This is a genomic window from bacterium, from assembly GCA_035505375.1.
Lineage (GTDB): Bacteria > Hydrothermota > Tepidihabitantia > Tepidihabitantales > Tepidihabitantaceae > UBA2258.
The window spans coordinates 1-57671 of record DATJQV010000083.1 but is presented as its reverse complement, the minus strand read 5'-3'; the positions used below and the strand labels follow the sequence as shown (position 1 = coordinate 57671).

The 57671-nt window shown below is 62.7% G+C and carries 48 protein-coding genes and 1 tRNA gene (1 of these 49 running past the window's edge); 33 read left to right on the top strand and 16 right to left on the bottom strand.

The features are described 5' to 3' along the window. Positions 1-19, top strand: the 3' end of a protein-coding gene (lgt, locus tag VMH22_14645; GenBank protein ID HTW92927.1) for a prolipoprotein diacylglyceryl transferase. Its footprint begins 779 nt before the window's first position; 19 of the gene's 798 nt are visible here — the last part of the coding sequence; the start codon falls outside the window, past its left edge; it ends in the stop codon at positions 17-19. Positions 20-86: 67 nt separating this feature from the next. Here lgt and VMH22_14640 read toward each other — a convergent pair whose 3' ends face one another. The 3 genes from VMH22_14640 to VMH22_14630 are packed head-to-tail and all read right to left on the bottom strand — an operon-like array spanning position 87 to position 2082. After that, positions 87-635 carry a class I SAM-dependent methyltransferase gene (locus VMH22_14640; protein HTW92926.1) on the bottom strand — a complete coding sequence of 183 codons (549 nt, stop codon included), beginning with the start codon at positions 633-635 and terminating at the stop codon, positions 87-89. Positions 636-664: 29 nt separating this feature from the next. After that, positions 665-1243 carry an arginine decarboxylase, pyruvoyl-dependent gene (locus VMH22_14635; GenBank protein ID HTW92925.1) on the bottom strand — a complete coding sequence of 193 codons (579 nt, stop codon included), beginning with the start codon at positions 1241-1243 and terminating at the stop codon, positions 665-667. A 23-nt stretch (positions 1244-1266) separates the two neighbouring features. After that, complete coding sequence (locus VMH22_14630) at positions 1267-2082, bottom strand: Mrp/NBP35 family ATP-binding protein (GenBank protein ID HTW92924.1); 816 nt, start codon at positions 2080-2082, stop codon at positions 1267-1269. Between VMH22_14630 and VMH22_14625 the strand changes: the two genes are divergently transcribed. Next, positions 2081-2482: a hypothetical protein gene (locus VMH22_14625; protein HTW92923.1), complete on the top strand. Its 402-nt coding sequence runs from the start codon at positions 2081-2083 to the stop codon at positions 2480-2482. The genes VMH22_14630 and VMH22_14625 overlap by 2 nt on opposite strands. 2 nt (positions 2483-2484) lie before the next feature. On the opposite strand, the gene VMH22_14620 is transcribed toward VMH22_14625, so the two are convergent. Further along, positions 2485-3738 carry a PLP-dependent aspartate aminotransferase family protein gene (locus tag VMH22_14620; protein HTW92922.1) on the bottom strand — a complete coding sequence of 418 codons (1254 nt, stop codon included), beginning with the start codon at positions 3736-3738 and terminating at the stop codon, positions 2485-2487. Beyond that, the gene (locus tag VMH22_14615; GenBank protein ID HTW92921.1) at positions 3735-4094 is read right to left on the bottom strand and encodes a DUF134 domain-containing protein; all 360 of its coding nucleotides are present in this window, start codon (positions 4092-4094) and stop codon (positions 3735-3737) included. Before VMH22_14615 ends, VMH22_14620 begins: the two co-directional genes overlap by 4 nt. Positions 4095-4584: 490 nt before the next feature. On the opposite strand from VMH22_14615, the gene VMH22_14610 reads away from it, so the two are divergent. From VMH22_14610 to VMH22_14555, 12 genes are all read left to right on the top strand, one after another. Continuing rightward, positions 4585-6864 (top strand): tetratricopeptide repeat protein, encoded by a 2280-nt coding sequence (locus VMH22_14610; protein HTW92920.1) that lies wholly within the window; start codon positions 4585-4587, stop codon positions 6862-6864. A gap of 71 nt (positions 6865-6935) precedes the next feature. Continuing rightward, on the top strand, positions 6936-7781 hold the full coding sequence (locus VMH22_14605; GenBank protein ID HTW92919.1) for a phosphodiester glycosidase family protein: 846 nt from the start codon (positions 6936-6938) through the stop codon (positions 7779-7781). 178 nt (positions 7782-7959) lie between these two features. Continuing rightward, on the top strand, positions 7960-8151 hold the full coding sequence (locus VMH22_14600) for a hypothetical protein (protein HTW92918.1): 192 nt from the start codon (positions 7960-7962) through the stop codon (positions 8149-8151). A gap of 104 nt (positions 8152-8255) precedes the next feature. Further along, positions 8256-8909, top strand: coding sequence for a hypothetical protein (locus VMH22_14595; protein ID HTW92917.1), 654 nt, complete (start codon positions 8256-8258; stop codon positions 8907-8909). Between the two features lie 230 nt (positions 8910-9139). Beyond that, the gene (locus VMH22_14590) at positions 9140-10114 is read left to right on the top strand and encodes a carboxypeptidase-like regulatory domain-containing protein (GenBank protein HTW92916.1); all 975 of its coding nucleotides are present in this window, start codon (positions 9140-9142) and stop codon (positions 10112-10114) included. After that, positions 10104-11576 (top strand): sigma-54-dependent Fis family transcriptional regulator, encoded by a 1473-nt coding sequence (locus VMH22_14585; GenBank protein ID HTW92915.1) that lies wholly within the window; start codon positions 10104-10106, stop codon positions 11574-11576. The genes VMH22_14590 and VMH22_14585 overlap by 11 nt, the downstream gene beginning before the upstream one ends. Positions 11577-11602: 26 nt before the next feature. Continuing rightward, positions 11603-13174 carry a serine/threonine-protein kinase gene (locus tag VMH22_14580; GenBank protein ID HTW92914.1) on the top strand — a complete coding sequence of 524 codons (1572 nt, stop codon included), beginning with the start codon at positions 11603-11605 and terminating at the stop codon, positions 13172-13174. 28 nt (positions 13175-13202) lie between these two features. Beyond that, positions 13203-14339 (top strand): kelch repeat-containing protein, encoded by a 1137-nt coding sequence (locus VMH22_14575; GenBank protein ID HTW92913.1) that lies wholly within the window; start codon positions 13203-13205, stop codon positions 14337-14339. A gap of 41 nt (positions 14340-14380) precedes the next feature. Further along, positions 14381-15007 carry a hypothetical protein gene (locus VMH22_14570; protein HTW92912.1) on the top strand — a complete coding sequence of 209 codons (627 nt, stop codon included), beginning with the start codon at positions 14381-14383 and terminating at the stop codon, positions 15005-15007. Positions 15008-15658: 651 nt separating this feature from the next. Then, complete coding sequence (locus tag VMH22_14565; protein ID HTW92911.1) at positions 15659-17644, top strand: CARDB domain-containing protein; 1986 nt, start codon at positions 15659-15661, stop codon at positions 17642-17644. A 349-nt stretch (positions 17645-17993) separates the two neighbouring features. Next, positions 17994-19127, top strand: coding sequence for a carboxypeptidase regulatory-like domain-containing protein (locus VMH22_14560; protein HTW92910.1), 1134 nt, complete (start codon positions 17994-17996; stop codon positions 19125-19127). A 339-nt stretch (positions 19128-19466) separates the two neighbouring features. Then, positions 19467-21044 carry a T9SS type A sorting domain-containing protein gene (locus tag VMH22_14555; GenBank protein HTW92909.1) on the top strand — a complete coding sequence of 526 codons (1578 nt, stop codon included), beginning with the start codon at positions 19467-19469 and terminating at the stop codon, positions 21042-21044. Positions 21045-21776: 732 nt separating this feature from the next. Here VMH22_14555 and VMH22_14550 read toward each other — a convergent pair. Further along, entirely contained in the window at positions 21777-23507 is a 1731-nt protein-coding gene (locus VMH22_14550) for a family 20 glycosylhydrolase (GenBank protein ID HTW92908.1), read from the bottom strand. Positions 23508-23916: 409 nt separating this feature from the next. Here VMH22_14550 and VMH22_14545 point away from each other — a divergent pair, with 409 nt between their 5' ends. From VMH22_14545 to VMH22_14535, 3 genes are all read left to right on the top strand, one after another. After that, a complete protein-coding gene (locus VMH22_14545; GenBank protein ID HTW92907.1) occupies positions 23917-24297 on the top strand; it encodes a cyclophilin-like fold protein in 381 nt (126 codons plus the stop codon). Positions 24298-24359: 62 nt separating this feature from the next. Beyond that, positions 24360-24432 (top strand) — tRNA-Ala (locus tag VMH22_14540). Positions 24433-24483: 51 nt separating this feature from the next. Beyond that, positions 24484-25056, top strand: a complete 573-nt coding sequence (locus tag VMH22_14535) for an arginine decarboxylase, pyruvoyl-dependent (GenBank protein HTW92906.1) — start codon at positions 24484-24486, stop codon at positions 25054-25056. Positions 25057-25072: 16 nt separating this feature from the next. On the opposite strand, the gene VMH22_14530 is transcribed toward VMH22_14535, so the two are convergent. Beyond that, entirely contained in the window at positions 25073-26248 is a 1176-nt protein-coding gene (locus tag VMH22_14530) for a SpoIID/LytB domain-containing protein (GenBank protein HTW92905.1), read from the bottom strand. Between the two features lie 215 nt (positions 26249-26463). Here VMH22_14530 and rbfA point away from each other — a divergent pair, with 215 nt between their 5' ends. The 10 genes from rbfA to VMH22_14480 all read left to right on the top strand — a co-directional run bounded on the left by rbfA (position 26464) and on the right by VMH22_14480 (position 36441). Beyond that, positions 26464-26823 (top strand): 30S ribosome-binding factor RbfA, encoded by a 360-nt coding sequence (gene rbfA, locus VMH22_14525; protein ID HTW92904.1) that lies wholly within the window; start codon positions 26464-26466, stop codon positions 26821-26823. A 35-nt stretch (positions 26824-26858) separates the two neighbouring features. Next, positions 26859-27755: a tRNA pseudouridine(55) synthase TruB gene (truB, locus tag VMH22_14520; GenBank protein ID HTW92903.1), complete on the top strand. Its 897-nt coding sequence runs from the start codon at positions 26859-26861 to the stop codon at positions 27753-27755. Continuing rightward, complete coding sequence (gene ribF / locus VMH22_14515; GenBank protein ID HTW92902.1) at positions 27745-28722, top strand: riboflavin biosynthesis protein RibF; 978 nt, start codon at positions 27745-27747, stop codon at positions 28720-28722. Before truB ends, ribF begins: the two co-directional genes overlap by 11 nt. A gap of 93 nt (positions 28723-28815) precedes the next feature. Next, a complete protein-coding gene (locus VMH22_14510; protein ID HTW92901.1) occupies positions 28816-30228 on the top strand; it encodes a PQQ-binding-like beta-propeller repeat protein in 1413 nt (470 codons plus the stop codon). A 120-nt stretch (positions 30229-30348) separates the two neighbouring features. Next, positions 30349-31029, top strand: a complete 681-nt coding sequence (locus VMH22_14505; protein ID HTW92900.1) for a Yip1 family protein — start codon at positions 30349-30351, stop codon at positions 31027-31029. Positions 31030-31032: 3 nt separating this feature from the next. Beyond that, positions 31033-32319, top strand: a complete 1287-nt coding sequence (locus VMH22_14500) for a TolC family protein (protein HTW92899.1) — start codon at positions 31033-31035, stop codon at positions 32317-32319. Between the two features lie 12 nt (positions 32320-32331). After that, positions 32332-33444 (top strand): efflux RND transporter periplasmic adaptor subunit, encoded by a 1113-nt coding sequence (locus VMH22_14495; GenBank protein ID HTW92898.1) that lies wholly within the window; start codon positions 32332-32334, stop codon positions 33442-33444. A 132-nt stretch (positions 33445-33576) separates the two neighbouring features. Further along, positions 33577-34242, top strand: a complete 666-nt coding sequence (locus VMH22_14490; protein ID HTW92897.1) for an ABC transporter ATP-binding protein — start codon at positions 33577-33579, stop codon at positions 34240-34242. Between the two features lie 138 nt (positions 34243-34380). After that, positions 34381-35619, top strand: a complete 1239-nt coding sequence (locus tag VMH22_14485) for an ABC transporter permease (GenBank protein ID HTW92896.1) — start codon at positions 34381-34383, stop codon at positions 35617-35619. A gap of 525 nt (positions 35620-36144) precedes the next feature. Beyond that, positions 36145-36441, top strand: coding sequence for an HU family DNA-binding protein (locus VMH22_14480; GenBank protein ID HTW92895.1), 297 nt, complete (start codon positions 36145-36147; stop codon positions 36439-36441). A gap of 731 nt (positions 36442-37172) precedes the next feature. On the opposite strand, the gene VMH22_14475 is transcribed toward VMH22_14480, so the two are convergent. The 4 genes from VMH22_14475 to VMH22_14460 form a co-directional block, all read right to left on the bottom strand. After that, on the bottom strand, positions 37173-38393 hold the full coding sequence (locus VMH22_14475; protein ID HTW92894.1) for a hypothetical protein: 1221 nt from the start codon (positions 38391-38393) through the stop codon (positions 37173-37175). Between the two features lie 8 nt (positions 38394-38401). Then, positions 38402-40978: a hypothetical protein gene (locus VMH22_14470; protein ID HTW92893.1), complete on the bottom strand. Its 2577-nt coding sequence runs from the start codon at positions 40976-40978 to the stop codon at positions 38402-38404. Positions 40979-41035: 57 nt separating this feature from the next. After that, a complete protein-coding gene (locus VMH22_14465) occupies positions 41036-43714 on the bottom strand; it encodes a YncE family protein (GenBank protein HTW92892.1) in 2679 nt (892 codons plus the stop codon). A gap of 69 nt (positions 43715-43783) precedes the next feature. After that, on the bottom strand, positions 43784-45469 hold the full coding sequence (locus tag VMH22_14460; protein HTW92891.1) for a FlgD immunoglobulin-like domain containing protein: 1686 nt from the start codon (positions 45467-45469) through the stop codon (positions 43784-43786). A gap of 279 nt (positions 45470-45748) precedes the next feature. Between VMH22_14460 and VMH22_14455 the strand changes: the two genes are divergently transcribed. The 5 genes from VMH22_14455 to VMH22_14435 are packed head-to-tail and all read left to right on the top strand — an operon-like array spanning position 45749 to position 51430. Further along, entirely contained in the window at positions 45749-46084 is a 336-nt protein-coding gene (locus VMH22_14455; protein ID HTW92890.1) for a DUF3467 domain-containing protein, read from the top strand. 7 nt (positions 46085-46091) lie between these two features. Further along, positions 46092-47465, top strand: a complete 1374-nt coding sequence (locus VMH22_14450; GenBank protein HTW92889.1) for a hypothetical protein — start codon at positions 46092-46094, stop codon at positions 47463-47465. After that, the gene (locus tag VMH22_14445) at positions 47465-48091 is read left to right on the top strand and encodes a site-2 protease family protein (protein ID HTW92888.1); all 627 of its coding nucleotides are present in this window, start codon (positions 47465-47467) and stop codon (positions 48089-48091) included. Before VMH22_14450 ends, VMH22_14445 begins: the two co-directional genes overlap by 1 nt. 1 nt (position 48092) lies before the next feature. Then, the gene (locus VMH22_14440) at positions 48093-50771 is read left to right on the top strand and encodes a DNA translocase FtsK 4TM domain-containing protein (protein ID HTW92887.1); all 2679 of its coding nucleotides are present in this window, start codon (positions 48093-48095) and stop codon (positions 50769-50771) included. Further along, positions 50768-51430, top strand: a complete 663-nt coding sequence (locus VMH22_14435; GenBank protein ID HTW92886.1) for a hypothetical protein — start codon at positions 50768-50770, stop codon at positions 51428-51430. Before VMH22_14440 ends, VMH22_14435 begins: the two co-directional genes overlap by 4 nt. Before the next feature lie 27 nt (positions 51431-51457). Here VMH22_14435 and VMH22_14430 read toward each other — a convergent pair whose 3' ends face one another. The 5 genes from VMH22_14430 to VMH22_14410 form a co-directional block, all read right to left on the bottom strand. Further along, on the bottom strand, positions 51458-52471 hold the full coding sequence (locus tag VMH22_14430) for an ROK family protein (protein HTW92885.1): 1014 nt from the start codon (positions 52469-52471) through the stop codon (positions 51458-51460). Between the two features lie 6 nt (positions 52472-52477). Next, on the bottom strand, positions 52478-53782 hold the full coding sequence (locus VMH22_14425; protein ID HTW92884.1) for a putative sugar nucleotidyl transferase: 1305 nt from the start codon (positions 53780-53782) through the stop codon (positions 52478-52480). A 67-nt stretch (positions 53783-53849) separates the two neighbouring features. Continuing rightward, positions 53850-54212 carry a four helix bundle protein gene (locus VMH22_14420; protein HTW92883.1) on the bottom strand — a complete coding sequence of 121 codons (363 nt, stop codon included), beginning with the start codon at positions 54210-54212 and terminating at the stop codon, positions 53850-53852. Between the two features lie 35 nt (positions 54213-54247). Then, positions 54248-55258 (bottom strand): isoaspartyl peptidase/L-asparaginase, encoded by a 1011-nt coding sequence (locus VMH22_14415; GenBank protein HTW92882.1) that lies wholly within the window; start codon positions 55256-55258, stop codon positions 54248-54250. Further along, the gene (locus tag VMH22_14410; GenBank protein HTW92881.1) at positions 55259-55888 is read right to left on the bottom strand and encodes a four helix bundle suffix domain-containing protein; all 630 of its coding nucleotides are present in this window, start codon (positions 55886-55888) and stop codon (positions 55259-55261) included. It abuts the gene before it with no gap. A gap of 547 nt (positions 55889-56435) precedes the next feature. Here VMH22_14410 and VMH22_14405 point away from each other — a divergent pair. Beyond that, positions 56436-57671: hypothetical protein (locus VMH22_14405; protein ID HTW92880.1), on the top strand; the 1236-nt coding region annotated here is incomplete at its 3' end.

Sequence of the window (57671 nt, the reverse complement as noted above, 5' to 3'; positions counted from 1 at the left end):
TACCGAAGCCAGCAAATAGCCCCGAAACTCCCGCACCCCTGAGCGCGGTCGCTGGTCGAGTTGCTTGCCGCGCTAACCCGGAGCGGCTATTCGCTACGCGGGCGAGCTAGAATCAGGTAGTGGTACGACCCGACGTCCTGCGGCGCTCCGGCACTGAAACCGGCATTCTCTATCAACCCGGACGCTCGCGCCGCCGAGAAACGGATTGACATTGGCGGCCCCATGGGTGATGGCTTATCCTTCCAGTCAACGTTGACCAGCACGCCGGTGGGCTTGAGCATCTTGCGGGCGTTCGCCAGCACTTGGGCCGGGTCATCGAAGTCGTGCAGGACATTACCCATAAAGACGATGTCGGCGCATTGCTCGCAGGGGAGCGTCTCCTCGGCGCGCCCGGTCGTCAGGGTCAAGTTCTTTAGTCCCTCGGCTTCGGCCCGCGTGCGCAGTTCCTCAATGAACTCAGGGCTGGCGTCAACGCCATAGACTCGGCCTTTGGCGCCCACGGCCCGCGCTGCGGGCAGGGCAAAGAACCCGTTGCCGCAGCCAAGGTCCACAAAGGTCATCGTCGGCTTCAACCCGGCAAGGGCCAGCACGCTCTCCGGATTCTGCCACTGCCGGCGCTCAGCCTCCGGGTGCATGTGGAAGTGTCGATGCGTGCCGGAGGAGCTCATCCGACCAATACCGCTGCGGCGACCACGGTCGTCCAGAGGCCGTTCTTGTTGCCGATGGCGCTCTGGGTGATGTTCTGAGTGCGTACTATCTGGCTGGATATTTTCCAGATCTCCTTGCGCTGGTCGTAGCTGGTGTCAGCGTTGAACTGGACGCCCAGCGTCGTGGCCAGCATCTGCGCGGCCAGATCTTCGGCGTAGTCGCCCGCGCGTTCCTCGCGCTCGCCGAACGAGTGGTACTCGGAAAGGTAGCCGTACTTGGTGCTGTCCTTGGGTACGGCTATGCCGACTGAGGCGGACAGAAGCCGGTGCGGCTCGCAGGTAGCGTTGTCGCTCATCACCACGAAGGTAACCTGGCCCGGAGTCAGCAGCTTCAAGCCTTTCTCGCGAGGGAGTATCCGGCAACCCGGCGGGAAGATAGAAGAGACGCGGACGAGGTTGCAGGCCGCTATCCGGGCGTTGCGCAAAGCGCCCTCGAAGCTCGCCAGTTTCTCGCGGTGGACGCCTACTCCTTTGGTCAGGAATACGTTCTTTGGTAGTACCGCCGTCCCCCCTGACCGGCAAACACCCTCAGTCATGGAGCTGACGCAAGCCGCAGCAGTCAGGCGACACCGGGCTTGTCGGCGGCTGCGAGGATGCGACCGACGACGGCACGGAATGCTCGCGCCGGTTCGGACTTGTCATCCTCAGACAGGATCGGGCGACCGGTATCGCCGCCGGTCACCATGCGCGGGTCGAGCGGGATGCGACCGAGAAACGGTACCAGCAGTTCGCGGGCGAGCTTCTCGGCCGCGCCGACCGGGAACAACTCAATCTCCTTACCGCAATGCGGACAGACAAGGCCGCTCATGTTCTCGATAATCCCGAGCAGGCGAACCTTGAGCAGACGGGCAAAAGCCACGGCCTTGCGGGCATCCATCAGGGCCACTGCCTGAGGCGTGGTCACGATGATACCGTAGGTACCCGGCAGGAGCTGGGCCACCGACAGCGGCTCGTCGCCCGTGCCCGGCGGTGAGTCGACCACGAGCCAGTCAAGCTCGCCCCAGTCGATCTCTCGGATGAACTGCCTGATGGCGTTGCCTTTGACCGGGCCGCGCCAGACAACCGGCGCATCGGTGTCAGGAAGGAGGTAGGCCATCGACATGACTTTGACACCGCCTGCGCCGGTTGGCGGGACCAGACGTCCGTTAGTGACTGTGACTGCCAGCCCGTCGGCGCCGAGCATGTGGGCCGCATTCGGGCCGTGAATATCCACATCCAGCAGTCCCACGCGTTTTCCTTCCAGAGCGAGGCCCAGCGCCAGGTTGACGGCGACTGTCGTCTTGCCGACGCCGCCCTTGCCGCTGAAAACCAGGAGCGAGTTGTGGATGGGCGACGGCTGGGCCGACGACGACGGTTGCTCGGGCGCGTCAGGCATGCTCGCACCCGCAGAACCCGCCGGGCTTCAAGCACTGGCCCGCGGCCGCGCAAGCAGCAGCTTCAGCCGGTGGCAGGTCGCGGTCGATGACGGCAGGCCGGATACCCCGGGCCTCAAGGTCGACAGCAATACGTCGCCCCATGCCCCGCGACACAACCACAGCGCAGTCCCCGACCACGGACAATATGCCTGCGTGGTCGTGGTGGCCTTCGCCGTGTTGATGACCGGCTCCATGCGGCGATTCGCCGCAGTGCTCGTGGTGGCCAGCGTCCTGTCTCATCCTCTGCTCCTTGAGCACGGGCTTGCCGTCCTCTATGTCGTAAATCAGAAACATTGGCGCCCGGCCCAGATGGCCGGCCACCGTCGTCGGATTGTCGCAGGTAACTGCTATTCGCATTGAATTCACTCCTTAGCCAGGTCAGTGGTAACTATTGCGGGTTCGGTTTCTTGATGATGCGGCAACGAGCGCGGCTCCGAACCGACTAGAGCCTGCTCGAGGTCGGCGATGAGGTCGCGGACGTCCTCGATTCCGACTGAGTAGCGAACCAGTCCGTCGCTGATGCCCGCGGCGCGCCGATCTTCCTCGGGCACGCAGGCGTGGGTCATCGAAGCCGGGTGCTCGATGAGCGTCTCCACACCGCCGAGCGACACGGCCAAGGTCGCGAGTTTCACACGGTTCATCAGCCGCCGGCCCGCCTCGATGCCGCCGCGCAACTCGAAGCTGATCATCGTCCCGGGACCTTTCATCTGGCGGCGGACAAGGTCGTGCTGCGGGTGGCTGACAAGCCCAAGGTAACGGACCCAGGCAACCTCAGGACGCCCTTCCAGCCAGCGGGCGATGTCGAAAGCGTTCGACTGCGCCCGCTCGATGCGCAGCGCCAGCGTCTTGAGACCGCGATGCGCCAGGAACGCCTGGTGCGGGTCCATGCAGCAGCCCGTGAGCGTCATCGTCTTGCGGAGAGATGCGACCAGACCGGGGTCGCGCGCAGCCAGGACTCCGCCAACGACGTCGGCATGACCGTTGATGAACTTCGTTACCGAGTGAAGGACGACGTCGGCACCGAGTTCGAGCGGCCGCTGGAGATACGGGGACGCGAAAGTGCTGTCGACAACAAGCGACGCATCGTTGGCGTGCGCCAGCGCTGCCACGGCCCGCAAATCGGTGACCTGCATCATCGGGTTCGAGGGCGTCTCGACGTAGATCACCCTCGTCTCCGGTCGGAGCGCGCTTCTGACCACGCCGATATCCGAGGTGTCGACGAACGCCGATTCGAGGCCGAATCGGGACAGGTGCTCCTCCATTAACACACGGGACGGACCATATACCGAAGCGGTGCTGACCACATGGTCTCCAGATCGAAGCAACGCCAGGAGAGCGGTTGTGACCGCAGCCATCCCGGAACTGGTCGCGACCGCACCGACGCCGACTTCCAGCGCGGCAATGGCATCTTCGAAGGCCCGCACGGTAGGATTGCCGAGCCGCGTGTAGATGTAGCCGGCTGACTCACCGGAGAAGCGGCGCGCGCCCTGTTCGGCGCTCCGGAAAGCGAATGTCGATGTCTGATAGATAGGCGGCACGACGCTGCCGTGCTCGTCCTCGGAAACCCCGGCGTGAATGAGCCGGGTGCTGAAACTCTGCTTACTTGCGTTCGTCATGCTTTCTCTCTCAGGTGGCAGCCCATTCCCCGTTTCCTCCGGTCGCACTTGCGGCACCGGTCCGCGGGAGTGCAGACCACGCCGCCGTCGATGCTCAGTGCCATGCCCGAACTGAGCGCCTGCGCGACCTTGTGGCGCGCGTTCTCGACGATGCGCCCGAAAGTCTGGCGGGAGATCTTCATCCTGGCCGCCGCCTCTTCCTGGTGCAGACCATCCAGGTCGGCCAGGCGCACGGCCTCGAACTCGTCCAGCGTCAGGTTCAGCCATTTGAGCCGGCACGCGGGCACCCCGGCGGGCTTGAACACGCAGGCACCGGGCTTGCCGGCTACTTTCCGACAGTACGTGGGACGTGGCATGAATTGGGTACTGATCTATTATAGGCATATGCCCATAACTCGTCAAGCGCAGCAGCCGTCGGGCCCTGCGCACGAACTTCGCCGTTACCGGACCCATTCCGGCAGCCAGAATGAGCTGGCGAGAAGAGGGCAGCGCCCGCAAGGCGCGGCCCCTCGCTTGCCCGCGTGGCCGCGCGTAAGTGGACCGACGTAAGAATGAACTTGTTGACTCCCCCGAACGCAGCGTCATAGAGCATTAACCAAGCCTCATGAGGAGGAACCATGTCTGATCCCTCGATCACCCCCTCGTCGCAGGCAGATGCGCTACGTTGACCCGGCAGGCGCGGTATCATAACATGTCGTACTAAAAGAGAACAGCGTGAGTACAGCGAAAGTCGCCGTCACGATTGAGCGTGACCTGCTGGTCCGTCTGGACCGGCTGGTCAAGAGCCGGAGATTCCCGAATCGCAGCCGGGCCGTGCAGGAGTAGGCCTCAGCCTCAACTTCTGACGTGAGAAACGCAAAGCCGTACTGCGGTCTGATGCTCGGACTCATGGTTCTTGCCGGCATGCGCGCAGTCCGAGCCGAGCCGGCAGCGGGCTCAGTAGTGCAAGGTGCCCCTGCTTTCGACACGAGCGACTACGAGTGGATTCCGCAGTTCAGCGAGGCAATCGCACGCAACCCGCATGATACCGAGGCCTACCTCAGCCGCGGACGGGCATACTACTTCGAAGGCAAGTACGACCTCGCCCTTCAGGACTTCAGCCGAGTTCTGGAGCTGAATCCAAATGACACTCGCGCCCACCGCAGCCGCGGAAAGGTCTATCATGCCGAAGGCGACGACGACCGTGCTATCCAGGACTACACCCAGGCACTCAGGCAGGACCCGAATGACTCGACCGCCTACACCGACCGCGGAGCCGCCTATCTGGAGAATGGTGAGTACGATCTGGCGATTCAGGACTACTCGCAGTCGCTCAAGCTGAATCCGGGTGACGCCTACTCTTTCGGCAGGCGCGGAGCCGCCTATCATGACAAGGGCGAGGACAACCTGGCTGTTGAGGACTATTCGCGGGCCCTGAGGTTGGATTCCACCTATGCCGGCGCCTACACGGGCCGTGGGTACGCCTATCTGGCCAAAGGCGAGTATGAGCTGGCAATCCGGGACTACACGCAGGCGCTCAAGCTTAGCCCCTATTCCGCCTATCCCTGCATCGGCCGCGGGCAGGCATGCCTGGACCAGGGCAAGTGCGACCTTGCGCTCCGGGACTTCAGTCAGGCGCTCCAGTTGAGTCCGAATGACCCCGCATCCTACTACAACCTGGGCATCGCTCATGAGGCCAGGAGCGAGTACGAACGAGCCGTTCAGGATTTCAGTCAAGCGCTCAAGCTGAATCAGGACTTTGCCTACGCCTACGTCGATCGCGGGAACGCATACCGCGCTGCAGGCGAGGACGACCCGGCCATCCAGGATTACACCCAGGCGCTCAAGCTGGATTCCACCTGCATCAGCGCCTACGACGGCCGGGCGAACGCGCACCGTGACCGAGGCGAGCACGACCTGGCCGCTCAGGACGGCAGCCGCGCGATGGAGCTCGATTCGACTCTCTTGCACCGCGGTCGTGGAAGTGTCTTTGAGAACAAGGGAAAGTATGACCGGGCCATTGCAATCTACACCCAGGTCCTGAAGCGGGACTCGACCTGCGTCAGCGCCTTCGACGGCCGCGGAACCATCTACCATGCCAAAGGCGAGGACGAGCTGGCCATCAAAGACTACACGCAGGCGCTCAAGCTGAGTCCGAAAGACGTCTCCTTGTGGTACGACCGCGGAGTCGCCCACAAAGCCGAGGGCGAGTTCGCACTCGCAATACGGGACTACAGCCAGGTGCTGGCGCTCACGCCGTCTGCCGGGAACGCCTATTGCGGCCGCGCGGCCGCCTACTATGGCAAACGCGAGTATCGGAAGGCGATTCAGGACTACACCGAGGCGTTAAAGGGATCTTCAATCGACAGCGCCGCCGTGTACTACAACCGTGGACTGGTTTACGATGCCATAGTTGCGTTCGACTCGGCCCTTATCGACTACAGCCAGGCACTCAAGCTGAATCCGAACAACGCCAGTGCCTACGAGGAGCGCGGGTTCATCTACGACTACCACAAGCACGATTACAAGCTGGCGGTCCAGGACTACAGCCGGGCGCTCAAACTGAATCCGAATTGGGCCCAGGCCTACAGCGACCGTGGGCTGGCCCACCAGCACAACGGGGAAAACGACCTGGCCATCCAGGACTACAACAGCGCGCTCAGGCTGGATTCAAGTGACTTCATGGTCTACCGCGACCGCGGGCTCGCCCATCATGACAAAGGCGAGAACGACCTGGCCATTCGGGACTACACCAAGGCGCTGAAACTGCGCCCGGACTACGCCTTTGACATCTGCAACAATCGCGGGGTCGCGTACGAGGCCGAAGGCGAGCACGAGCTTGCCATCCAGGACTACGACCAGGTGCTCAAGCAGGATTCGAACAACGCCGACGCCTGCAACAACCGCGGGCTCGCCTACCTGGGGAAAGGTGAGTACGAACCGGCCATCAAGGACTTCAGCCTGGCGCTGAAACTGGACTCGAGCCTGGTCGTGACCAACTATCACATGGCCAGGGCTTGTGAACTTGCCGGGCACGTCGCTGACGCGATTGCCGGCTATGAGCATTTCCTCGCCATCGCGCCACCGGCGGATAGTGAACTTACAGCCAAGGCGCGAGCGACGATTCAGGAGTTGAAGAAGCGATGACCGGCCGCATTTGGACAGCCGCCCCGGGCGGACGCGGCCAGGTGAGCAGCGTCAGTGCGCATGAGGCAAACGTGCTGAGGACATTGCATCGTCGTACTCGGCCCTTCCTTCTTCACTGGGCCGCGGCCTTGTCGCTGGCCATCTGCGCAGGACACGCCGCGGATGTTTGGCACGTACTCAAGCCGGGACTGGAGCTGGCATCTTTCCCGGCCGGTGAGTCGAGCCCGGCCGGCGACGAGGTAGTTACCGTGCTTCGAGTTGACCCGTCGTTGTGGGACATGGAGATACTGTGCGCCAGTCAGCGGAAGGACCGGCAGAAGCTGACAACAAGGGAGTGGTGTGAGCAGGAAAGCATGGTGGCCGCCATCAACGCCGGGATGTACGCGCGGGACGCTTCCACTCACGTCGGCTTCCTCGCGATGGACGGTCTGCGCTGCGGCAGGGCTAACCGATACCAGTCGGTCGCCGCCTTCGGGCCTCGCTCGGGCGATAAGCCGGGCTTCAGAATGTTCGACCTGGACTCGGGCGCAAGCATCAAGACGATCCGCAAGGACTACCGCTACGTTGTGCAGAACCTCAGGCTGATTCGGCGGCCGGGCGATAACCGCTGGTCAGACCAGACTAAGATTTGGAGCGAAGCCGCGCTCGGTGAGGACGATCAGGGCCGGGCACTGCTCATCTTCTGCCGCTCGCCGTACAGCATGCACGACTTCGACCAGATACTCCTTTCCCTGCCGCTCGGGCTGGTCTGCGCGCAACATCTGGACGGCGGGCCGGTAGCCCAGATGTACGTAGCCGCCGGCGGCCGCGAGGTCGAACTGGTCGGCAGCTATGAAACAAGGATGCATGAGTCCGACGCGAACCAGACCGCCTGGCCGATACCGAATGTGATCGGCGTGAGACCGAAGCCAAAGTAGCCATCCGCGTGGCGGGGCCACGCCGGCGGCTTGCCGCAATACCGGTCGGACGTGCGTCGTTTGCTCTTGGGGCTTGAGAATACCCGTCCGCTTAGGTTCCCCTCTGACGCAGCCCTGCCCGAGCCCGACTGCCTCCACTTGAACAGCGCCGCCGTCGTGCTAAGCTGGCGCTCAATTGATGGACCGGACACGCTCCTGCATCAAGTCCGTACACACGCTCGCGTTGCTGTTGATGCCGCGCTGTTCGTGGGACACAATCTGCAGCAACCTGCTTGGCCCGGCAATCGGCGGCAATATCAGCGGCCGCGGACTGACGAGACGCGCAGCGCCGGCGGCCGCAGCCAGGGCAGGCGCCCTGCCAGGCCAGTAGCGCGAGAGTCGAGAAACCGCTATTCTCGTATACTCAATTAAAGCCGTTGAGTCAGGTTCGATTCACGGCATGAATCGAACCGCAGACATCGGAGGAAGACAAGAGTGACATCGAGGATCTACGCTGGCTGCTTGCTTGTTCCCGTGCTCGTTTTCTGCCTTGCTCCTGCTGCCTTTGCCCAAACCGGCTGGAGGAGAACCTACGGCGGGCCGAGTGACGACGTCGGCTACTCGGTTGAGCAAACCAGTGATGCCGGGTACATCGTTGCAGGCTATGCCAAGTCCTTTGGTGCAGGCCACGAGGATGTCTACCTCATCAAGCCTGATGCCTCGGGCAATGAGCTTTGGACCAGGACCTATGGCGGTCCAGGGGACGACATGGCCTACTCGGTCCGGCAGGCTACCGACGGTGGCTACATCATCGCGGGTTGCACTAACTTCTTTGGTGCGGGGAGCTACGACGTCTGCCTGATCAAGACCGACGCCAACGGCAACGCCATCACCGAGCAGCCGCCGACCCGGGAGCACGCCGCTGCAACATACATTCTGATTCAGCCCAATCCCTTCACTTCCTTTGCCCGCGTCCCCGGACACGAGACTGATGTCTTTATTCTATCGGACGCCGCTGGGCGGCAGGTCGCCGTCTGCAGGGGCGACAGAGTCGGCGAAGGACTTCGTCCCGGAATCTACTTCCTGTCACCGGCCGTCTCCAGGCCCGGCAGCACAGTGGCGGAGCCCGCCGTCAAAGCGGCCGACTGAACGAAGGACGGGGCTGCACTCGGCAATGACCTGCTGTCTGTCTCATCCTACATGCCCCGCGACCGACGCATGACGCCGGCTGCGTGGGCCGGGCAGCGTGTGCAACGCCGGCTCTCTGGCTTCGGGAACCGGTAGCCTGCTTCTGCCCCGTTCCATAGCAAAGCCGGACTCATTCCAACCTGCCTCTACTTGAACGGAGCTACTGCCGTGCTAAGCTAGTGCTGAATTCAATGATGCTCAGGCGCTGCTGCATCAGGTTTCTGGTCGCGCTCGCGGTGCTCTTGACGCTGCGCTGCTCATGGGACGCCCCTCGGGATAACCCGCTTGACCCGGCGCTGGGCGGCAACATCAGCGGCCGCGTGCTGACGCGACGCGCAACGCCCATAGCCGCAGCCAGAATCAGCATCCCGGCAAGCGGGCGCGTCGTCGAGACCGACTCCGCCGGCAATTTCGATTTGCGGGAACTGCCGGCAGAGAGCGCGTGGGTCTTCGTTACCGCCCAAGGGTATGCGGCTGAGTCCTCACGCCTCGCGTTGGTGAAGGGTGAAATCGACACCATGACCACGTACCTGGATGGCCTGCCATACCTCCAGAATTGCCGGGTGACGACCCATGTCTACGGCCGGGACTGGCCGCCGGAGCCGCTCAAGTTCTGCACGCTGTCAGCGATGGCCGGGGACAATGACGGAGAGGCGGATGTCGACTCGGTCATGGTTCAGATACCGGCCGTCGGTTACTCCCAGCGGCTGAACTACAACCCGGACGAGATGATGTTCACCCAGACTCTCTATTCCACCGACCTGCCCGGGCAGAGCCTCGACACGTTGGTGGGACAAAGCGTGCGGTTCTGCGTGGTTGACATGGAATCCACGGAAGCTGAGGTGACGTTGGACGGAATCACTCGCATCATGACCGACCTGCCGGAACCGGCGTTCCCATCCGGTGGCCTGGATACACTGTCGCAGGACACCACCTTTTCCTGGTACCGGTTCGACCACGGCTTTGGTGTGACCTACCACGGTGAATTGGTCCGGATTGTGAGCGGCAGTCCGGCCGGCGTTGCCGCGGATTTCGACGCCGCCGACACCACCTGGCGTTTTCAGTCTTCGCTGCTCGATTCCGGCGACTACTACTGGACCATTGAGGCCATCGACCAGTTCGGCAACTCATCACGTTCAGCCGAGGAGCTATTCCATGCCAAGTGAAACATACGAAGCCCTTTTTCGCGTCAGTCAGTTGTTCAATTCCATCATGGACCCGGACGTGCTGTTCGGTCAGGTACTGGATGAAGCCCTGAGGACCATGAACGCCGAGCGCGGGCTCTTGCTTCTGGCCGACGAGAAGACCGGTGGCCTTGCCGTACGTGCGGCCCGGCATATCGACGGCCCGGTGGAGAAAGAGCTAAGCGGCGTGTCGAGGACCGTGCTCGACGAAGTCGTGGCCAACCGCGAGGCAAAGGTGTTCGTGGACGCACCCGGCGCATTCCCCGGCGCGCAAAGCCTCATCATCGGCCAGGTGCGGTCGGTCGCGGTGGCACCGCTGGTAAGCCGGGAGAGAGTGGTCGGGGCCATCTACGTGGACAGCCGCACCGACCGCAACGTGTTCAGTGACTCGGCGCTTGCTTTCCTGCGCCCCTTCGCCAACATTGCGGCGCTGGCCATCGAGAACGCCCGGCTCTGCTCGGGGCTGGCCGAGGAGACCGGCCGGTTGCGCTCGGCCCTGGGCGACTGGCGCCAGTTTCCAGAGATAGTCGGCCGGAGCCCGGCGATGCAGGCGGTCTACGAGATGATGGCGCGGGTAATCCCGACCGATGCGCCGGTGCTCATCACCGGTGAGACCGGCACAGGTAAGGAACTCGTCGCCCGGGCGATTCACTACTCCGGGCCACGCAAGAAGGCGGCGTTCGTCCCGGTGAACTGCGGTGCCATTCCTGAAAACCTGCTCGAATCCGAGCTCTTCGGCCACCGAAAGGGCTCGTTCACCGGCGCGGTGACCGACAAGCAGGGGCTGTTCGAGGCAGCGAGCGGGGGCACGCTGTTCCTCGACGAGGTATCGGACATGCCGCTGCCGCTTCAACCCAAACTCCTGCGGGCGCTTCAGAGCGGCGAAGTACGCAGAGTCGGCGACACCGAGAACCAGCACGTGGACGTGCGCGTGATGAGCGCCACCAACCGCAACCTCGGACTGATGGCGCATGAGGGGAAGTTCCGCGAGGACCTTTACTACAGGCTGAACGTGATTCCCATCGAACTGCCGCCCCTACGCCAGCGCCGGGATGATATCCCGCTCCTGGCCAGCCACTTCCTCACTACCAGCGCTGCCCGACAAAACAAACACGTGACCGGTATCACCGCCCCGGCGCTTGACAAGCTGGTGAACTTCACCTGGCCGGGAAACATCCGACAACTGGAGAACGCCATCGAACGAGCGGTAGTACTCTCCTCCGGCGAAAGGCTCACCGAACAGGACATCATGCTGCCTGCGTCGTCCGAAACGAACAGGGCGATTGAGGGCACCGCCGCCGAAATCGAGAAGCGAGTTGTTCTCGATCGGCTCAAGGCGTTCAATGGCAACCGGACCCGGACGGCCGCAAGCCTGGGGATATCCCGCCGGACGCTCCTCAACAAGCTGGCCGAGTGGAAGCACGAAGACGAAAGCGGACGCTAGAGACGAGAAGCTGAAGTGCTGACGGCATGAAGCGCGCTGAGCGGTACGAGGTGCTGGAGACCATCCAGGAAGGGATGGTCGCCATGACCTACAAGGCCAAGGACCGAGTGTTGGACCGGAACGTCCTGCTCAAGGTACTCCACCCGCGGCTGACTGCGGATACGGACCTGGTACAGCGGTTCCGGCGAGAAGCCTTGCTGCAGGCGAGGCTGAAGCACCCGGGCATCGTGACCGTCTACGACTTCGGCACCGACGACGACTTTTACATCGCCTCGGAGTTCATCGAAGGCCGGACCCTCGACGCACTGCTGGCAGAGAAGGGGCATCTGACGCTTGCCGAACTTACGCCCATCGTGCTGGCAGTGGCGCGGGCGCTTGCTTACGCCCACGGGCAAGACGTGATTCACCGTGACCTCAAGCCGGCAAACATCATGATCTCGGACACCGGCGAAGTGAAACTCACCGACTTCGGGCTTGCCTGCGCGCGTGACTTCGGCGAACTCACACAAGAAGGATGCGTCATCGGCACACCATCCTATATGTCGCCGGAGCAGGCCCGGGGCCAGAGAGTGGACGCGGCGACCGACATCTTCGCCCTCGGTATTGTCATCTACCAATCGCTGAGCAGACTCAACCCATTTGCCGCCTCAAACTATGCCGACGCGCTGAGCCTGGTGCTTAACCACCAGCCTCGCCCTTTGGCGGAACTCGTGGGCGGCCTGCCGGCCGGGCTGAGCGACCTCGTGACACGGATGCTGGCCAAGGATGCAACAACGCGCCCGCATACCGCCGACGAGTTGGTGCGGCTGCTAAACGCATCCGACGGCCAACGTCAGGCCTCGAGCATAAGGCGTAGGACGCCAAGCCGCAGTGGCGTGTGGCTGGCGGCGTGCGGTCTACTGATCGCCGCCGTAGCCGTGTCGCTGGTTGTTGCCCATTCACGTCATGCAGGCGACAGGTCTACAGGAGAAGGGACATCTCTGGTCGCGGACACCTCGTACGGCAGGATTGCAGGTTCGCGGGATTCAAGTGGTCCAGTGACCGAGACTCGGATACTCGACTCCTCAACCACTCGCCGTCTGTCTGGTCAGCCCCCTGTCTCGGGAATGCCGAGTACCGAACTCGGGACCACTGACGTCGGAATTGCCACTCCGAACAGCCAACTCTCTCCGCCGGCTGAATGCCGGCTGCGGATTACAGTGACGCCTTGGGCTGACGTGGCAATTGACGGCAAGTCCTTGGGAGCTACACCGCTGTCGACCGAACCGGTGTTACCCCAGGGCCGGCATGTGGTCACACTGCTCAACCCCTACTATCCTGAGGTGAGCCGGACGCTCCTGATGGACCAGCCGTCCTGCACGCTCGCGGTCAATTTGGACCGCGAGGTGGCAAATGTGGATATCAGTGTCACGCCGTGGGCAGTGGTCGCGATCGACGGCAGGATAGTCGACACGACGCCCATGGACCACCCAATACGAGTGAGCCTGGGCAGTCACGATGTCACACTCACACATCCGGAATTGGGCATCAAACACGAGGTCATAAGAACCGATTCGGCTCGCGCCTATCGGTTCAGCTATGACATGGCCGCAAGGTAGGCATGGAATTTGCTAACTAGGAACTGAGATGATAGGCCTTCTTGTGCTGGTCCTGACGCAGAACTGGCAGCAGTGCGCGCCGATGCCCACCCCGGGCTTCAGATTCGCCAGCGCCGCGGTAGGCTCGCGGATATACGCCATCGGTGGGCTGATTGTGGCCCCCGACTCGTCTCGGCAGGCGACCGAAGCCTACGACGTGCCGGCCGACTCTTGGCTCCGCGGCCTTGCCCCAATGCCCGGTCCAAAATGGGACGCCGGCTGTGCTGAACTCGACGGCAAGGTCTATGTCATCGGTGGTACGGACGGGCATTCCGACCTGAGCCGGGTTGACCGGTACGCCCCATCCTCCAACACGTGGGACACTGTGGCGCCTCTACCATGGCCGCGTTCCGCTCTAGCCGGCTGCGCATACGGAGGTTGCATATACGCGATTGGCGGGCACTCGGGGGCAACCTACGAACGCACGGTCGCCCGGTTCACGCCTGACTCCGGTGCGGGACGCTGGGACGTAGTCGAGTCCTTGTGGACTCCGCGCACGAGCCCGGCGGCCGCCGTGGCTGCAGGCAAGATGTGCGCGGTGGGCGGCAAGTATTACAGTAGCGACCTGTCCAGCTTCGAGACGTATCATCCTGGCATGGGATGGTCGCCGTCCGCCGTCCAGATGCACCACTCGCGCAGTGGCGGGGCAGCGGTTGGTTGGGGCCCGTGGTTGTGCGCGATCGGCGGCCAAAGCCGTGGCCGGCCGATGAGCTCGGTGGAAATCGTCAACGCAGACAGCGGCCCCTGGAGGGACACAACGTCACTGTCGGTGGAGCGCGCCTTCTGCGGGGCAGCGGTCGCGGACGGTTTTGTGGTGGTCATGGGTGGCCAGGACTTGTACGGGGCTACCGAAGCCTCGGTCGAGAAAAACAACTCGATCTTCCCGCCCGGCATCGAGGAACCGGAAACCCGGACGCCGGTGAAGACCGCGCTGCGCTGGGCCACGGTTGCGTCGAAACGTGTCCGCATCACCTGCCGCAGCGCCGCGATCTACGATGGCTCCGGCCATCGCGTCTTCGCGGGCTCGGGCCCAGTCGATGCTCAGTTCGCGCCCGGGGTGTACTTCGCGCGCGTGACGGATGAGAACGGCCGGCCCGCTTCGGGCAGGATCACCGTCGTCCGATGATTCCTCTATTATCCTCAATCCTGCATCTTGCACTTTGCATATTGCCACTTACATCGTCGCCGCTGGACAGCCTGTACCAGTCAGGCGACTACGAGCGAGTCGTCCAGCTTGCCCCCGCCTTCCTGGCCGATTCGGCGCGAAGCGCAGCCGATTCCGGCAGCGTGAACCGGACTTACGCGTTCGCGCTCGTGGCGCTCGGCAGTACCGACGAAGCATCGGCTGTGTTCCGAAGTCTCATCGCCAGAGACCCGAGTCTGACGCTTGATCCGCAGACCGTGTCCCCCAAGATTCGAGCCGTGTTCGAGTCAGTGAAAGCTAGTCCCTCGTCTATAGCCCCCAGCCCCTCGCTCCTCGCCCCTCGCCCCATCTACCGACGCGAGCCGATGCCCTTGACTGTCCTGGTCCCCGGGCTGTATCAAGCAAGAACCGGTAGGCCGACTGCGGGCTATGCTCTGGCAGGCGCGACCGCGCTGTCACTCGCGGGACTCGTACTCAGCCACGTCGAGTACAACGGCGCACGCACCAGCTACTTGAGCTCATCGGCCCCCAATGACATTGCCGACAGCTACCGCAAGGCCGACGGCTGGTCTCACGCCCGCCTGGTTTTCTCGGGCTCGGCGCTGGCGTTCTGGCTGATCGGCCTCGTCTCCGCGCTTCGCTCACCGTGAAATAACCTACCGGAGGTGTGCAATTGATGCGCACTCTATTCCGGTTCTTGCTGCCCTCCCGACGCACCCATTGCCGTACTGCCTGTGGCCGAATTCGGCCGTGGTTGGCATGCCGGTTGCTATGGACCCTAGCGTGACACCGCACTCCCTTGTCTTCCGTCTCCGGCGATCACTCGCCGGGCCAGAATCGGCAGTGGCACATACGGCAGGCGACCGCCGAACGGTGTCTCATTCTACCGGATGGACGTTGCCGGTCTGCACGGTGTCCAAAAGGTAGTCCGGTCCGTAAGATACGAACGGCTCGGTCACAGAAGCGGCGCGGCTTTCCCCGCGCCGCTTCTCTCCTATGCCCAAACGCAAGGGACGAAGCCAGGGAACCAGCGATCCAGTGATCAAGAGATCCAGTGATCAAGTGAGGGAGTGCGGCACTAGACCACTGGACCACTCGACCACTTTGCCCTTCTTTCTGTCGGCGTGGCATGGTTCTTGCCCCTGTCATGACCGTGCAGCCCTGCTCGGGATTTCTGTCCGGACTGGTGGCCGGGGCATTCGCACCCAATGCGCGGCCGTCAATCGAAGAGCAACCCATCATGTCCTGGAGTCGGTCTGCAAGAGAAACGCAGCGGAGCTGAGATAAAGGAGGATAGATAGATGGCGCGTCAGTACCGTAATAACGGCAGCGCAGGCGGCAGACGACCGACGGCGCTGCTAAAGTTCGCAGCCGCTCTACTTGCAGTGACTTGCATCGCTGGCCCGGCGATGGGACTACCATGGAACGTGGGCACGAAGCGAATCGTGTCGCCACCGGCCGGCAACACAGACTCAGGCACCGTGGTCGTGCCGAGTGCCGTTATCACTAACCCTGGCGACAGCACGGCCACATTCCCGGTGCTGTTCACCATCGGTGCGTTCTATACAAGCACCAAGACCGTGACTGCCCTTGCCCACGGCGACTCGGTCACGGTCACGTTTGACACCTGGATCGCAATCCAGCGCGGCGCTCAGACGGCCAAGTGCTCAACCCAACTGGCAGCGGACGAGAGCACGGCGAACGACAAAGTCACCCGCAACTTCACTGTCCGCGTGCAGGACGTAGGCGTTGACAGCATCTACGCTCCGCTCGGAATCGTCGATTCCGGGACGACCGTCACTCCCCAGGCGCACGTGACCAACCACGGCACCGGCACCGCGACCTTCATGGCCAGGTTCCGCATCGGTACGTCCTACCGAGACAGCCAGAACGTCATGAACCTCACATCGGGCAGTTCGCGGACACTAAACTTCACGAACTGGCCGGCCAACACCTCGGGCACTTACGCGGCCCTGTGTACGCTGGCGCTGACCGGCGACTCGGTGCCGGGTAACAACTGGAAACAGGACTCGTTTACGGTCATGGCCATACACCGGGACGTAAGCGTCGAGCGGATGATTGAGCCGAATGGCGTCGTTGATTCGGGAAGGGTATTCACGCCACAGGCAATAGTACGCAACTACGGCAATATCGCCTCATCGTTCCCGGTGATCTTCAAGATCGGGTCCGGCTATGCCGACACGATGCAAGTCTCGAGCCTCCCGCCGCAGGACTCGCAGCTCGTGACGTTCGCCTACTGGACCGCGAGCCCAACCGGCACGTTTGCGACTCGGTGCTCGACCGCCCTGGCTGGCGACACGTCGGCGAGTAACGACAAGGTCTCCGACTCGGTGAAAGTGATCGTCCGCACGACCGATGCGGGCGTCTTGCACATCATCGCTCCGGCCGACACGGTCGATTCCGGGAGCGTCTACGCGCCCAAGGCCGTCGTGCGGAACTTCGGGCTCACCGCGCTGTCGTTCCCGGTACGGATGACTATCGGCGCCTACGCCGATACGCAACATGTCACCAGCCTCGCGTCGCACGAATCCCTGACGGTCACGTTCAAGAACTGGACCGTGCCGCAGCGCGGCCTGGCAACTGCCGCGTGCAGTACGCTGGCGACCGGCGACCAGGACCCGACCAACGACCTGGCGTCGATGTCGCTCTTCCGGCGCGTCCGCGACGTGGGCGTTGAGAGCATCGGCGCTCCGATCGGGACCATGAAGCAGGATACGGTCGTCACGCCCAGCGCTGCCCTGCTGAACCTCGGTACCACGACCGACAGCTTCCCGGTCATCTTCCGCATCGGCGCGTTCTACGCTGACACTCAACGCACCAACGGCACGTCCGTGACCTTCCGGGCCTGCACGTTGAAGGTGGTAGGCAAGTTCAGCGTGACATGCTCCACGGCCATGACCGGAGACCTGGCGCCGAGCAACAACGCGGTGACCGAGACCCTACAGGTCAAGAGCGCCAGCATCAGCGGTAGCAGCCTGGCCGGCATCCCGCGGACCGTGGTCATGAACAGCCAGTCGCCATTCGCAAATCACCGCTCGCCAATCGTCTACGGCCTGCCGCGGAGCACCCAGGTGCGGCTTGAGGTTTTCGATGCCTGCGGCCGACCGGTCCAGACTCTGGCCACAGGCATGAGCGAACCCGGCTATCACACCGTGGTCTGGCACTGTACGGACGGGCAAGGCCGAGCCGTACCCGAGGGAGCGTACTTCGTACGACTGACCGCGGACGGGACAACACTCACCAGCAAATTGGTCAAGCTCGAATAGACCTCCTCCCCCCACGACCGGGCAGAGGGGCGACTTCGCAGTCGCCCCTCCCGCGTCAAAGGACGGCTCGCCCACAGAGCGGCAAGGCGCCCCGCGCCGCTCCTTCTCTTGCGCACTGGCGTGAATATCCTGCACGCATGTCCGACGTGAACTGCTTTGCCGCGGGTTGCATCTGCCTCAGAGCCAATCCCTCCGGCCGCTGGTACGGTTTGTGCTCTACGCCGTTCATGATGTACCATCCTCCCTCTGATGCCTGCGGACGAGGTGACTCCGTTCACGCTGTCCGCATGAGCGAACCGGAGGTAATCGGATGGACGTCAAGAACGCCAGCTCAAGCAAAGGAGTAACCATGAAGAAGCTAGCGACCCTGATAGGAGTCGTAGCTATCGTGGCGTTCGGTTTGGCTCAGGGAACCGGTGGCATCTCGGGCACGATAACCAACGTTACGACGGGCAAGCCCATCGTCGGCGCTTTTGTGGGCATCTCGCATGACTTCGGCAGTCGTCCGGACAGCGGACAAATGCCGCCGCCACGCGGTGGACAACGGCCCCCGCCCGGCGACAACGGCCGCACCAAAGGCGACCGTAACCAGCAGCCCGGAGTCCGTTCCGACAGCATCGGGTTCTACGAGTTCACCGGCCTGCAGCCAGGCAAGTACATCGTTCAGGCGTGGGCGATGGGCTTTGAGCCCGCGACCTATCCCGAAACCGTGACGGTAGACAGCGGTGCTATCGTCAGCGGCATCGACTTCGCGCTCAAGGCCGACACCACGCTCGGCGCCATCTCCGGATTCGTGACCGACGCGGTCACGCAGTTGCCGCTTGCCGGCGCGTTCGTCTGTGCCTGGCACAGCATGGTGCCGGACAGTTGCCATCGTCCGCCCAAGCCGGACAGCAGCCGGATGCCTCCGCCCGGTGACAGCGGCCGCCTCCTGCCGCCCCCACCTGGTGACAGCGGTCATGGGCACATCGGCTGCCCCGGCCCGATGCCCAACGGTGACAGCACCGATGGCCTCGGCGCCTACACCATCAGCTACCTGCACCCGGGCAAGTACGTCGTGGGCGCCCGGTGCACCGGCTACTCGCCGTCGATCTATCCGGAAACCGTGGTTGTCGTAGCCGGCCAGACCACGTCCGGCATCGACTTCGCGCTCCAGCCGACCGACTCGACTACCAAACCTACGGGATCCGTCTCGACCGCCGGTATCAGCACCTCCGGCAGCAGCTCCGTGCCCGCAATCGCAATCGTGCCCAATCCCTTCCGCGGTCACACTACAGTTCTCCTCTCCATGCCGAATGCGGCCAGCATCACCCTCCGCGTCTACGATGCCTCGGGCAAGCTCGTGAACGATGTTGCTCGCGGCTACTTCGAATCCGGAAGCTACTCCATCGGCATCGACGCAGCCAGGATGGCCCGTGGCGTCTACCTCGTCAAGCTCGGAACTGGGTCCAAGGAACTCTCTCAGAAACTGGTCATCCGCTAGACCACGACCTGGCAGAGAGGGGCGACCTTGCGGTCGCCCCTCTCGCGTCAAAGCCCCCAGCCCATAGTCCCTGGTCCACGGTCCTTGGTCCGTAGTCATCCGTCATCAGCCCCCGTCCCTCGTCCTCTGTCCTTTCTCTGCCGTCTACTGTCGTCTCTCCCCACTGCGCACTGGTGTGCATTTCCTGCACGTCTGTGAGCCTGCGGCGAGGCGGCGCGCCGAGGTTCTGCCTCAGAAACCAAACGGCCCCGAGTGGTATGATTCTTGCTTTGGTTATCACCAATGTGTGATTCTCGCGGTGCCCCAGAACCGGCTCAGAAGCTCATACTCCACCAGAGCATGAAACACTCCTCCACTCCAAACTGCAGCCTGCAAACTGCAATCTTCCCTCTTCCTTCCCTCATCCTTCTCCTCGTCCTCGGCTGCCACTCGCCCGCCGCTGCGCAATACAGCGGCGTCTACGAACTGAACGGAGGGACCGCAAGAGAGTCAAGCCAGACTTATGCTGCGACTGCCGTTGACCAGTCGTCGGTCTACGTCCTCAACTCCGGTAACCTGACCCTGGTGAGTTGCACCATGACGAAGACGGGCGACGCTTCCAGTACCGACAGCGCCAGTCAATACGGACTCAACGCCGGTGTGCTCGCCAACTCTGCCGGCAAGGTGACGATACTCGGCGGCTCTGTAACCACGAATGCCCTTGGCGGTAACGGCCTCTTTGCGAGCGGTTCCGGGTCATCGATTTCCATGTCCAACGGCACGATCAGCGCCTCCGGCGGTAACGCACACGGTGTGGACGCAACCTACACCGGTTCGATAAGCCTGACCGACGTGGATGTGACGACCAACGGAGCCAGCTCTTCAGCTTTGGCGACTGACTTCGGCGGCGGAACCGTAACCGTCAACGGCGGCACAATCGTCTCCGCCGACACAGCCGCCAACAGCCACTCGGCCGGCATCTACTCAACCGGCACGATACAGGTCACCGGCGCCACGGTCTCCTCCCTCGGCGACTGCGGCGGCGTCATTGACGGCGCTAACTCGATACTGCTTACGAACACCAGCCTGACCGGCAAAGTCGAGGGCATCAAGCTCTGGAAGACCGCGCCCGCGACCGGCGCTGCCACCGTGACGATAAGCGGCGGCTCGCTTACCGCCACCGCCGGCGACGCCATCTACGTCACCGGCGAAACCGGCAATGCCGCGACCGCGTCAATCACGGCGAGCAACGGCGCCGCAATCAGCGCCGGCACCGGCAACATCATCCACGTCATACAGTCGAGCACCGGGACCTTCGCGGCCACGGGCGAAACGTTGAGCGGCAACCTCTACGCCGACTCGACCAGTACGCTGACGGTCACACTCCGCAGCCACACGTCTCTCACCGGCAAAGCCCAGATGGCGGCGGTGGCGATTGACTCGACCAGCACCTGGACCGTGACCGCGAACTCGATCCTCACTACCCTGAACGACTCCAGCGGCATCTCGGGCACGAGCGTCACCAACATCACCGGCAACGGCCACGACGTTCACTACGATTCGAGCCTCACCGGCAATCGTTACCTCGGCGGCCTCACCTACAACCTCATCAACGGCGGCGTACTCACGCCCGGCAGCATGGGCATCGCCGAAGCACAGGCTCAGCCAATCGCCATTCGTCAGTCGCCAATCGTCAATCTCCCGAACCCGTTCTCCCGTACCACGAGCATCGCGTACGAACTCCGCGAGCGCTCCCACGTGAGACTCACGGTCACGAACCTCTCGGGCCAACAGGTCGCAACGCTCCTCGACGAAACCAGGGACGCCGGCAGATACGAGACGCGATTCGACGGCTCCAAGCTCGCAAGCGGCATCTACCTCGTCCGCCTCAGTGCCGACGGGGTCGATGCAACCCGAAAGATGATTGTAAGAAGATAGCACACATGCCTCCCGTAAGGACGGAGCCCGCGAGGCCGAGGTCAGAAGCACGCCACCAGCAGACGACCAAAGCCGGGCTCCGTCCTTCTTGAGCCACAAGCGTACAGCCCGCTCGGTGCGTCTTGGCTTTTGGCCTCTGCCTCCTGGCTCTTGACGCGCGCGTCCGACGCGCACTGTGTTCTCCCTGTCGGGACTACGCATGAGCGCGGGGCCGCGCCGGAGGCGCGGCCCTTCTCCTTAACCAGCGCAAGCGCAAACTGCAGTCGGCCTTTCCGATTAGCGGCCGGAGCGAAATCTACAACGTCGTAGAATTGGTCCGGACCGGCTCTTCGGCGTATCTGCTTGCAGCTTGTGGCTTTAGGCTTGAGGCTCACGAATCGACTCCCCCGCCCAGGGGATTACCCACAGGGTAGCTTAAGGGATTGGTTGGGACATAGCCCGAGGGGTTATCTCCACCGCAATTTCCGGATGAACCTCCACCGGAATTCGCCGGGTTGGTCTACCGGTTGCCCTCCGACTTGCTCTTAGGGTTAGTCTACGGGTTGCTCCACCGGTTCCTCTCCGGGTTGGTCGGAGCGTTGCAGCCCGGGTAAGTCCGCGGGTTCCTGCCCGGGTTGGTCCCGAGGTAGCTCCGGCCGTTGCTCTCCGGTTTGCTCGGAGAATTGCCTCCCGGGCCGCTCAGCCCGCTGCGGCGCGGCAAGGGCATCGGGCATCGGCACCCGCGACTCGGAGCTAGATGTTCGTCGATCCGCTGGCCAGGTTCTTCCAGCTTGTGCCGATTCGGCCGTGGGGCTCGACCGGACGCTGCTCCAGTTCGGGTATGGAGTCGATTCTCCCGGCGATGAAATCGTCCAGCCTCTGTTCAAGTTCGCGGTAGCGTGCCGCCTGTCCGGCCAGCCTGATTTGTAGCACCTCCAAACCGAACGGCTTGTTCCGAGCCAGCCACTGCCTGCGCCACGAGGCGGCAAGTTCCTCGAGCCGAACCGCCATCGCCGGTGTCGCGGCGAGCGCCGATTGCAGTGCTGACCGGTCGCGCCGGGCGTAGGCCTCGTCGATGAGCGACCGAAGTCTGACCTTACGCCCGAGGAAACCGGCGAGCAGCGCCGCGTGCGTGATGTCGCCGGCGCCATGTTCACTCCGGAACGAGTCAAGGTCCTCGCGCACTCGCTCGTACCGTTTCGCCAGGTTCTGCCAGTCGTGCCCGGTGCCGGCCAGCGCCTCATGGTGAAACATGCCGAGCAGCGGGTCATCCCAGAGCATGCCGGCGGTCCGGACCGGGCCGGTAAGCTCCGAGGCCGCCACCACCGCCTCGTAGCTTGCCCCGCATACCGCCTTGAACCGCGACTCCAGTCTAGACAAGTCCGGCGCGAATGCCCGCTCGGCCACATACGCGAGCCCGGCCAGAGCGGAGTCGATGTCGCAATAGGCGCCGTCGTCGCCCCAGAGCGTAAAGAAGATCTCTCGCAGCCTGGCCGAACGGCAGGCGTCGATGCACGCGCCCGCATTGGCCTCGGTCAATTGCCGGTTGTACCAGAGTTGCTGCCAAGTCCAGACGCCGGAGGCCATGACCGGCTCGAACCCAAGCTGCCGGTGCCCTTTGATGCGATTCAGGTAGAACTCGGCATCGGGATGGTAGTAATCCCAGTAGACCAGTTGCACGTCCCTGGGAATCCTGTCCGCGACGCCCGGCGGGACAAGAGCCTGCGGGTCGAAGCAATCCCCGCTCGCGCTGCCGAGGGCGAAGAACATGTCCGACCAGATCATCGGTTCGAGCCCGCGCTCCCGGCACAGACGGACCACGCGTGTCAGGTGTTCGTTGAATACGTCGTACTGCTTCATGCACCCGAACCGGTCGATGTACCGACCTCGGCCAAGCCCGTCCGCCTCGTCCATGCCGACATGTATGCGTCGCGACCGCAGACTGCCGGCCATCGCGTCGAGCATCTTGCCAATCAGGCTGTAGGTCTGCTCCTCGCCAGCCAGGAGAACGGCGCTCGTGTCCTTCACCGCCGCGTATTCGGGCCAGCGCAGAACCTGCTCCATGTGCCCAAGGGTCTGGATGCAGCCGACGAGGCGAATACCGAGGCCCTCGCAGTAGCGGTCAATCTCGCGCAGCTCGGCCGCGGTGTAGCCGCCGCGCATGTATCCGAACCGCCATTCGCCCGGCACTTCGTAAGTATCTTCGGTGTAGAGCATGGCCTGGTTGTACCCGAGCAGGCAGAGGCGGCGCAGCCAGCGCTTGAGATGTTCCGGCTTCATCACCGCGTTCCGGCTGCAGTCGAGCATGAAGCCGAACGTCGCGAACGGCGCGTGCTCCTCGGCAGTGCCGGGGTCGGGCACGAGCCCCGCAAGCAGCGTCCCGACCGCCCGCATCGCCTGGTTCGGCGCCCCGTAACGCACTGTTGCAACGCCCCCGGCAAGTTGCACGGTTGAGACCGTTCCCGGGACGTGCTCGAACCTCACCTCGGTCCTCCCTGACCCCCGACCCCCGGCCCCCGGCCCCTCTTCTGTGACCGAGTACTCCTCTGCGAGCGCGAGCAGGATCGGTTGCAGTTCGGACGGGGTAGACTCAGTTTTCCAGCAGAGCGTCACTCACACCTCCCATCGTCGTCGACAACAAGAACGATCTCAAGGCCGTAACCAACGGAGGAAAGGGTTTCATCCGCGAGGGCATTATAGACCGCGGTGCGATGCTGTCCAGACGCACAAAGCGGAAAGGACTAAGAAGGGACGAGGGATGAAGGATGAACTCGGGTCCGGCTTTCCGGGTTTCCGCCTTTCGGATTTCACCCCTTCCTGTTTCATCCTCTTCGATTTCCTCCTAATGCCACGTGTTGACATTCGGCTCGACTTCTCTACAATTCAACCGCAGTTGAGTAACATCCGCATCAATGTCGGCGGCGTCGAGTTCGTCGGAAGTCTGAACAGCTCACCTCTCACCGAGAAGCTGCTCAGGCTGCTGCCGTATGAGACCTACGGCGAGACCTGGGGCAAGGAAGTCTACTTCCCGGTCGACATGGAAGTTGACAGCCACGATCTCGTGAGCGAGGTCAAGGTCGGCGACATCGCCTACTGGCCTGATGGTCCCGATATCTGCCTGTTCTTCGGCCGCACGCCCAAGAGCACGGACGACGCGCCGGTCGTCGCCAGCCCGGTGAAGGTCATCGGGACCTTCCAATTCAGTCCGGAGGACTTCGACCGCATCGAACGCCGCCGGAACGGTATCCTGGTCAACGTTGGACCGGCGCAATAGCGCGGCTCCGGGTCGGCCGGACCCTCAATCTGCAATCCACAATCCGGAATCTGAAACCACGTGGGGCAGTAGCTCAGTTGGGAGAGCGCCAGGTTCGCAATCTGGAGGTCGCCGGTTCAACCCCGGTCTGCTCCACTCTTCCCGGGATCCGCAATTAGAAACTCACAGTCGATAGCGGGAGGCGGCATGGCAATCCTTCCCAAATACGTTTTCCTCACCAAAGGCACGGGCGTGCATCGCGAGAAGCTGGCGAGTTTCGAAGCCGCGCTGCGGGACGCCGGCATCGCCGCCTACAACATCGTCCGCGTTTCGTCCATCTTCCCGCCCTGCTGCCGCATCATCTCCCGCACCCGGGGACAGAAACTCCTGACCCCCGGCCAGGTCATGTTCGCCGTCATCAGCGACAACGCCACGAATGAGCCCCATCGGCTGATTTCTGCCTCGGTCGGGCTGGCCATCCCCAAGGACCAGACCAAGTACGGCTACCTCTCCGAATACCATTCGTTCGGCCAGCGCGAGGAAAGCGCCGGCGACTACGCCGAGGACCTTGCTGCGCAGATGCTTGCCACTACGCTCGGGGTCCAGTTCAACCCCGACACGAGCTACGACCAGCGCAAGGAAATCTGGAAAATCTCCAACGAGATCGTCCGCACCCAGAACATCACCCAGTCGGCCATCGGCCACAAGAGCGGGCTCTGGACCACGGTCGTGGCCGCGGCCGTTCTGATTACCCACATCCCGGAAGAACAAGTGGAATAGGAGCGGCGCCGCGCCGCTAGTAGCGCCTCTTCAGGGTCACGCCCGAATAGTACTGCTGTAGAATCTCCCGGTAGCTCGCGCCGGCCTCGGCCATCGCGATTGCCCCGTCCTGACACATACCTGAACCGTGGCCCCAGCCCCGACCTGCCATGGCCACGGATCGACTGTGAAAGGTCATCGTGAATGAGACGGACTTGAGCCCCATCGCCACGCGGAAGTCCGAACCCGCCAGCCGCAGACTTCCACGATCGGTCACGAGATCAACATACTGCACCCTGCCGGACCGGTCTGTCTCAAGCCTGCCGCTGCGTACGTGGCTTTGCTTCCCCGAAGAACGGCTCGCCACGGCGTCCAGACTTTCCCTGGCAATGTCCACCTGCCAGGAGGAATTCGGCTTGCCCGAGCAATAGGCCTTGCATCCCCGACGGTGCTCGGGTGTATCTGGTACACTCCTGAGGTACGGCTGCGACCCGTCTGCGGTGACGCCCCCGCAGTTGGCGCTGTAGAGCGCTTCACACACCTCGCCGCGAAACTCAATCACCTCGCCCCGCGTCTCCGTCACTGCCTCGCGAGAAAGGTCGGTTTCGTTCTCAATTCCCCGATACTCCTGGTCCCGGAGGTACGAGTCGAAGAGGTCATGGCCCAGCCCTTGTCGCCGTCCGAGCCGGTACATCGTGAAGCTGCGCGCGGCCGCGGCCTGGGCCTTGGCGGCCTCAAGCGTGCGGGGGTTGATCGGTCCGATCTCGCAGGGCACAACGCCAAGCAGGTAGTCCTCCAATCCAAGCACGTTGACTACCGCCAGGTCACCGTCGACCGATCGGTAGAGCAGCAGCCGGCCCCGGTAGCTCCGGTCGCCGACCCGCAGGAGACCTGCGGCTGCAGGGGCAACGGTAAGCGTCTCGGCGGTCATGACGGGGGTCGTGCCGCCGGTGGCGAGCACATGGCCTTCGTTGCAGGCCACCTGCACGGACTGATTGGGCGCTGCCGACAGCAGCGACGCGCCCACGCCCAGAGTCAATCCCTGGCTCGAACTCAGGACAACCGGACTGGCCGCAGTCAAACGCACGCGCACCAGGGGCTCAACGCTGGCGGCCGGGGCCGGCGTGGGCAAGGGTTTGACGGTCGCTCTCGGCGCATAGTAGCAGCAGCCGGCGAGACACAGGGAGACAACGGCACCGGTGAGCGCACGCATCTGCAGTCAATCTAGCCGAGCGCAGCCGGGCGGTCAACAACATGTCCGGACCCGGAACCGACAGAGAGATTCACATCCAAGGCATAAAGACACAGGAACTCGAGCAGCGCAGGTGGTTCAATCTGCCTGGTGTCCTTGCTGTCCTGGCGGTTGATGTCGGTCCTGGGGTCCGGGGCGTCGCTTTACAATCGCGCCGCATGCCCTAGAATACAACCATGCAACACCGGGACAAACGAGTCGCCGATGCCATCAAAGATACAGTCGCGAAAATCGTGCTGACCGAACTCTCCGACCCGAAGATCGGGTTTGTGACCGTCACCCGTTGCCACATCTCGCGTGACCTGAAGAACGCCACCGTGTACTTCTCGATCATGGGGGACGAGGCCGCAAGGCAGCGGTCTTTTGAGCATCTGCAGGGCGCCCGCGGCTACGTCCGGCGCCGTTTGGGCCAGATGGTAAAGTTCCGCGTCCTGCCTGAGCTCCGGTTCGCTCTCGACGACATGCTGGCCCACGAGATGCATATCAACGAGATAATCTCCGAGCTGCACAGGGACGAGCCCGGAGAACAGGACTGACCTCCATCGGTCCGGCTCGTCCGATGCGCGGGGTGTTGAACGCGGATAAGCCGTCCGGTATGTCGTCGTACGACGTCATCCGACACATCAAGCGGCTGCTGTCTTCCCAATCGACATTCGACAATCGTCAATCGACAATTCCATTGGGCCATGCCGGGACACTGGACCCTCTCGCCTCGGGCGTGTTGCTTGTCCTGTTAGGCGAGACAACCAAGGTCAGCCGTTTCCTGCTCGGGCTGCCCAAAGAGTACGTTGCCGGAGTGCTGTTCGGAAGGCAGACGGATACCGACGATATCACCGGAAAGACGATCGCCGAAGGGCCGCTGACGGGCCTCTCCGCCGAATCATTGCGGGCCGGATTGAACCGGTTCGCCGGCGAGATCGAGCAGGTGCCACCGGCCTTTTCGGCCTTGAAGCAGGACGGCCAGCCGCTCTATCGGCTCGCGCGCAGGGGCCAGGAGGTCCGCCCCAAGTCGCGCAAGGTGACGGTCTACGAACTGGAACTGCTCGACTGGCAACCGCCGAACGCGACAATCCGATGCCGGGTATCGTCGGGAACATACGTCCGAGCCCTGGCTCGCGATCTGGGCAAGACGCTGGGCACGGTTGCGACACTCGCGTCCCTGGCCCGTACGAAGGTGGGGCAGTTCACTATTGAGGACGCGACCGCGCCGGATGCGCTCGATGCGGCCGCGCTGACCGAACGGCTCGTGCCAATCGACGCCGCGCTGGCCGGGATGCCGCACATAACCGTCTCCCCTGCTCAGGCGCAACACCTGTACCAGGGCAAGATCGTGAGCGAGTTCGCCGGCCCGATGTCATCCGGTGTTGACGGCTTTGCGTTGGCCCGGACCGAGGACCACAGGTTTCTCGCCGTGGTCGTGTCAAATGGTACAGACCTGCGTACCGAACGAATAATCTATGCCGACTGAAAGTCAATCCACAATCGGCAATCGGCAATCGACAATCCCCCTGGTTGTCGCCATGGGCTCGTTTGACGGCGTCCATGTCGGGCACCAGCACATCATCCGCCGCGCGGCGGAAATCGCCGCCGGGATGGGCGGTTTGACCGCTGTCCTGACCTACGACCCGCTGCCGGCACAGCTCATCTACCCCGACTTCACGTACGTCCTGTCTACCCTCGCCGAAAAGGAAATCCTGCTTGCCGAACTGGGCGTCGAGTACATCTACCTGCTTCGCTTCGACGCCGAACTTCGCGACCTGGACAGTTCGGACTTCGTCTATCGTCACATTGTCGAGCCGCTTCACCCGGCGGCAGTCGTTATCGGCCACGACCACCGGTTCGGCAGACAGGGTAAGGGCGATGCCGGCTTGCTCAGCCGGATCCTTGAGCCACTCGGCATCAGAGTAGACGTCGTTCCCGAGGTCCTGCTGAACGGCGTGCCCGTGCGGAGCACGACCATTCGCGAACACCTGCTGCTCGGCCACGTGCGCCTGGCGGCTGAGCTGCTCGGCCGCTGCTATGCGATGAGCGGCAGCATCGTCCCGGGTAGAGGCGCCGGCCGGCAACTGGGATTCCCGACCATCAATCTGCTGCCGTCCGAACGGGAAATGCTGGTCCCGGCCGACGGTGTCTACATCTGCCGGGTTGATACCCTCGGTCGCACCTACGACGCGCTGCTGAACATCGGTCACCGTCCTACGTTCGGCGGGGAAACCCGTTCGATCGAAGCTCACCTTCTGGACGCGCAGCTTTCCGAATCGCCGCGCAGCGCCGTATTCCGGTTGGTGGACAGGATAAGGCCGGAACGACGATTCGACAGCCCGGCAGCACTAGTCGCCCAGATTGCCGAAGACGTTAAGGTCGCGCGGACGGCGCTGGCCGAACTGGCCAACCGCCGCAACCTTGACAGCCGGATACCGTCCAATAGTCTATAGGCTCTTATTTCAAGTGGCAAAAGCAGGTTTCCTGGCGAAGCGGTCGGTTTCAGACGCACCGGGCTTGGACTTCTGCCTGACCTGGAGGTTAGAATGACATCTTCTTTCGCAATCGCGCTGATGGCGATATTTGGGACAAGTCCGCTGCCCGCTCCCGACTCGCTGGTAGTTCCGATGCTGGCCGACACCGTGGTCGAGGTCGAAGCCGGAATCCTGCCGCCGGCCGGTGCCGCGCTGCCGCTCTACTATCAGATTGCGTGGGGCGACGGCGACACCCTCAACTGGACCGAACCGCTGAGAAGCGCGGTAGACATCAGCCGCTATCACCTGTACAAAACCCCGGGCGACTATGCCATTTCCGTGCGCGCCAAGGACTCGCTGGGCCGGGTTTCTGCGTGGAGCAAACATTACAGCGTGAAAGTCTGGCCCGAGCCCATGCAGAAGGGCATGTTCCCGACCGATGACCCGATTGTCGCGTCGCCGACCTTGGACCTGCACGGCAACATCTACGTCGGCGACGAGAGCGGCTCGTTCCACTCCATCAGCGCTGCGAGCGGCAGAGAGCGCTGGGCATTCAAGGCCGGGGACGCGATCTACGGCTCCGCTGCCGTCAGCGGCGACCGGGTCTACGTGTGCTCGCTCGATTCGAACCTCTACTGCCTGGACACAACCGGCAAGCGGCACTGGTCGTTGAATCTGGGCGACGCGATCTACTGCACGCCGGCGATCGGCGCCGACGGCACCGTCTACGTCACCACGGATAGCGGCAAGGTTGCCGCCGTTGCGCCAGATGGCAAGAAGAAGTGGAGCATCAGAGCCGGTGACGAGATCGCGGGCTCGCCGACCATCGGTCCCAACGGTCTGATCTACGTCACCTCCGACTCAGTCTATTGTCTCGACCCGCGTGGCCATCGGCGATGGGCGTACGGCACGCCCGAGGGCGAGTACTTTTACGCGTCCGCCATTGTCGACGCCAATGACACCGTCTATGTCGGCAACACCGACGGATACCTCTACTGCCTTGGCCCGGACGGCCGGCAACAGTGGCGAACCCCGGTCCCGGACGGCGACGAAGTCCGGCCCGAGGTCGTCGTCGGCCCCGACGGCGCGTTCTACTTCGGGACCGACGGCGACTACCTCCTGCGCAAGACGCCGCAGGGCACGCCGACCGTCGAGTATGAAGCGGAGGACATCCTTGTCGGGACGGCCGCGGCCAGCGACAAAGGGACGGTCTACTTCCTGCCCGATGACGGGACTCTCTATGCCCTGACCGCGAACGGCCGCATGCTATGGACCCGTCAGGTGGCCACCGGTCACAAGGACGTCTACTACACATCAGCCCCCACCATCGCGCCGGACGGCACGGTCTACGTCGGCTCATGGGACGGCGGCCTGTACGCGTTCCGCGGCGACGGCCCGGCCGCGAATACGCTCTGGCCTCAACACCGGCACGACGCCCAGCACACCGGCCGCGTGAGCAAGCCCCTGAAGGACAAGACCAGATAGGAGACGGATAATCCTGAATCCAGAACGCACAGTCCGGAATCAAGAGTGTCGGCACATCATGAATTCTAGTTTCCGGATTCTCAATTCTGGACTATCCGATTCCGAATAAGAGGAGCAATCATGTTAGACATTTACCTTTCGCCCAGTCGAGCCTTCGCCCGTCTGAAAGAGAAGCCGACCTGGCTCATCCCGCTGGTGATCGTACTGGTCTTCAACATGCTGTTCGTCGTCGTTTCAAGTCACTACGTGGACTGGGGCAAACAGCGGCAGGCGGCTGTGGAGCGCATGCGCGATCGCAACGTGCCGCAGGAACAGATCGACAAGGCCACCGCGGGCATGGAGAAGTTCTACTCCAGCCCGGCCATGCGTTATGGCGTGCCCGCGATCAGCGCGCTGTTTGTCGGCATCATCGCGTTCTTGTTCCTTGCCGTGGTCTACAACGTGGGCCTGCCGTTGTTCGGGGCCGCGAGCGACTTCAAACGCGCCTGGGCCATCGTCTGTAACGCGGGCCTGGTGATGGTGCCGGCGGTCATTGTCCGCAGCGGACTGGTTCTGCTGAAGCATTCGTCCGAGGTGACGACCAGTCTGCTGATGGCGGCGCCGAACCTGAAACAGCCGTTCCTGAAGGCACTGCTGAGCCAACTCGACATCTTCGATTTCTGGCGGTTCGTGCTGGTCGCGATCGGGCTGCAGGTCGTGTTCGGCGTCAAGAGTTCGAAATCCTACACGCTTGTCTTCGCCGTGTGGCTGGTCGTGATGCTGGTGCTATCGCTGCTCGGCATGACCGCAGGCGGGAGGTAATTCATGCTGCTGTTACTCTTCTCACTCATTTCCGCGTCGCCGGACACGCTCCGGCTTTCGCTCGGCCAGGCGCTGGACATGGCGACAAAGCACAGCCCGGCGCGGACCGAGGCATCGGCTTCCCGGCTGACCGAGGGCGTCCGGATCGGCCAGGGCATCAACGCCCTGCTGCCCTACCCGAGCGGCTCGCTGGACTACGGCAACTCCATCACGAAGTCGCCGCTCGGCCCGGATACCACCAAGGGTTGGACCGGAAGTCTGACTGTCAGCCAGGTCGTGTTCGACCCGCAGGTCTTTGCCGGGGCGGCCAACTCGTTCGTCAACGCCGGCTACTACAGCTACGATGCGCAGGACAAGGAGGCCAGGCTCATCTACGACGTCACGTCGGGCTACCTCAACCTGCTCGGCTCGCGGCTGCTGCGCGACGCGGCGTCGTCGGCGCTGGACCGCGCCAGCGATAACCTGCGGCTGAACCAGGAGAAGCTGCGGCTCGGTGCAGCGTCACGGATTGACGTCATGCGGTCCGAGGTCGCGCAGTCCCAGGCGAAGATAAACCTGATTTCGGCCAACAGCGGACTCGCCACGGCCAACGCCGCGTTTCTGGCCACGGCCGGCATCAGCGAGAACGTCGTCATCCAGCCGACCGAGTCGCTGGCCGCACCCGCCGCGCTCGTGGTCGATGACCCGGACAAACTGCTGACTCAGATCGAGAAAGAGAACCCGTCGGTCAAGCAGGCAAGGAACGCCAGCACCGCCGCCACCATCAGCGAAATCGGCACGATCGGCGGGATACTCCCCTCGGTCTCGGTCTTCTGGCGTTCGCAGTACGGCAGCTCGGTTACTCCGAACCCGAGCATGCCGAAGAGCATCAAGGACTGGGACAACAACGACGTGGTGACCACCGGCATCGGGCTCAACTTCCCGCTGCTCGACGTCAAGACCTACGCGCTGAATATCACCAGCGCGATTGCCGGCTCCCGCCAGGCGAGAGCGGCGGACGTATCCGCCCGCTACCAACTCCGCGCGTCGGCTACAACCGCGATTCTCGGCTACCAGGAAGCCCAGCAGACCTACGAGTACGCCAAGGCCAACCTCGACCTGAACCGGGAACTGTACCGCCTGGCGACCGAACAGCAACGGCTCGGTGCCATCTCGCTCATCGACTTCTTCAGCGTCGAGACCGCGCTCGAACAGGCCAACGCGACCTACATCACGGCGCTGACCAACACCTACGTCCGGGCGGCGCAGATCAGCTACCTGCTTGGCCGCACGCGGCCCGAGACCAAATAGAAGGGAAACCACATGAAGAGGCGCACGCGCACAATTGTCATCGTAGCCGCCGTCGTGGTCGTACTCGGCCTCATCGTCATGGCCAACCTGAAGAGCAAGACCAGCGGCGGCACCGAGGTCGAAACCCAGAAAGTGAAGCACGGTTCCATCCTCTCCAAAGTGTCGGCGACCGGAGCGCTGCGCGCCAAGGACCAGGTGAGCCTGCAGGCCCAGGTGATGGGCACGGTCGACAAGCTGCCGGTGAAAGAGGGCCAATGGGTAAACGCCGGCGACACCCTGCTCGTGCTCGACCGCAAGAGCTACGAAGCGAACATGCTGCTCTCCCAGGCCCGCCTGGAGCAGGCCCGGCTGAGCTATGCCCGGGTCGAAAGTCTGAACACGGCAAAACTGGTCTCGGCCGAGGAATATGAGGCGTCCCGCGCCGCCTATGAGATGGCCAAGGCACAGTACGACCAGGCGGCTGATGAGTACGACAAGACGGTCATTCGTGCACCGATATCCGGCACCGTCGCCCAACGGAACATCGAAGAAGGCGAGGCGGTGATGATCGGCACGATGAACTACACCGGTACAGTGCTGATGGTCCTCGCCGACTTGTCGCGGATGCAGGCGCTCATCGACGTCGACGAAGCCGACGTCGTCTCGGTCGCGCTCGGCCAGCCGGCCCAGGTCTTCATCGATGCCCTGCCCGACACCTCGTTTGCCGGACATGTCACCAACATCGCCTACATGCCGACCCAGAACGTACTCAGCGCCACTCAGCAGACCACGACGTTCGAGGTCGAGGTGACGCTCGACAGCACTGCCCCGTCGCTGCGCCCGGGCATGAACTGCCGCGCCGAGATAACGACCGCCAAGCTCGACAGCGTGCTCGTCATCCCGGTGCAGGCTTCCGGCCGCCGCGACGTCAAAGGCAAGGAAACCGAGACGGTGTTCCTGGTCAAAGGCGGCAAGGCCGTGCTGACGCCCATCCGCACCGGCAAGACGAGCGAGACCCAGCTCGAAGTCACGGACGGCCTGAAGCTGGGCGACGAAATCATCACTGGCCCATACAAGACTCTCACCAAGCTGACCGACGGCGACCGGGTCACGGCCAAGCCGGCCAAAGACAGCATGCCCGACTGAGAAAAGTACAAAGGACAAAGTGGAAAGGACAAAGCAAATCCTAAGTGGGAAATGCGCACGCTGCGCGGGTTATGACTTTGTCCTTTTCTCGTTGCTTTGTCCTTTGTCCTCAAGAATTCGTCCTGTCCCCTCATGCTGATTCGCACCGACGACATTAGAAAGACCTACCTCGCCGGCACGGTCGAAGTCCCGGCCCTGGACGGTGTCACGCTTGAAATCGAGAAGGGCGAGTACGTCGCCCTCATGGGTCCGTCCGGCTCGGGCAAGTCCACGCTCATGCACCTGCTCGGCTGCCTCGACACGCCGACATCGGGCCGCTACTGGTTCAACGACCGCGACATCTCGACCCTCGATGACATCGAGCTGGCCCATCTCCGCAACCGGGAAATCGGCTTCGTGTTCCAGTCGTTCAACCTGCTGCCGCGCCTCTCGGCCCAGGCCAACGTCCAGCTCCCGATGCTCTATGCCGGCATCCCGGTCCACGAGCGACAGGTGCGTGCGGCCGAGTTGCTGGACATGGTCGGCCTCAAGGAACGCAGAACGCACAACCCTAACGAGCTCTCCGGCGGCGAGATGCAGCGCGTAGCCATCGCCCGCGCCTTCGCCAACCGGCCTTCGGTCGTGCTCGCGGACGAGCCGACCGGCAACCTCGACTCCAAGACCGGCGTCGAGATAATGCGCCTTTTTGGGTCCCTCGCCGAGCAGGGAAACACAATCATCCTGGTCACTCACGACCAAGTCGTTGCGAACCACGCCCGCCGCATTATCCACTTGGCCGATGGGAAAATCGTTTCATGACCAGAGCAAGTACTAAGGACAAAGTACAAAGGACAAAGCAAGTCCAAAGTAGAAAAGGCGGGCACTGCGTGGGTTCGGACTTTGTCCTTTCCGCTTGCTTTGTCCTTTGTCCTTGTTACTTTGTCCTTTCCTCTCACCATGCGCCTGATTGAACTGGTCCGCCTCTCGCTCGAGACCTTCCGCACCCACCGCATGCGCTCGTTCCTGACCGCGCTCGGCATCATCATCGGCGTGATGACGGTCATTGCTATCGTCTCCCTCATCCAGGGCATGAACTACGAAGTCGAGAAGCAGATATCGTCGCTCGGCTCCAATACCCTCTTCATCCAGAAGTTTGCCTTCGGCATGGGCCGCCTCGACTGGGACGAGATAAACCGACGTCCGAACCTGACGATGGACGACGCGTCTGCCATCGCCGAGTTGCCGACCATCGACAAGGTCGCGCCCTCGCGCGGCCGCACGATAAGCAAGATAACCTGGCGCGGCAACAAGGTAACCAACGTCGAGGTGAGCGGCTCCACCCCGGCGCTTTCAGTCGTCAGCAACTACTCAGTCGAGACGGGCCGGTTCATCAACTCCGACGACAGCCTGCGTCGCCACCAGGTCTGCGTGGTCGGCGGCTACATCGTCGACAACCTCTTCCCCTATGAGACCCCGCTCGGCAAGCGGCTGGTAATGGATGGGAAGAGCTACATCATCATCGGCGTGCTCGCCCGCAAGGGCAGCTTCCTCGGCCAGAGCCAGGACAATGTCATCATCGTGCCGATAACGACATTCGAGAAAGACTTCGCGCCCGGCCGCGGATTTGGAGAGATCCAATACAGCGTCTCGGTGGCGGCCATGCCGAAGAAAGGCGTGGCGCTCGAAAAGGCTATCGACGAAGTCCGCGAACTGATGCGCCGCCGGCACAAACTCGGCTACGACAAACCGGACGACTTCGGCATCAGCACCCAGGACACCATCCGCGATATCTATCGCAATATCACGCGGGTAGCCTATCTCGTGATGATCGCGGTCGCCGCCATCTCCCTGCTCGTGGGCGGCATCGGCATCATGAACATCATGCTTGTAGCAGTGGCCGAGCGTACGCGCGAAATCGGCCTGCGCAAGGCGCTGGGCGCGACCAACCAGGACGTGCTATGGCAATTCCTGCTTGAGGCGGTGATGCTCTCGATTGTCGGCGGCGCCATCGGCGTCGCTCTGGGCATCGGCATCGCCAAAGTGGTTCAAGTCACGGCACATCTCCACGCTGCCGCGCCGCTCTGGGTCATACTCGTCGGCGTCGGCTTCTCCGCCGGGGTCGGCATTTTCTTCGGCATCTACCCCGCCTCGCGCGCCGCGCGGCTTAACCCGATACAAGCGCTGCGCTACGAGTAGCAGATCGTCATTCCGTCCATCGTCCCTCGTCCTTCGTCAATTCTGATTTCTTTGAGTCCTCAATCTGCGTAATCTGTGGACTCTTCTCCGCTCCGGTTCTTTCGTGGCTCATCTGCCCGGACATCTGCGTCACCTGCGGTTGTCCTCTTCCGTCCGGCGCAAATTCTGGTTTCTGGCTTCTGAACTCCGCTCTATCCCAATCCTCAATCTGCGCCAACTACCCACCAGCCTGCAACTTAGCCAAAAGACCGGCCTTGACACGCAAAAGTCATTGTCCTATAATCGTTTATGCCAATTCGTGAGTTCTGTTGCGACATCTGCAACCACGAATTTGAGGAACTCGTACTGAGCAAGCGCGACGAGGATGAGCTTGTCTGTCCCAAATGCGGTGCAGGAAAGCTCACGCGCTGCTTCTCGGCGTTTGCCGTAGCCGGGGCCGAGAAGAGAGTGTCATCATCGTCGTCTAAGTCTTGCGGCCATTGCAGTTCGCACAGTTGCAGTACCTGTGGCTAGAGGAGGGCAGGCATGACGATAACAAAGGCCGACCTGGTCGAGACAATCTCCCGCCAGGTCCATCCCAACATCACCAAACGTGACGTCGGCAAACTCGTCCAGATGTTCATCGACGAGATGTGTAAGATGCTGCTCGAAGGAAACCGCATAGAAATCAGAGGCTTCGGCGTAATGTCCACCAAGCTCCGCAAGCCCAAAGTCGCCCGCAACCCCAAGACCAAGGAACCGGTGAACATCCCGCCACGGCGCGTGCCGGTATTCAAAGCCTCGCGGCTCCTGAAAGCAAGTCTCATGAAGGGAGGCCAATAGATGCCTTGTGGTCGAAAGCGCAAGCTGTCTAAGATCCGGCGCCACAAGTATAAGAAGCGCATCAAGGCGATGCGCCACAAGAAGAAGCTGCGCTAGTCCGGTGACGGCTTCTTAGGAACGGGACCTGCCCTGTTCCACTGTGCGAAACGCCTGGCCCTAAGTTGATTCAGCCGGGACGCCTCATGCGCCCCGGCTTCTGCCTTGCCTCTCCCCTCTACCGACTGGCCGACGCCTGGTTTGGAATCGAACTCTGCGACTCGCCGCGCAGGTCGCGGCACGACTCACCTCGCAAACCGCGTCGGAAACCGACCCGCAAGTCGAACCGCGAGAGGCCCTGCAACAGACCTTCCAAGTCGCCGTGGCAGAGGTTCTACCAATCGCGCTTCGACTCAACTTCCAAGTCACAGTGGCATTCTGCCCGCGAACCACACTCCCAGACGCGATGGAATTCGCGGTCAGACTCGCGCCGGAAACCGGGTCCAGAACCACGGTCCGAACCACCCCGGGAACCGTTCCCGGGACGGTTCCCGCCGTGGTTCCCGGAAGGTCGAATCAGACGAGCCGTACGGTACCTAACATGGCACATTGCGGTTAGTTATGTGACCTTGGGCTCGCCCAGCCGCACCGATTGCTATCAGTGACCTGCTCTGCCGGATTCCAAGCCCCAAGAGCCGCCTGTTTCGGCGACCGAGGCCGACTACCGGGCCTGCTTATCCTGCGGCGGATTCCAGCTAACGCGTGACCACGACCTTGCGGATAGGTCCCTCGTCCCCTATCCCTCGTCCCTCGCCCCTGACGAAATACACCCCCGGCGCCAGCGCCCGCACGTCATTCGCACCCGGATGCAGGTCCATCACCTTCCGCCCCGCTGCATCCATCAGGCTTGCGGCCTGCGGCTTTTGGCCTGTGGCTTCGGGCACGAAGAGCGCGCCATGTGCGACTGTCGGCATGCGTGACGCAGTTCGTAGTTCTGCGCTGGGCTCTTCCTCTACTCCGCCGCCGTAGTACTGAAATATCAGCAGCCCGCCAGCGGACAGCGCTGCATAGGCGTAGTCGCCGGCGACGGCCACGCCCAGTGCCAAGGCACCGCTGTTGTAGTATCCTACCTCGACAGGGTTTGCCGGGTCGGCAATCGAAATCACTCTCACGGGACTCATGTCGGATGCGGCGTAGGCAAAATCCCCTATCACCGCCGCGGCTCGGACGTAGTTCGGGTAACCTGGCCCCCAGTGTCCCAACTCCACCGGATGCGCCGAGTCGGCAACCGAGATGACCCGTAGCCCGGAACCGCCATCGGAGTAGTCGGCATACTCCCCATTGACGGTTACGCTCAAACCCTCTCCCAGCGTGACGCAGAATCCGACCTCCACCGGATGTGCCGGGTTGGCGACCGAAATCACCCGCAGCCCCGAATCACCACCTGCGACGTAGGCAAGGTCCCCGTCGACCGCCACGTCATTAGCATTCCCCGGCGTGTCGAAGTACCCGACCTCGACCGGATGAGCAGGGTCGGTAATCGAGATAACCCGCAGCCCCGAATCGCCGCCCGCGAGGTAGGCGTGGTCTCCGCTCACCGCTACGCCAACGGCGTTGAGCGTCGAGTCGCAGTTCCCTACTTCGACCGGGTGCACCGGGTCAGCAATCGATATAACGCACAAACCACCGGGCCGATCCGCGACGTAGGCATACGACCCGCTGACCGCCACGCGCCACGCGCGGCCAGGCGTGGCGCAGTGACCGACCTCCGTGGGATGCGCCGGGTCCGCAACCGAGATGACCCGCAGTCCGGAATCGAGATCCGCGACATAGGCATAGCTCGCCATCGCGGCCACGCCCTGAGCCACGTCGGGCGTGCTGCAGTGACCGACTAGCCGGACGTTGAGAGAATCCAGAGCCGGCGCAGCGCCGACCAGCAGCAGGCCAAGCGAGATTACGAGTAATGGTGTTCTCATTGTCGCCCCTAACGGATCACCGACAGCTTCCCGACCTTGCTCGACTTGCCGTCGGCCGTGACGATCAGATACACGTAAATGCCACTGGCTACCTTGGCGTCCCACGCCAGATGGCCGTCGCCGTGTTCGGTTGCACTCCAGACCGACTGCCCTGAGTTGTCGTAGATAGTCACCCGGGCCCCCGCACTCAGCCCCTGGAAGTGGATGGCATCCTGCTCCGGGTGCGTGTGCGGCTTGAACGGTATCGGCGCGACCCGGAGCGAGTCGAGGCTCTGCCGTGGTTGCGGCCCAGTCACCTTGAGGAAGAAGCTGTCCCGGACCTGATAGCCCAGCGTGTCTATGGCGCTGACTATGACCCATCCCGAATGGCTGCCGAGCGACTCGCCGACCGGGAAGACGAGTGCCAGCGTGCATTGAACCGCCTGACCAATCGCCAACGACTCCGGTAGATTGAGAACGTAGACGCTGTCAGCGGCAGACGAAGAGTGAAGAGTGAAGTCAGAAGAGTGAAACGCGGACCGGGACTTTGTGGTCCTGTTCTGCGCCTCAACCTCAGCCTCAACCTTGACCTGTCGGAGCGGTGAGCGGCTGGGCCCATCCGTAGTATCAGGGTTGTACGCGCTGCTGGTGTTGACGAGCATGAACTCGGCCTTGGCATAAGGATGATATACCGGCCCTGCCGGCTGGGTGTGCAGGTTCATGGTGTCATGCACCACGTTCAGAGAGTCAGGGTCAACGTCCAAGTCTCCGAGTGCTTCCCTCTTGCTCTTGTGCAGATGCGCGTAAACTACCGCTGATATCTGGCAGTGTATTGAATCAAACCCCGCCATGAATATCGGGCCGGAGTAGTCGCCTATGGAAAGACTATCCGGCACGTAGACCGCAAGCGTGCAGGTCACGGATCGGCCCTGCGCCAGCGAACCGGGCAGGTTTCGGATGAGGAGGCTGTCGATAGTACCGCCCGGCCCTGTGAGCTTGCCGAAGAAGCCGAATGAGTCTACCGGTGACCGGCTCGGGCCATCGGACGTGTCCGGGTTACTAGAGGCACTCGTGTTTACCAGGACGAACTCGCCAAGAGCGCTCTCCAGACGCGATCCTGCCGTCACCGCGAGCGAGTGGCGCGAATCGAGGGAACTCTCGGTCGAGATTCCTCCTTTCGCGACCTCGTGGCTCGGTCGGAATGACCGGGAAGGCGTGCACGTCTCCCGCAGCCGTACTGTGTCGGCGACAACATCCAGCGAGTCGTTGTCCACGTCGATGTCGCCCAGCTTCCTGACCGACACGTAGCAACTCTCATACACCTGCAGGCCGGCCGTGTCCTTGCCGCTGATTAGGAGTGAGCCTGTGTAGTCACCGTCTCTAAGATTCAACGGCATGTATGCTGCCAAGGTGCAGACCACGGTCTGGCCTTGAGCAAGAAACGTAGGCAAGTTGGGAACAAGGATGCTGTCGATGGTCCCGCCCGGGCCGGCAAGCGAGCAAGTGAAGCGTATGGAATCTACGGGGGACACACTCGGGCCATCGATCGAGTCCGGGTTGTATGACGCGCTGGTGTTTGCCAGGACGAACGCGCCGATGGCACACTGGCTGCCCGTCGTGCGGACACCGGATAACGGATACCGCAGTCGAAGCGTGTCGGCTACGACATCGAGCGAGTCGTTGTCGATGTCAAGGTCGCCAAGTTGGTAGAATTGATATATGGTCAGCCCGTCATCGCCATCATAGACATAGTCCCCGTCAGCGGCAGCGGACATGCTGAAAGAGCCCCCAAAGTAGCCCACATAGGCCGGATGCGCCGGGTCCGCTACTGAAATAGCCTGTAATCCAACTCCCCCTTCGTTCGAGCAGAAGACATAACCGTGGGTCAACGACATCGCCGTCGGCGCTCCCACAGAATCGAGTCGTCCGACCTCGACCGGATTTGTCGGGTCGGATACAGACAGGACCAGGAAGGTGAGGTCGGATGAGACGTAGGCAAGGCCGTTGTTCACGGCAAGACCCCAGGCCCGGCCAAGTGGCCAGTGTCCGACCTCAACCGGATGCGTCGGGTCAGCGACTGAGACAACGCGCAGCCCGCCCGCATAATCATACACCGTGTAGGCGCAATCTCCGACGACCCTGACACACCGCGGCGCCGCCATCGGTCCCGGTGGCCCGCTGCAGCGCCCAACCACGGCCGGATGCGACGGGTCGCTGATCAAGGTGACACCGAGACCGGCCGTATCGAGCACGTAGGCGTAGTCCCCTCTGACCGCTACGGAGAAAGGCCAATGAAGAGAGCTGCAACGTCCGACTTCGACCGGGTGTGTGGGATCGGAAACAGAGATGACCCGTAGACCGGCTGTGTCCTCTCCATAGTATGCATACATGCCACTCACAGCGACACAGCGCGACCCAGATAGCGTGGAACACCGACCAACTTCGACGGGATTGTGCGGGTCGGCTATGGAAATGACATGCAAGCCATCGTACCCGCCGAAATCCCCAGCGACATAGGCGTACTGCCCGGCTACGGCTACGTCCTCTGTTGTCCCGGCGCCCAATCTGCCAATGCGCCGGAAGTAGAGCGAATCAGCTCTCGCCACACCTGCCAGCAGAATGCACAGGCAGAATATCAACACAGGCGCTCTCATGGTTGCCAACTACTTCGCCAGCACGACCTTCGTGACGCTAGACGCTTGACGCCTCACGCTCGACGCCTGACGGATGAAGTACACCCCCGGCGCGAGGCGGCTCACGTCATTCGCGCCTTGATGAAGGTCCATTACCTTCCGCCCGGCTGCGTCGAGCAGTTCCGTCCGGTCTCCTGTCTTCTGTCCCCGGTCTCCTGTCAACAGCACGCCGCGGACGATGGTCGGCAGCTTCGCCGCTTGGAGCCTGGTACTTATCGTTCCCGCAAGTCCGGGCGCGAGTCCGACACGATACACCGGGTAGACCTCAATGTTACCGGCGAACGGCGAGCCCAACCCGAGGTCGTTCGGAGTCGCGGCCTGGGCCTCGAGCGGCACGCAGCAGATGAAGTTCTCGCCTGGAATCAGGGAGTCGGTGCCCCAGTTGTAGGACCACATGATAGAGTCGGTTCCCGCACCGCTGGTGACGTTCGCCCAGCTCCACGCCCTCTGAGCCGTGCCCAGCCGGTTGCACACGCCCATCATCGCAGTCCCGGCGGGCGACGAGCGATTCACTGCCTTGCCGGTAAGCGTCGGACGATTGAACGAAGTCGTATCCCCCGGCAGCGGATTGAATGCCGCGCGCACTTTCGTGTCGTTCACCGGCGCATCCGCTATCACTGTCACGCTGCTGTCCCCGTTGTTCGCGACGTAGATTCTGCCGGTTACCGGGTTCACCGCGACCGCGATGGGCTCCGGGCCGACGGCCACCGTGGTCGCGGAGTTGGTGGCAGCGTCGATCATTGTTACGCTGCTGTCACCGTTGTTCGCGACGTAGACCTTGTTGGTAATCGTATTCACCGCCACCGCAAATGGTTCTGTGCCGGCGGGAACCGTAGCCATGGTGTCGGTCGCGCCGTCAATCACGGTCACGTTGTTGCTGCCGTCGTTCGCGACGTATATCCGGTTGGTGACCGGGTTCACTGCTACGGCATCGGGGTTCGTGCCGACGGCCAAAGTGGATGTAACGTTGGTCACGCCGTCGATCACGGTCACGTTGTTGCCGGCGTAGTTCGCGACGTAGATCTTGTTGGCGACCGGGTTCACCGCGAGGGCATAGGGATACAAACCCGCGGCGACACTGCTTGTGTCATTGGTGGCACCGTCGATGATTGTCACTCTGCGGCTGGTCTCGTCCGCGACGTAGATCTTGCTGGTGACCGGGTTCACCGCCACGGCAGCGGGCCACGAACCGACGGCCACGTTGGTTGTGGCGTTGGTCACACCGTCGACCACGGTGACGTTGTTGCTGCCGCCGTTCGCAACGTATACCTTGTTGGTGACCGGATTCACCGCCACAGCATCGGGGTTTGCACCGGTGGTCACCGTAGCGGTGTCATTGGTCGGGCCGTCAATCACCGACACATTACCGCTGCCGTAGTTCGCGACGTAGATCTTGTCGGTGACCGGGTTCACCGCCACGGCAATGGGGCCCGTGCCGGCGACCACGGTGGCGGTGTCGCCGGACGCGCCGTCAATCACCGACACATTGCCGCTGCCATAGTTCGCGACGTAAATCTTGTCGGTAACCGGGTTCACCGCCACGGCTTTCGGGGACGCACCGCCGCACACCGAGGCGGTGTCGTTGCTCGCGCCGTCGATGACCGTCACATCGTTGCTGTGGTAGTTCAGCACGAAGGCCTTGCCGGTGACCGGATTCACGACGACGGCGAAAGGACCTGTCCCGACGGCCAATGCCTCCGTGCGGTTCGTCGCGCCGTCGATTACAGTCACACTATCCCCGTGCCAGTTCGCAACGTAGACCTTGTTGGTGGCCGGATTGACCGCGACGGCCCAGGGGCTTGAGTCCGTGGCGACCAAGGCCGTGTCGTTCGTCACACCGTCGATGACCGTGACGCTGTTGCTTAGGTAGTTCGCGACGTAGACCTTGTTAGTGACAGGATTCACGGCCACCGCATAGGGTGTGATTCCTGCCGGTACGGTGGCCGTGCCATTGGTCGCGCCGTCAACAACGGTCACGCTGTTGCCTGCGCTGTTGGTGACGTAAACCTTGTTGGTGACCACGTCTGCCGCCACGGCATTGGGCAGCAGACCGACGGGTACGAGCGCTGTGTCGTTGGTTGCGCCGTTGATGACCGTAACGTCGGCGCTGTTGTAGTTGGTCACGTAGATTCTGTTCGTGACCGGGTTCACGGCTACGGCGCAGGGACTGGAGTCCGCGGGCACGGTGGTCGTGACGTTGGTCGCGCCGTCAATGACGGTCACGTCATCACTGCCGCTGTTGGTAACGTAAACCTTGTCGGTCACGGCGTTCACCGCCACCGCATTGGGTCTCAGGCCAACGGTAACCTGCAGTGTATCGTTGGTCCCGCCCTGAATCACCGTAACCGTGCCGCTCGCCGAGTTCGCAACATAGATCTTGTCTGTAACCGGGTTCACCGCCACGGCAGCGGGGTTCGAACCGACGCCTACCAGTGTCACGTTGTAGGTCGCGCCGTCGATCACTGCCACGTTGTTGCTGTTGAAGTTGGCGACGTAGGTTCTGTTGGTCACCGGGTTCACGGCTCCGGCCCAAGGCGTATTCCCTACTGGCACCGTGGTCGTGACCCAATCCGCTGAAGCGGTTCCAATGCACGCCGCGACGGCCACGCACACGGCCAGCCTGTGTGCTCTACTGCTGGTTGCTCTCATCTTACCTCCCGACTTGGTGACGTCAACGGTGCTGACAACTTGAGGTCGGTAGCGTGACGACATGTTTCTTTACCTTTGCAGAACAAGCTTGCGCGTGGCGGTGAAGCCACCGGCCTCGAACCGCGCCAGGTAGATACCGGCCCCGGCGATGCGGCCGTTGCCGTCCCGGCCATCCCAAACGAACGAGTAGCGGCCCGGAGCCAGCCGCGAACTGCAGATCGTCCGTATTACCGTACCGGCTGCGGAGTAGATTCTCAGCGTCGCCGGTGTCTGGCGCGGGACGCCGAAGCGGAGAACTGCCCGGTCCACGGACGGGCACGGTGCGACCCTGTCCAGCGAGAAAACTCCGGGTAGTCTGCTCCGGTCGGCGATGCCGGTGAACGGGCTGACGAAGACCGAGCCGCGGGCCGCGTCGTTGGCCGTGTCGAGGTCACCTGATAACATCGTGGAACAGGTCACCGCAAACGTGCCGAGATCGAGCGCAGTCCAGTCCGCAAATTCGGCCGTATCAATCGCGCCGGGCGCGAGCGTGAGCGACACGGTATCGGCGTAGCCGCTGCCGATGACGAGCCGGACGTCAAGCGTTTCTCCCGATGAACCGAAGTTGTGGACCACGGCCCGCGGCGTGACCGTTGCGCCGGAGTCAACCGTATCGCGGGGCGCAAGTATCTGGGTTGCTCCCACATCATGGGTGGGGATGTTCAAGCCGCAGTACTCGCTGATCGTCAAGTAGCTCGTGTCCAGGTCCTGGCGTCCGCCAAACACCCAGATGCCGGGAACGCCCGTGCCGCCCGCCGCTGCCGGGATGAACACGCCGGCGTAGTTGCGGCGGCGCTGGTTGAGTCTGGGGAACGTATCCCACGTGTCGGTCGCCGTGTGATAGATGTAGCAGTTAGACGACTCGTAGGGCCACATCCCGCGCCCGGCAACGATGATGTCGCCCGCGAAGCCGCTCGGGTCGTTGGAGTTGAATCCGAAGGCCCGCACCTGGGAGTTCGAATCGGGCATCCTGGCAACCATGGTCCAGCCGGCTGATGTGTCGTTGAGGTTAAGCCGTTGGCACTCGGAACGCGGATACAGCATTGAGGTCGACCAAGTGTCGCCGCCGCAGACGTAGAGGAATGAGTCGACCGTCGCGACAATCGGGTACGCCCGAGCCAGCGGCATGTCCTTGAGCTGCGACCAGCGCGAACCGGCCGAAGCGAGCGGGTTGAAGGACCAGGTCTGACCCGATGTCTTGGAAGCGGAATCGCTGAACCCTCCGACAGTGTAGATGACGTTGTCGTACACGATGGAAGATTGGGCAACGGTTATCCAGCTGTCACAACGCCCCGGGAACTGGTCGGTGGAGAGCATGACGGCAGTATTGCTCACGGGGTAGTAAACCTGAAGCGAGTCAACGTAGTTGGGATAGCTGTCGCGGCGGCCGCCAACGATGTAGAGACCGAACGTATCGCCGTTGAGCACGTCATGGTTGTCGCGCAGGAGACAGACATCGTAGTTGGATACCGGCACAGGCATGCTCACACTGTCGTCGGCATAAACTCCGGTCGCGGGCGTGTAGCTGTAGACCTCGCCGGACGTCGTGGAGTAGCCGAGGCGGCCGCCGGGAAAGTAGACTCTGGCCGTGCCCGGGAAGTACTCGCCGTCGAAACGACCGTATGGAAACGGCGCTGTAGGCCCGGTCTGCCAGGACTGGCCCACGACGATTCCGGCCAACGTCAAACATACAAGCGATACCGCGAGTTTGTTCATCCCTTACCTCCTTGGGGTTTGCGGTCCGAGTGGGAAAAGCCGGGGACAGAGCGACGGAGCGCCTGAGTCTGACGGGGCGCGGTGCAGTCCCCGTCATCCCGCATCGGACTTGAGTTATACCATCCTGTGCCCCGTTGTCAAGACGGAACGCAATCGCGGGTCGGGCGAAGGCAGAAGCTGGAGCATCCGGAGTTCTGCGCTCTGCACTCTCGCTGCTCGCCTCCAGCATCGCCTGGGTCTGCCGGCCCTCGCCTTGACTCTCCTGCCTCTGCCTCTAGAATGTCCGCCAAAGGAGTCATCATGCCTCAGGAAGAGAATCGTCCAGCACAGCAGGGACCGCCGGTCCAGATTGAGATAGGAGAGAAGGAATCCGAGGGCGTCTATTCGAATTTCGTCCTCATCGCCCATTCGGCGTCCGAGTTCATCATCGACTTTGCCCGCATCCTGCCCGGCCTGCCCAAGGCCAAGGTGTTCTCACGCATCGTGATGACCCCGCAGCACGCCACCCTGTTGCACAATGCCCTGTCCGACAACATCAAGAAGTACGAAGACCGCTTCGGGAAGATAAAGCTCCACGGCAAAGAAGAAGACATCGCCCGCAGCATGGGATTCTGAGCAGCGCTTGCAGCGCGCAAGTACGAAGGACAAGGTCCAAAGGACAAAGTCCGGTTTCCTCGCCACGCGGGACATGACCGAAATCGGCTCGGCGATTTCGGATCGGGTCCCGAGTGGGCAGCGTAGCCTGCTCGAACGGCTGGGTGAGATTGCGCACCACCTTGGCACGCGGTCGTTCCTTGTCGGCGGCCCGGTGCGTGACCTGTTGCTCGGTCAGACGCGAGAACGACAGGAGACAGGAGACCGGAGACCGTCCTCCGTCGTCCAATTGCCGGACCTCGACATCGCGGTCGAAGACAAGTCGCATGAGTTCGGAGCGGCGGTCGCCAAGGAGCTTGGCGGCCGCTTTGTCTATCACGCGCGCTTCTTGTCCGGCTCCGTCATTCTGCCCCCGGCCCCTGATCCCCGATCCCCGACCCCGGTGCATATCGATATCACCCAGACCCGGGCCGAGACCTATGCGACGCCGGCTGTGCTCCCGACAGTCAGGCCCGCGAGCATCGTCGGTGACCTCGGTCGTCGCGACTTCACCATCAATGCGATGGCCATGGAGATTACCCCGGCTTCGTTCGGCGCATTCATCGACCCCTTCGATGGCCGAGCCGACATGAAATCGCGTCAGGTTCGAGTTCTCCACGCCCGCAGCTTCATCGACGACCCGACCCGCATCTTCCGGTGCATCCGGTTCGCCGTCCGCCTCGGGTTCGAGATTGAGCCGGGCACGCTCGCGCCGATGCGCGCGGCGATTGAGCAGCGCCTGCCTGCGTTTCTCACACCGGAACGGATTCTGTATGAACTACGGCTCATCTGCGCCGAACCGCTGGCGGTGCCGATGGTCAAGATGCTCGTCCGCGAACGGGTACTGGAGGCCGCCTGGCGCTGGACTCCGCCCGCCGGTTTCATGCGCGCGTTCGCTCGGCTGGGCGCGGTTCCGCCTTCATCCCTTCCCGATTCATCCCTTCTGTTCATCTACTGGCTCAGCGTGTTGCCGCTGACCGAACGTTTCCCCATCCGCAAGGAAGAGCGGGACGCGGCCAAAGCGGTGGCGGGCTTTGCGGAGCTCAAGCACAAGCTCAGGCACAAGCCGATGCCCAGCGAGGTCTACAGGACGCTCCGGTCCGTACCTGAGCCGGCGTTGCAGATTCTGGCTGTGTTGGAAACGAAGGCCGTGAGCGCGAACATCCGCGCATTTCTGGACGATTACAGCAAGGTACGCATCGCCGCGACCGGCGCGGACCTGCGCGGTCTGGGATTGGCGCCGGGGCCGAGGTACCGGGAGATTCTGGATGAATTGCTTTTCGCGCGTCTGGACGGTAGAATCCGCGCCGTGTCGGAAGAACGCGCGCTACTGCAGAAACTCGCCCGGCAGAGGGCTGGCTGATGTTCGACTTCCAGGGCATCATTCTCTCCGCGCCCGCGATTCTGTTCGGGCTCACGATCCACGAGTTCAGCCACGGCTGGGTAGCCTGGCGGCTCGGCGACCCGACCGCGAAGATGATGGGGCGACTGACGCTGAACCCGCTCAAGCATCTCGACCCTATCGGTACTATCGCGCTCTTCCTTTTCCGGTTCGGCTGGGCCAAGCCGGTGCCGATCGACCCGCGCAACTTCCGTCACCCGACGCGTGACCTTGCCATTTCCGGCCTGGCCGGCCCGGCCGCGAATCTACTCACCGCTGCGGTCGCCGGCCTCATCCTGCGCGGGCTCATACTGCTCCACGTCGGTGGATTTGTCGCCACGCTCACAGCCTACTTTGTGATCTTCAATCTCATTCTCTGCTTCTTCAACCTGATACCAATCCCGCCCCTCGACGGCTCGCGCCTGCTCTTGCACCTGCTGCCGCCCAGCCTCGCCGCCGGCTACGCTCAAATCGAGCGCTACGGGTTCATCATCCTCATCGGCATTATCCTGCTCGGGCAGGTCACCAACATCAATATCCTGTGGCTCTACATGGGTCCGCTCTTGCGGATATTCAGTCAACTCTTCGTCGGCCAGCCGATCGCCTGACATGGCAAAGAGAACGACGCCGAGCAGCTCCTCGAACCGCGGCGCGCGTATCGCACTCATCATCGCCGCGGCAATCGTCATTCTCTTCACCTTCGCGAGTCTGGTCTGCCACTACTTCGTCAACCGGCCGCCGAGCACGAACTACTGCGGCCCGCTCGGCTACTGGCTGGCCCGGGGCCTCGACAAGCCGTTCGGCAAAACCAGTCTGCTCATACCGATACTTCTGGTCGTGGTCGGGTTGCTCTACCTGCGCCGCGGCAAGGGCTGGCGGACGTGGGGCGCCGGACTGGCCTGGTTGGTCGGCCTGTACGTGCTGGTCGGGTTGTTTTCCTACCAGACGCACATGGCCGGCAACATAACCGGCAGCCTCGGCAGCCGGGTCGCGGCCCTGCTGCTGACCTGGCTCGGGTTCGGCGCGTACGCGATCGCCGCCTTGACGGTTCCGCTGGGATTGGGCATGCTGGAGAAACGGACGGAGGAAAGAGACCTGACCCAGGTCGGATTCATGGCATTGCTCGGCCTCTACCTCGACCTCTTCCTCGCCTACTTCGGAGGGCGCTGGTCCCTGCCCGGCCCGCCGCCGCAGTCGGCGTTGTACCCACTCGGCGGAAAGGTGGGCCTGATTATCGTCCACGGACTCGAGAAACTCATTGGCCCGGCCGGATCCCTGATTCTGCTCCTCGGCACGTTCCTGATGGTCCTCGCGCTGTTCACGAAACTGCGGGTGCCGGAGCTCGGTTGGCTGCGCCGGCTCTTCGCGGCGCTCTTCGCCCGACCCAAACGAGAGCCTGAACCGAAGCCCTTGATTGCCGCCCCGAGTCTCGACAAGCAGGCAGCAGCGGCTGAAGCCACCGGCCTCAAGCCGCAAGCCCCGAGCCCCGGGACGCGGCCTGCAGCCGAACCGGTGTCGGTCGCGTCCGACGAGTCGGACCAGTCAGACGCAGACGATGCGTCGGAACCTGAGGAAGACCAATCGCCAATCGTCAATCGCAAATCGGAAATCCAGCGTGAGCCGCCGCGGCGGCACCAACCCCTGAAATACAACCTCAGTGACTTCCAGAAGCAATTCCTCGATGCGCTCGACCAGCCGGGCGAGAAGGACCACGTATTCAAGGACCGGAAGGAGTCCGAGGCCGAAGCCCTGGTGCTGATCGACAAGCTGAAGCAGTTCGGCATCGAGGGCCGCATCTCGGACATCCAGTCCGGCCCGATGATCACCCGGTTCGAGATGGAGCCCGCGCCCGGCGTCAAGATCCAGTCGATATCCAGCCGCCAGGACGACATCTCGCTCGCGCTCGCCGCCGAGCGCATCCGGATACTCGCGCCCATTCCCGGCAAGAACGCCGTGGGCATCGAGGTGCCGAACAAGGAACGCCGCACCGTGTACCTGCGCGAGGTACTGACCAGCGAACCGTTCCGCGACGTGAAGTCGCCGCTCGGGTTCGCCCTCGGCACGACCATCACCGGCGAGCCGTACAGCGCCGACCTGCGCACGATGCCGCACATCCTCATCGCCGGCACCACCGGGTCGGGCAAGTCGGTCTGCATCAACTCCCTGATGGCGTCAATCATCTACCGGTCCGGGCCGGACTACGTCCGCTTCCTGACCATCGACCCCAAGCAGCTCGAGCTGCCGGTCTACAATCCGATTCCGCATCTGCTCGGCACCACCACCATCGACCCGGACAAAGCGGTCAAGGAGCTCGGCCGGGTTGTGGAAATCATGGAGGCGCGCTACGGCGAGTTCGCGAACCTCGGCGTGCGCGACATCGTCGGCTACAACGAGCGGGCCGAGCAGGAAGGGTTCGAGCGCAAGCCCTACATCGTCGTCATCATCGACGAACTGGCCGACCTGATGCTCCGCGCGCCGAACGAAATCGAGATGCGCATCACCCGCCTCGCCCAGATGTCACGCGCCGTCGGCATCCACCTCGTGCTCGCGACCCAGCGGCCTTCGGTCGACGTCATTACCGGTCTCATCAAGGCGAATTTCCCCTGCCGCACGGCATTCCAGGTCGCGTCCAAGACCGACTCGCGCACGATTCTCGACATGAACGGCGCCGAGTCGCTGCTGGGCAGGGGCGACATGCTCTTCCTGCCGCCGGGCAAGGGTGAACCCACGCGGCTCCACGGCTCGTTCGTGTCGGACCGGGCGGCCAAGCGCATCGTCGACCTCTGGGCCCGCACCTACCTTGCCGAATTGCTCGCCGGCCTCGTCGAGAACCCGGCCGAGTGCGCGCGCAGGATGGTCGAAGCCGACGTCGTCGACCTGCTCTACGACCGGGAAAAGTCCGGGGTCCGCCGCAAGCTCGACGACATGCGCACGATTCTGCCCGAAGAAGTTGTTGACAATCTCATGTCCAGGAAATACTATGAGACACTGCCTGAAGAGAGCCCGCAGGTTCAAGCCGAGCGGAGCCGGGCACAGGAAGAAGACCGCGAGCGCGATGAGAAGTTCGCCGAGGCCGCGCAAATCGTGGTACGACATAGAGAGGCATCAGTTTCAATGTTACAGCGACGTCTTGACATCGGCTGGGCGCGTGCCGGCCGGATAATTGACCAACTCGAACAGGCCGGCGTGGTCGGCCCTTACGTCGGGTCGAAATCCCGCAAGGTCCTCGTCGACAACGAGGCCGACCTGCAGAAGCTGCTATCCGGCGGGAAGGCGCAAACGCCATGATTGACCGCAAGACGGTGATGAGCTGGGTCACCATGCTCGCCGACATGATTCCCTGTCGCACCTATGACCAGATGGTGCATTTCATCAAGTCCAAACCCGAAGGCAAGATTATCGCCCCCAAGCCCGAGATAAAGATCGAGGACCACTGGTTCTCAATCCGGCGCCACAACGACGCGGTCACCGGCGAAGACATCCTGGAGATTTTCATCGGCAACAACGAGTCCGGCGACGATTACATGGGCTACGACCGGATCGACCCGCGCTGGCACGACGCCGAGGGCCGGGACATGAAACGCTGGGAACTGACCCGCGCCTACATGCACCCCAAGTACCGCGGACAGAACTACTCTCTGTTCATGGTTGAGATGGTGATGGCGCTCGCCCGCAAGAACCAGGCCAAGTCGGTCGTCGCCTACCCGCGTCACGTCGCGATGCTCGTGACACTCCTGAACAACGGCTTTCGCACGATGGAAGGGAACTACGACGCGACCCTCCATCGCATCCTGAAACAGGGTAAGCAGTGGTACGGCAACAATACGGCGCAGCGCCGGCTGTACTACGCCCAGGAGTTCCGGCCGTTCATCCAGGACGGCAGCTTCATCATGGAAAGGCCCATCGCCGCGCCCGGATTCTGGCACTACCTGATGGAGAAAGTCTGACCCGCTAGCGCTTCCGCAATCTGAAATCTAGAATCCAGAATCCAAAATCGTTCTTAGTCTGCTCGCCCCGACAATCCCCGCGTCTATCCCAAGTTCAGAGAAAACTACATCCAGCCGTCTGCCCGGCAGCGCCTGTGTCCGGCGGAACACCGACTTTCGCACCGCATCGAGTAGAGGCCGGCCGATACGGCTCACGCCGCCGCCGATGACTATCCTCTCCGGGTCCAGCAGCTCCACGGCGTTGGCCAGCGCCGTCCCCAGATAGTCGCCGACTTCCCCGACCAGCTTCAGGGCCAGACTGTCGCCGGCGCGCGCGGCCCGGCCGATTTCACGCATCGTAATCCCGGCCGTCTCGCCTCGGGCCAGCTCCAGCATCAGGCTGGGGCCTTCGGACTTCGCGCCGGGGAAAAGCGAGGTCTGGTTCTTGTGGTCCTTGAGCCGCTTCTGCTGCGCCCGCACGCGCTTCCGGGCCCGGTCCTCCACGTAGCGCGCCCCGATGTAGCGCTCGACGCAGCCGTTGTGACCACACTCGCACGGCAGCCCGTCCGCGAAGATAGCGGCGTGACCGATTTCTCCGGCCGCGTCATTGGCGCCGGTCAGCAACCGGCCGTCCGCGATTATCCCACCGCCGACGCCGGTGCCGAGCGTCACGCAGAGCAGATGCCTGCAGCCCCGCCCCGCGCCACACAACCACTCTCCCAACGCCACCACGTTCGCATCGTTGGCACAGTACACCGGCAGGCCGATGAGACCCTCCAGATCCCGCTTCACCGCGGTACCGCTCCAGCCCGGCAGGTTCGGCGGAACCCGGACGATACCGGCCGTGTGATCAACCAGCCCCGCAATCCCGATGCCGACCGAGGCCACCTTGCGCCGCCGCCGCAGCTCTTCGACTACCGCGGCGACGCGCTTCAGCGCCGGTCCGGGTCCGGACGTGGCCCGCGTCGCAAGAACGCGCCGTGCCTTGACCCGGCCCGCGCCGTCAACCAGCCCGATTTTCGTGTTGGTGCCGCCGATGTCGATGCCGAAATCGAACGGCATTACGCTCTACGCACCATGCTCTGGGAAAACGGGGACTGTACCGCGCGTCCTCGCGCTTCGTGGGACTGTCCCCGTTTTCCCCGCGCATCTTGCATACAGCGCCCGCAGCGCCTGCTCATAGGCCGGGCTCAGTTCCACTCTGCGTCGCGACATCACCTTGCGGGCGTTGGAAATGACGTGGCCGAGCGGCCAGTGCGTCTTGCTGCCCCAGGCAAACGGCGTAATCTCCTTGGGCGAAAGCCCCGGTTCGAACCAGTTGGCGAATGTGCCGATACGCGTACCGGTATTGATGAGCGTGCCTATCGCCGTCTTGGCGTGGTCGCCGATGAAGCAGCCTACTTTGAGCAGACCGGTGTCTATTGTCTTCCCCTGCCACATCACTTCGACCGGCTGGTACGCATTCTTCAGGTCCGAGTTCGTCGTCATTGCCCCCAGGTTCGCCCACTCGCCGACAAAGGCGTGACCGATGAACCCGTCGTGGTGCTTGTTGGCGTGGCCCTGGAAAATGCTCGCCTCGACCTCGCCGCCGATGCGACACTGCGGCCCGAAACTGCAACCCGGCCGAACCTTGGCGCCGTCAATCAGAGTTCCCGGCCCTATGTAGCACGGTCCCTCGACGAAGCTGCCCGGCCTGACGACTGCATCCCGGTCAATGAACACCGGCCCCGTCTCAGTGCTGATAACTGTGCCCGGCCACACACGGCTCCCCGGCTCCATGTGCAGCTTCTTCCGGTCACCGACTACTGCCGCGCCCGGCTCGATTCGCCCTTCGTCTGACTTCTGACTTCCAGCATCCAGCTTCTCGCTTCTGACTTCGACCTCTCTGAGAAGCTCCGCCGCGTTGTACTCAATCACGTCCCACGGCCACCTCACCACCCGCGCCTTCACCTGTTCTTCGGCCAGGTCGGCGCGCAGGCCCCGCACTGATTCTAGTTCGGCCGCTCGCTCCTCGCTCACTCGGAAGCCAACCACTTCGTCACCTGCCATCAACACCGCCTCCGGCCCCTTGGTCGGCACCGCGTCATCGAGAATGCACGTAGCAGACAAAAATAGACACCCCGACTCGTTTCGTGTCCTTCGTGTCTTCGTGGCTTCAGTGTCCGGTCTGGAATTGACTCGGCAGTCCGGATACGCTTCGGCAGTGATGCCTGCGACCTCGTCACGCACCCAAAGGAGCATGGGCTGAGCCGGGTATAGGCGGCGCAGCTTCTCCAGCAGCGTGAATCTCCCGCAGCGCAGGTCGAATGCAGCCCGCAAATCGCAGGTCGGCGACAGCCGGTCAAGGCCATCGCCTTCATAGATGCAAATCACGGGTCTAGGATATTGCCGACCCACCGCAAGTCAAGGCCAACCGATTCTAGATTGCTGATTTTAGATTTTAGATTTGCCGAACGCGGGACCTAAGCGTCTTGATTGACGCCACCGTCATTGCCACCAGCTCATCGGCCTCGCTGACCAGATCCGCGACTTTGCTCGCGGGCACTGTCCCACTCTCCACTAGCAACTCCAACCAATAGATGGTCTCGTCGGACTCTTCCAGAACGATTCCGAGCTTGGCGACAACGTCGGCTACCGACCGACCTCTGCAGGCCGCACGATAGTTGGCGCCAACTGACGTTGCGGAACGCAGCAACTGCCGGCTGACCACGTCCGCAGTCCGACTTCTCGGCAGCGCCTCTACGAGCCGTATCACGGCGAGTCCAAGTTCCTTCGTCCTCCGTTTGAACTCCCGCTCGTCCATCGTCCCTCCTCAATCTAGAATCATCAATCTAAAATCTAAAATGTGACGGCTATCTCGGCCCGCTGCTGTTCAACTTCCCCGCCGCCACCGCTCCACTGGAAGTAATCCAGTCCTTTGACGACCGGTCCCGTGCTAACCACGCACGACTCCCCGTGGTGGTCAATCGCATGGATGATGACCGGCCCCAGATACCCGCCCTTGAGCGCCCGCAGGTCGCGCACGGCCTCCAGACACGCCTCGCGCACGCCGGCGCCTGCCTTCATGTACTGCACCACCGATCGCGCGGTACAGGCGCGGATGGTCATCTCTCCCACGTGAGTGCACCCGCAGGCGCCGTAGCGTTTGTCGGCGTACAGCCCGGCACCGATGACTGGCGAATCACCCAGCCTACCAGGGTAGCACTGCGCCCAGCCCGACGTGCTTGTGCCTGCAGCGATGTTGCCTTCTCTATCCAGGCACAGGTACACTACGGTTCCGCCTGCCGTCTTGTCGCGGCTCGACTCCCAAGCAAGCCGCACCAGCTCTTCCCCGGACAGGTTGCACTCGACCCCCTCCCTTCTATTCCCTCCCCCTTGAGGGGGAGGGAAGGGTGAGGGTGGCACGCACGGCCCATTACCTACGCGAATCTCAGCAGCAGGCGCATGCTCCTTCATCCAAAGCTCGTACCTGGTCCGCGCGTCTTCGGTCAGCATCTCAGCTCGCTCCGCGCCGATCTCCTTGGCGAATCGCTCCGCGCCCTCGCTCACCAGGAACACGTGCGGGAGGCGCTCCATCACCTGCCGCGCAACCGACACCGCGTGCAGGAAATACCGCAGGTTACCGACCGCGCCGGCCCGACCGGTCGCGCCGTCCATCACCGCCGCGTCGCAACTCACGACGCCGAGCAGGTCCGGCGCTCCGCCGCGACCGACCGAATCAACGCTCACGTCCGCTTCGACCTCACGGATTCCAGCCTCGACCGCATCCAGGGCCGTTCCGCCGCGCTCCAGAATCTCCCGCGCGGCCTTCATGCCTACTCCGCCCTCGCAATTGGAAAGAATCATCATCTAGCTACTGCTCCTCTTCTCAGTTCGCACCCGGTATAGCCTCTCCGTAAAACCGCCCTCCCTCTCAAAGGTAGACGCCTGTGCCGCAAGCTGCCGGTCGAGCAGATGGCAGCAGACGTTGAGTAGCGAAAGCGCGCCGTTGGCCGCCAGCTCGGCCGACCGCCACTGACCACCACGGACCTTCACGGACTTGTCCTTTGTCCGTGTCCATCCTTGTCCGTCCGTGTTCGTCTGTGACTGCTCTTGCCCCACCCACGCCGCAAACTCCTCCATCGAGGCAACCCGCCTCGCCTTGAACCGCACCAGTGCGGGTTGGCTTGGCTCCCACTGCTCCAGCTCCCTCTGTCTCAGGAAGTCCTCGTAGTCCAGGCGCAGTTCCTCAAGGCTGGCCCGCGCCACGTTCGTCAGCTTCAGCTCCGTCTTCTTGGATGTGCCGGAAGCAAGGCTGCCTTCGGCGATGTTCTGCACGCCCGAACGCGCCGCCTGTACCATCTGGTCATGCGTGCGGGAACGCTTGTCTACGTAGCGGTCGCAGAACCTGACCGTCACATCATACACAAGCTGCGCGACCTGGAAGCTCCTCAGCTTCCGATATCCGCCATGCTTCGGAATCAGTGGCTCGCCGGTAATGGTCCGCCTCTCATTCACCGCGTCCGTGCTCGTGTGTGTACGTCCGTGCCCGTCCCTGCCGGACTCTCACCAGCCCGGCTCCCGGGCCTGCTGCCAAGCCCCAATCTCTTCGTACGTCCTGAACGTCGCCATTGCCCTGCCTCCTCAACGATAGACGATCAACGATGAACGAACTCTCCGCTTCCGGTAACCGCCGTGCTTCGGAATCAGCGGATCGCTCACCGGCGCTGGCTCGTGGTTCATCGTGTCTGGCGAATCATAGATGCCACCTGCCCCGTGTCAACTCGGGCCGTACTCCCGCCCCAAACCCGATATTGAACCACCAAGACACCAAGAGCACCAAGCAGACAGAGCCGATTTCCGTCCTCACCCTCTTTGTGTCTTTGTGCCTTTGTGGTGAGTTTCTGTGTCGGATTCAGGGTCTCGCACACGCATTGACATCGGGCCGGTCGAGACCTAGACTTGGTGACTGACCGGAGGTCGAAGTATCAGCCTGATTGTCAAGCAGAGAAGGCCGCCTATCAAGGCATTGCTCTTGTGTTGCGTATTGGCAGGCCTAGCATTGGAGGCAGGCGCCCGAGAACTGGACATCTACCCGACAATCACCGGCAATGCAACGCTGTATCTCGACGATCAGGGCGGGAGCGCGTACTACAAGGGCAATGGCTACCTACGATATGGCTTCGATTTCTTGGAACACTATGCCTATTGGTACCAAGCCTTCCTGAAGTTCAATCTGGATTCGCTGCCGAACACCTGCCTCATTGTGTCCGCGGAGTTGGACTACTGCCAGCAGTCGCATCATATGGGACTACCACAGGTTGATGTCAAGATCATTCGGGACCCGGAGTCTCTGAGTGCTGGGGACCTCATGGCCGAGATTGGCAGCGCCGCCGCCGTCACACCTGTCTACGAGTCGCAAGATAGCTGGAACTCGGTGCCGTTCGACACGGCGGCGTTTTCTCTTCTTGACTCGTGCCGCCACGCGGGCTGGGCATCCCTAGGCATCCATTACCCAGACGGACCCAACTACAGTGCATCGGCGGACGGATACGACAGTGACAGCCCGCCGTGCCTGCGCATCGAGTACGTATTGCCCGGCGAAACCGACATCCAGGCGCTACGCGCCGAGTTGCTGACGTACCCAGTGGCTGCTCGTGGAGCAGACACCGCGTCGCTGACGCTCACCAACAAGGGCCCGTATGCATCGGGGATGCTTTGGGCGTGCGCATCCTTGGGACTCACGCGTGAGTCCACGCTTGTCCAGCCAATTACGATCGGTGACACGGTCTCGGTGCACATCGCCTTGCCCGCACCGCCGACCCGAGACACGATGATAGACTACAGCCTGTGGGCAAACTACGAGACCGACTTTCGACGCTCCAACGACTCGGCGCAGTTCCAATGCTGGTCGTTTCCAGCCTCGACCTATGCCGCCGAGGGATTTGATGGGTCGGCGTTCCCGCCGCAGGGCTGGTCTGTCATGGACCTCGACAGTCAAGCTCGTGGCTGGAAGCACAGAGCGGACTCGGGCCTCAGCCACTCAGGAGCTGGATTCGCATCGTGCCCAGACGAGTCGACGGGGACCAGCGACGACTGGCTGATAGGCACCCCAATCTGCCCTGGAGGCCAGTATCGACATGACTCGGTGGGGTTTTTCGTCCGGGGCACGTCACGGGTGGCGCCGGACACACTCGATGTCTTGGCGATGAGCGTCAGTCACTTACCTGTCACCCTCTTGTCGCTCGACACATGGACCACGGCGTACTGCCGTCACTCGGTG

What these genes read in the sequence shown, in the direction of transcription:
- VMH22_14640 (HTW92926.1), bottom strand. Translation starts at nt 635, where the DNA reads ATGCACCCGGAGGCTGAGCGCCGGCAGTGGCAGAATCCGGAGAGCGTG.
- VMH22_14635 (HTW92925.1), bottom strand. Translation starts at nt 1,243, where the DNA reads ATGACTGAGGGTGTTTGCCGGTCAGGGGGGACGGCGGTACTACCAAAG.
- VMH22_14625 (HTW92923.1), top strand. Translation starts at nt 2,081, where the DNA reads ATGCTCGCACCCGCAGAACCCGCCGGGCTTCAAGCACTGGCCCGCGGC.
- VMH22_14630 (HTW92924.1), bottom strand. Translation starts at nt 2,082, where the DNA reads ATGCCTGACGCGCCCGAGCAACCGTCGTCGTCGGCCCAGCCGTCGCCC.
- VMH22_14620 (HTW92922.1), bottom strand. Translation starts at nt 3,738, where the DNA reads ATGACGAACGCAAGTAAGCAGAGTTTCAGCACCCGGCTCATTCACGCC.
- VMH22_14615 (HTW92921.1), bottom strand. Translation starts at nt 4,094, where the DNA reads ATGCCACGTCCCACGTACTGTCGGAAAGTAGCCGGCAAGCCCGGTGCC.
- VMH22_14600 (HTW92918.1), top strand. Translation starts at nt 7,960, where the DNA reads ATGGACCGGACACGCTCCTGCATCAAGTCCGTACACACGCTCGCGTTG.
- VMH22_14590 (HTW92916.1), top strand. Translation starts at nt 9,140, where the DNA reads ATGATGCTCAGGCGCTGCTGCATCAGGTTTCTGGTCGCGCTCGCGGTG.
- VMH22_14585 (HTW92915.1), top strand. Translation starts at nt 10,104, where the DNA reads ATGCCAAGTGAAACATACGAAGCCCTTTTTCGCGTCAGTCAGTTGTTC.
- VMH22_14580 (HTW92914.1), top strand. Translation starts at nt 11,603, where the DNA reads ATGAAGCGCGCTGAGCGGTACGAGGTGCTGGAGACCATCCAGGAAGGG.
- VMH22_14575 (HTW92913.1), top strand. Translation starts at nt 13,203, where the DNA reads ATGATAGGCCTTCTTGTGCTGGTCCTGACGCAGAACTGGCAGCAGTGC.
- VMH22_14565 (HTW92911.1), top strand. Translation starts at nt 15,659, where the DNA reads ATGGCGCGTCAGTACCGTAATAACGGCAGCGCAGGCGGCAGACGACCG.
- VMH22_14560 (HTW92910.1), top strand. Translation starts at nt 17,994, where the DNA reads ATGAAGAAGCTAGCGACCCTGATAGGAGTCGTAGCTATCGTGGCGTTC.
- VMH22_14555 (HTW92909.1), top strand. Translation starts at nt 19,467, where the DNA reads ATGAAACACTCCTCCACTCCAAACTGCAGCCTGCAAACTGCAATCTTC.
- VMH22_14535 (HTW92906.1), top strand. Translation starts at nt 24,484, where the DNA reads ATGGCAATCCTTCCCAAATACGTTTTCCTCACCAAAGGCACGGGCGTG.
- VMH22_14530 (HTW92905.1), bottom strand. Translation starts at nt 26,248, where the DNA reads ATGCGTGCGCTCACCGGTGCCGTTGTCTCCCTGTGTCTCGCCGGCTGC.
- rbfA (HTW92904.1), top strand. Translation starts at nt 26,464, where the DNA reads ATGCAACACCGGGACAAACGAGTCGCCGATGCCATCAAAGATACAGTC.
- ribF (HTW92902.1), top strand. Translation starts at nt 27,745, where the DNA reads ATGCCGACTGAAAGTCAATCCACAATCGGCAATCGGCAATCGACAATC.
- VMH22_14510 (HTW92901.1), top strand. Translation starts at nt 28,816, where the DNA reads ATGACATCTTCTTTCGCAATCGCGCTGATGGCGATATTTGGGACAAGT.
- VMH22_14505 (HTW92900.1), top strand. Translation starts at nt 30,349, where the DNA reads ATGTTAGACATTTACCTTTCGCCCAGTCGAGCCTTCGCCCGTCTGAAA.
- VMH22_14500 (HTW92899.1), top strand. Translation starts at nt 31,033, where the DNA reads ATGCTGCTGTTACTCTTCTCACTCATTTCCGCGTCGCCGGACACGCTC.
- VMH22_14495 (HTW92898.1), top strand. Translation starts at nt 32,332, where the DNA reads ATGAAGAGGCGCACGCGCACAATTGTCATCGTAGCCGCCGTCGTGGTC.
- VMH22_14490 (HTW92897.1), top strand. Translation starts at nt 33,577, where the DNA reads ATGCTGATTCGCACCGACGACATTAGAAAGACCTACCTCGCCGGCACG.
- VMH22_14485 (HTW92896.1), top strand. Translation starts at nt 34,381, where the DNA reads ATGCGCCTGATTGAACTGGTCCGCCTCTCGCTCGAGACCTTCCGCACC.
- VMH22_14480 (HTW92895.1), top strand. Translation starts at nt 36,145, where the DNA reads ATGACGATAACAAAGGCCGACCTGGTCGAGACAATCTCCCGCCAGGTC.
- VMH22_14475 (HTW92894.1), bottom strand. Translation starts at nt 38,393, where the DNA reads ATGAGAACACCATTACTCGTAATCTCGCTTGGCCTGCTGCTGGTCGGC.
- VMH22_14465 (HTW92892.1), bottom strand. Translation starts at nt 43,714, where the DNA reads ATGAGAGCAACCAGCAGTAGAGCACACAGGCTGGCCGTGTGCGTGGCC.
- VMH22_14460 (HTW92891.1), bottom strand. Translation starts at nt 45,469, where the DNA reads ATGAACAAACTCGCGGTATCGCTTGTATGTTTGACGTTGGCCGGAATC.
- VMH22_14455 (HTW92890.1), top strand. Translation starts at nt 45,749, where the DNA reads ATGTCCGCCAAAGGAGTCATCATGCCTCAGGAAGAGAATCGTCCAGCA.
- VMH22_14445 (HTW92888.1), top strand. Translation starts at nt 47,465, where the DNA reads ATGTTCGACTTCCAGGGCATCATTCTCTCCGCGCCCGCGATTCTGTTC.
- VMH22_14440 (HTW92887.1), top strand. Translation starts at nt 48,093, where the DNA reads ATGGCAAAGAGAACGACGCCGAGCAGCTCCTCGAACCGCGGCGCGCGT.
- VMH22_14435 (HTW92886.1), top strand. Translation starts at nt 50,768, where the DNA reads ATGATTGACCGCAAGACGGTGATGAGCTGGGTCACCATGCTCGCCGAC.
- VMH22_14430 (HTW92885.1), bottom strand. Translation starts at nt 52,471, where the DNA reads ATGCCGTTCGATTTCGGCATCGACATCGGCGGCACCAACACGAAAATC.
- VMH22_14420 (HTW92883.1), bottom strand. Translation starts at nt 54,212, where the DNA reads ATGGACGAGCGGGAGTTCAAACGGAGGACGAAGGAACTTGGACTCGCC.
- VMH22_14415 (HTW92882.1), bottom strand. Translation starts at nt 55,258, where the DNA reads ATGATGATTCTTTCCAATTGCGAGGGCGGAGTAGGCATGAAGGCCGCG.